This window comes from Streptomyces sp. NPDC030183 (assembly GCF_055573455.1).
Window position 1 is genome coordinate 1 of record NZ_JBVIBK010000009.1, and the last position, 57671, is coordinate 57671.

36 protein-coding genes (1 of these 36 running past the window's edge) are annotated in these 57671 nt (G+C 68.6%); 13 read left to right on the forward strand and 23 right to left on the reverse strand.

Annotated elements, in window-relative coordinates; all coding sequences use genetic code 11:
• Positions 1–46 precede the first annotated feature (46 nt).
• The 12 genes from ACZ4Z2_RS12685 to ACZ4Z2_RS12740 form a co-directional block, all read right to left on the reverse strand.
• On the reverse strand, positions 47–715 hold the full coding sequence (locus tag ACZ4Z2_RS12685) for a zinc-ribbon domain-containing protein (RefSeq protein WP_468075125.1): 669 nt from the start codon (positions 713–715) through the stop codon (positions 47–49).
• A gap of 333 nt (positions 716–1048) precedes the next feature.
• Positions 1049–1363 carry a DUF4158 domain-containing protein gene (locus ACZ4Z2_RS12690; RefSeq protein ID WP_468075127.1) on the reverse strand — a complete coding sequence of 105 codons (315 nt, stop codon included), beginning with the start codon at positions 1361–1363 and terminating at the stop codon, positions 1049–1051.
• 114 nt (positions 1364–1477) lie between these two features.
• Positions 1478–2257: a hypothetical protein gene (locus ACZ4Z2_RS12695; protein WP_468075129.1), complete on the reverse strand. Its 780-nt coding sequence runs from the start codon at positions 2255–2257 to the stop codon at positions 1478–1480.
• A 97-nt stretch (positions 2258–2354) separates the two neighbouring features.
• Complete coding sequence (locus ACZ4Z2_RS12700; protein WP_468075131.1) at positions 2355–3500, reverse strand: hypothetical protein; 1146 nt, start codon at positions 3498–3500, stop codon at positions 2355–2357.
• A 143-nt stretch (positions 3501–3643) separates the two neighbouring features.
• On the reverse strand, positions 3644–4339 hold the full coding sequence (locus ACZ4Z2_RS12705; protein ID WP_468075133.1) for a hypothetical protein: 696 nt from the start codon (positions 4337–4339) through the stop codon (positions 3644–3646).
• Between the two features lie 547 nt (positions 4340–4886).
• The gene (locus ACZ4Z2_RS12710) at positions 4887–6458 is read right to left on the reverse strand and encodes an ATP-binding protein (protein WP_468075135.1); all 1572 of its coding nucleotides are present in this window, start codon (positions 6456–6458) and stop codon (positions 4887–4889) included.
• A gap of 27 nt (positions 6459–6485) precedes the next feature.
• Entirely contained in the window at positions 6486–6938 is a 453-nt protein-coding gene (locus ACZ4Z2_RS12715) for a DUF6238 family protein (RefSeq protein ID WP_468075137.1), read from the reverse strand.
• A 34-nt stretch (positions 6939–6972) separates the two neighbouring features.
• Positions 6973–8445, reverse strand: coding sequence for an SCO6880 family protein (locus ACZ4Z2_RS12720; RefSeq protein ID WP_468075139.1), 1473 nt, complete (start codon positions 8443–8445; stop codon positions 6973–6975).
• 140 nt (positions 8446–8585) lie between these two features.
• Positions 8586–9977: an SCO6881 family protein gene (locus tag ACZ4Z2_RS12725; protein ID WP_468075141.1), complete on the reverse strand. Its 1392-nt coding sequence runs from the start codon at positions 9975–9977 to the stop codon at positions 8586–8588.
• 27 nt (positions 9978–10004) lie between these two features.
• Complete coding sequence (locus tag ACZ4Z2_RS12730) at positions 10005–10682, reverse strand: hypothetical protein (protein ID WP_468075143.1); 678 nt, start codon at positions 10680–10682, stop codon at positions 10005–10007.
• Positions 10682–10990, reverse strand: a complete 309-nt coding sequence (locus ACZ4Z2_RS12735; RefSeq protein ID WP_046913952.1) for a DUF6112 family protein — start codon at positions 10988–10990, stop codon at positions 10682–10684. Before ACZ4Z2_RS12735 ends, ACZ4Z2_RS12730 begins: the two co-directional genes overlap by 1 nt.
• A 90-nt stretch (positions 10991–11080) precedes the next feature.
• Positions 11081–12226 carry a C40 family peptidase gene (locus tag ACZ4Z2_RS12740; RefSeq protein ID WP_468075145.1) on the reverse strand — a complete coding sequence of 382 codons (1146 nt, stop codon included), beginning with the start codon at positions 12224–12226 and terminating at the stop codon, positions 11081–11083.
• A gap of 578 nt (positions 12227–12804) precedes the next feature.
• Here ACZ4Z2_RS12740 and ACZ4Z2_RS12745 point away from each other — a divergent pair.
• On the forward strand, positions 12805–13551 hold the full coding sequence (locus ACZ4Z2_RS12745) for a DNA-methyltransferase (protein ID WP_468075147.1): 747 nt from the start codon (positions 12805–12807) through the stop codon (positions 13549–13551).
• A gap of 96 nt (positions 13552–13647) precedes the next feature.
• On the opposite strand, the gene ACZ4Z2_RS12750 is transcribed toward ACZ4Z2_RS12745, so the two are convergent.
• Complete coding sequence (locus tag ACZ4Z2_RS12750; RefSeq protein ID WP_468075149.1) at positions 13648–14526, reverse strand: DUF5655 domain-containing protein; 879 nt, start codon at positions 14524–14526, stop codon at positions 13648–13650.
• Positions 14527–15115: 589 nt separating this feature from the next.
• Between ACZ4Z2_RS12750 and ACZ4Z2_RS12755 the strand changes: the two genes are divergently transcribed.
• The gene (locus ACZ4Z2_RS12755; RefSeq protein WP_468075151.1) at positions 15116–17113 is read left to right on the forward strand and encodes a DNA cytosine methyltransferase; all 1998 of its coding nucleotides are present in this window, start codon (positions 15116–15118) and stop codon (positions 17111–17113) included.
• Here the strand turns inward: ACZ4Z2_RS12755 and ACZ4Z2_RS12760 are convergent.
• On the reverse strand, positions 17028–17522 hold the full coding sequence (locus tag ACZ4Z2_RS12760) for a very short patch repair endonuclease (RefSeq protein ID WP_468075153.1): 495 nt from the start codon (positions 17520–17522) through the stop codon (positions 17028–17030). The genes ACZ4Z2_RS12755 and ACZ4Z2_RS12760 overlap by 86 nt on opposite strands.
• 55 nt (positions 17523–17577) lie before the next feature.
• Between ACZ4Z2_RS12760 and ACZ4Z2_RS12765 the strand changes: the two genes are divergently transcribed.
• The gene (locus tag ACZ4Z2_RS12765; RefSeq protein ID WP_132850658.1) at positions 17578–17766 is read left to right on the forward strand and encodes an AbrB/MazE/SpoVT family DNA-binding domain-containing protein; all 189 of its coding nucleotides are present in this window, start codon (positions 17578–17580) and stop codon (positions 17764–17766) included.
• A gap of 19 nt (positions 17767–17785) precedes the next feature.
• Here ACZ4Z2_RS12765 and ACZ4Z2_RS12770 read toward each other — a convergent pair whose 3' ends face one another.
• The 6 genes from ACZ4Z2_RS12770 to ACZ4Z2_RS12795 form a co-directional block, all read right to left on the reverse strand.
• Positions 17786–19795: an AIPR family protein gene (locus ACZ4Z2_RS12770; RefSeq protein WP_468075155.1), complete on the reverse strand. Its 2010-nt coding sequence runs from the start codon at positions 19793–19795 to the stop codon at positions 17786–17788.
• Positions 19788–20798, reverse strand: coding sequence for a PD-(D/E)XK motif protein (locus ACZ4Z2_RS12775; RefSeq protein WP_468075157.1), 1011 nt, complete (start codon positions 20796–20798; stop codon positions 19788–19790). Before ACZ4Z2_RS12775 ends, ACZ4Z2_RS12770 begins: the two co-directional genes overlap by 8 nt.
• Positions 20795–23578, reverse strand: coding sequence for a Z1 domain-containing protein (locus ACZ4Z2_RS12780; protein WP_468075159.1), 2784 nt, complete (start codon positions 23576–23578; stop codon positions 20795–20797). The genes ACZ4Z2_RS12775 and ACZ4Z2_RS12780 overlap by 4 nt, the downstream gene beginning before the upstream one ends.
• A gap of 63 nt (positions 23579–23641) precedes the next feature.
• Entirely contained in the window at positions 23642–25117 is a 1476-nt protein-coding gene (locus ACZ4Z2_RS12785) for an ATP-binding protein (protein ID WP_468075161.1), read from the reverse strand.
• A 258-nt stretch (positions 25118–25375) separates the two neighbouring features.
• The gene (locus ACZ4Z2_RS12790; protein WP_468075163.1) at positions 25376–27274 is read right to left on the reverse strand and encodes a hypothetical protein; all 1899 of its coding nucleotides are present in this window, start codon (positions 27272–27274) and stop codon (positions 25376–25378) included.
• Positions 27274–30669, reverse strand: coding sequence for a helicase-related protein (locus ACZ4Z2_RS12795; RefSeq protein WP_468075165.1), 3396 nt, complete (start codon positions 30667–30669; stop codon positions 27274–27276). Before ACZ4Z2_RS12795 ends, ACZ4Z2_RS12790 begins: the two co-directional genes overlap by 1 nt.
• A 1034-nt stretch (positions 30670–31703) precedes the next feature.
• Here ACZ4Z2_RS12795 and ACZ4Z2_RS12800 point away from each other — a divergent pair.
• The 5 genes from ACZ4Z2_RS12800 to ACZ4Z2_RS12820 all read left to right on the forward strand — a co-directional run bounded on the left by ACZ4Z2_RS12800 (position 31704) and on the right by ACZ4Z2_RS12820 (position 44467).
• Positions 31704–33131 carry a NaeI family type II restriction endonuclease gene (locus ACZ4Z2_RS12800; RefSeq protein ID WP_468075167.1) on the forward strand — a complete coding sequence of 476 codons (1428 nt, stop codon included), beginning with the start codon at positions 31704–31706 and terminating at the stop codon, positions 33129–33131.
• Between the two features lie 352 nt (positions 33132–33483).
• Entirely contained in the window at positions 33484–33762 is a 279-nt protein-coding gene (locus ACZ4Z2_RS12805; RefSeq protein ID WP_468075169.1) for a helix-turn-helix domain-containing protein, read from the forward strand.
• 123 nt (positions 33763–33885) lie between these two features.
• On the forward strand, positions 33886–35148 hold the full coding sequence (locus tag ACZ4Z2_RS12810) for a tyrosine-type recombinase/integrase (protein ID WP_468075171.1): 1263 nt from the start codon (positions 33886–33888) through the stop codon (positions 35146–35148).
• A gap of 455 nt (positions 35149–35603) precedes the next feature.
• A complete protein-coding gene (locus tag ACZ4Z2_RS12815; protein WP_468075173.1) occupies positions 35604–42353 on the forward strand; it encodes a DUF3320 domain-containing protein in 6750 nt (2249 codons plus the stop codon).
• 227 nt (positions 42354–42580) lie between these two features.
• Positions 42581–44467, forward strand: a complete 1887-nt coding sequence (locus tag ACZ4Z2_RS12820) for a DNA/RNA helicase domain-containing protein (protein WP_468075493.1) — start codon at positions 42581–42583, stop codon at positions 44465–44467.
• 63 nt (positions 44468–44530) lie between these two features.
• Here ACZ4Z2_RS12820 and ACZ4Z2_RS12825 read toward each other — a convergent pair whose 3' ends face one another.
• Positions 44531–44920, reverse strand: coding sequence for a DUF5710 domain-containing protein (locus ACZ4Z2_RS12825; RefSeq protein ID WP_468075175.1), 390 nt, complete (start codon positions 44918–44920; stop codon positions 44531–44533).
• 62 nt (positions 44921–44982) lie between these two features.
• On the opposite strand from ACZ4Z2_RS12825, the gene ACZ4Z2_RS12830 reads away from it, so the two are divergent.
• The 3 genes from ACZ4Z2_RS12830 (at position 44983) to pglX (ending at position 54114) form a co-directional block, all read left to right on the forward strand.
• Positions 44983–45570: a hypothetical protein gene (locus tag ACZ4Z2_RS12830; protein WP_468075177.1), complete on the forward strand. Its 588-nt coding sequence runs from the start codon at positions 44983–44985 to the stop codon at positions 45568–45570.
• A gap of 214 nt (positions 45571–45784) precedes the next feature.
• Entirely contained in the window at positions 45785–50524 is a 4740-nt protein-coding gene (pglW, locus tag ACZ4Z2_RS12835) for a BREX system serine/threonine kinase PglW (RefSeq protein ID WP_468075179.1), read from the forward strand.
• Positions 50521–54114 carry a BREX-2 system adenine-specific DNA-methyltransferase PglX gene (gene pglX / locus ACZ4Z2_RS12840; RefSeq protein ID WP_468075181.1) on the forward strand — a complete coding sequence of 1198 codons (3594 nt, stop codon included), beginning with the start codon at positions 50521–50523 and terminating at the stop codon, positions 54112–54114. The genes pglW and pglX overlap by 4 nt, the downstream gene beginning before the upstream one ends.
• Here the strand turns inward: pglX and ACZ4Z2_RS12845 are convergent.
• Entirely contained in the window at positions 54041–54631 is a 591-nt protein-coding gene (locus ACZ4Z2_RS12845; protein ID WP_468075183.1) for an ATP-binding protein, read from the reverse strand. The two genes, pglX and ACZ4Z2_RS12845, sit on opposite strands and share 74 nt — an antisense overlap.
• Positions 54632–54783: 152 nt before the next feature.
• Here ACZ4Z2_RS12845 and ACZ4Z2_RS12850 point away from each other — a divergent pair, with 152 nt between their 5' ends.
• Positions 54784–55614, forward strand: a complete 831-nt coding sequence (locus ACZ4Z2_RS12850) for a helix-turn-helix domain-containing protein (protein WP_468075185.1) — start codon at positions 54784–54786, stop codon at positions 55612–55614.
• Positions 55611–55814 carry a DUF397 domain-containing protein gene (locus ACZ4Z2_RS12855; protein WP_468075187.1) on the forward strand — a complete coding sequence of 68 codons (204 nt, stop codon included), beginning with the start codon at positions 55611–55613 and terminating at the stop codon, positions 55812–55814. Before ACZ4Z2_RS12850 ends, ACZ4Z2_RS12855 begins: the two co-directional genes overlap by 4 nt.
• 135 nt (positions 55815–55949) lie before the next feature.
• Here the strand turns inward: ACZ4Z2_RS12855 and ACZ4Z2_RS12860 are convergent, their stop codons facing one another.
• Positions 55950–57671, reverse strand: partial view of an NACHT domain-containing protein gene (locus tag ACZ4Z2_RS12860; protein ID WP_468075189.1) — the 3' portion only. It continues 1350 nt past the right edge of the window; 1722 of the gene's 3072 nt are visible here — the last part of the coding sequence; its start codon lies off the right edge, out of view — the gene reads right to left on this strand; it ends in the stop codon at positions 55950–55952.

The window sequence follows — 57671 nt, forward strand, 5'->3', positions numbered from 1 at the left end:
CGCCGCGATCTGGCACAACTTCCAGACAGGCCAGGCGGTCAGCCGCTCACTGACCGCCTACGACCACTAAACGTGTTCGGAAAGACTCGTCTAGGAGCCGCACCCCGCCGTCGGCCGCCGCACGCCCGGCCGCCTCCTTCGTCGGCAGCAGCCGGGCCGCCATCTCGGTGACCTGGGCCAGGACCTCGTCGGTGCGGCCTTCCCTGCCCATCTGCTCCTCGGCTGCGATGGCGCCCTGGAGGTTCTTGGCCGCCCACCACCGCCACTCGGTGACCAGCGGCTCCGGGACGTCGGCGGGTACGGGGACGCCGTCCAGCAGCTTGCCCGCACGCCCGGCGGCGGCCTTCGCGGCGGTGGACAGCTCCTTCTTCAGGCGCTTCTCGTTGGCCTGCCACCACTCCTGGGAGCACTTCCAGCAGCGTCCCCGCTTCTTCGCCGCGGCCTCCGGGGTGACCATCGCGGTGTGCCCGCAGTCCGGATAGGAGTAGGAGACCTTGTAGCCGACGCACTCACGGCAGGCCGCGACGTCGCCGTTCTTCCACTTCGGCATCGCGGTGCGGTTGGAGATGTTCTCTTCCCACTCGTGTCCGGCCGCGCACCGCCACCACACCGCCACCTGCATCTTCGGTGTTGCCTTCGCCGGGGTCAGCCCCCCCGTTGCGCTCCTGCAACCACATCGCGGCGACCTGCGGATACGCCTCGGCCAGCGACACACCCAACGAACGCGCCACGGCGTCCCCTCCTCGATCCGCGGCCAGGCTCTCCCGGCCCAGCCCCGCCTCTTCCAACGATCGGGCAGGCCAGCGGGGACGCGCCAGGCCGCCGACGCCCCGCATACTCCGCGCCGTCCTCGCCAAGGTCCCTGCGGAGGTCCTCGACGAGGAGGTCTCCGATCTCCGCTTCGGGCTGGTCGATCTGGGCCGGCAATGCGGACCTGCGGGTCTGGGCCTCCTTGATCTGGGCCAGGGCGGCATGGTGACGGTGGCGTTCTGCGCGGAACTCGGTGAGGGCGTTCCGGAACTCAGCGCCTGCGGCCGTGCATCGGCTTTCACATGCGACGTGAAGTTCTCCCTGCCTCATCACTCCGGCCGACGGCGGGGGCTGACCGTCCCGGAGACGGCAGCTCCACCGCACGACGGACGAAGTCGACCACCATCTCCGGGTACTCGTCCGCCTTCGGGAACCGCCCCATCCGCTGATACGACTTCAGCGCCAGCAGCAGCGCGAGCTGATGGCCGTCAGCGTCCATCCGCTCAGCGGCCCACGCCGCCTCCTCCCGCGTCGGCGAGAAGAACAGATACAGCTCATGCGCGGTGATCAGCCGCTTGAACCGCGGGTACGCGGTCCGCTCGATCGAGGTCAAGATCCCCACCCGGCCCACGACGAAAGCCCAACATCACACCAACGACACTGAGCTGACCGGGTGACGGCTCCGCCAACGAGGACTCACAAGATCAACTATTGGCGGCTTCTGGGCTCACCTCGGCGACACCCCGAGAACGCGATGCGCGGGTCCACCGGGCGGGCCCGCCGGGCCGGAGGCGGCGGGCACGGCCACCGGTGCCTTACCCGGCAGGCTTGCGCGGGTGGGACTGGCGGCGAGCGCGGCGGCGCTGATGGGGAACTTGCGAGTGGTGAAGCCCTGGCTGCGCTGGTGGCGCGCTCCCGTCGTGGGCGCGGGTGAGCGGCGCGCGGCTACGTCCTGGGCGAGGATGGGCTGCACAGCCACCTGGAGGTCGGACCGGTGCATCGCCAGCGTGGCGGTGGCGACCTTGTCGAGTGCCTCGCTGCGGTCGGTGGTGGTGGGCAGCGTGTAGATGTCCAGGCTTGGGTTGTGCCGCCAGCCGTGCTCTTCCAGGATGAGTGGGCCGCCGAGAGCGGAGGTACCGTCGGCGGTGGCGGCGACCACGCCGAGCTGCGGATGCTCGGCGAACGCGACGTCCGGCTCGACGCGCGAGGGTCGGCCACGGGCGGGCGCTGGTCCAGAGGTCAGCGAGGGGTCGAACGCGGCGTCCACGTCGACTCGGTAGCCGGCCTTGCGCAGCAGCGCGACGGCTCGGGTGGCGCGGCCCTCCCCATCACGCTGCTGGTTGGCCAGCGCGTACAGGTTGGGGTGGTCGGGGACGGGGTGGAAGTCGAATCCCTTCAACATCCGGGTGCTTGCTGCCAGTTGCTTGGGGTTGGCGGCGACGATGCCGAAGTCGGGGTGGCGGCCGACCGCGATGTCGGGAAGCGGGTCGTGCTCGGGGGTGGGCATGGCGGATCCATCCGATGGGCGCAGGGGGAGCGGGGCGGTAGTGGCCGGGGACGTTTCTGCTGGTCCGGGGCATGGCGGGCTCCAAGCTGGGCAGCGATCAGCGACCGGGTGCGGAGGAGGGCCGGGCGGGAGGCAGGGAGGGAGGTGCGGCTGAAGCTGACGGCGGCGTGGTTGGGGTCGTGCGCCGTGTGGTCGGCGAGACCGCGAGAGCGGCGGCGACCCGGGACGCCGCCGGTTCCTCCGGGGCGAGCTGGTCCAGCCGGGCCTGGAGCCTGTCGGGGTGGTCGGTGTGCCGGTCGGCTAGGACGCCGCGCATGGACCGAATGTCCAACGCGTAGGAGTCGAGCTTCTGGGCTATGTATCGCAACCGGTTCGCGTAGTGGGGATCAGCGGGTTCGCCCAGGCCCTCCCACCAGTCGGCCGTCGTGTTGAGGGACTCCACGACGCGCTGGAGAACGCCGTCACCGGGAGCGGTCAGCTCGCTCAGCGCGGAGACGACTTCGCCCGTGTGCGCCGCCGACTGGATGGACTGGGTCAGATGGCCGAGCCGGTCCCCGAGGCTGAGCCCCTGATGGCCAGGAGGCGGCAGGCTGGGGTCGAGGAGGCCGGGATCGCACGAGACGTCGAAGCCCTCGGCCTGAAGCATGTCGAAGGCCCGGGTCACCATCTGTCGCTGCTCGGCCGGGTCGGTCATGGCGGAGGGCAGCCGGTGGAAGCGCTCGCGGAACAGCACGACGGGGACGAAGCCCGCACGGTGGAGCACCGCGTCGGCGCCGCTCTCATGGGCAGGTCGCCGTGGTTCCGGCCGGGGCGGCAGGCCGAGCTGGTCCAGGCGAGTGTCGATGGCGGCGAGCAGTCGGGGGATGCTGCCGCCGTGTCGGGCGTGGGGACCGTCGGGCTCCGAGTCGTAGATCACTTCGTGGAGAGTGGAGTCGTCGGGGTGCCCGCGGGTCACCAACCAGCTCACCGAGTACCCGGGTGGGTGGTCGGTGGGTGGTTCCTGGGGCGGAGAGATGATCAGGGTGCTGCCGTCGGGAAGTTCGGCGTGGACGATGTGGTCGCTGAGGCCGTACTCGACGGTGCAGGACAGCCCGCGCTGCCGAAGCGGCGTGGTCAGGTGGCTGTACGGGTGGTCATGCTCCGACGTGCCAGCGGTGGCTTCCTGGATGAAGGGTTCGCTGGTGCGCGCCGTGATGCGTGTGCCCTCCCGCTGGAGGGTGACCAGGGTCTGATCGGGGCGCATGTGGGCTTCTCCGTGGCCGGCCGTCCCCAGCGGTCGACGGCGGCGGGAAGCCGCAGCCGGGCGGGGACTGTGAGGGTGGTGGCGTTCGTCGAGGATCCGGCGATCGGACGGTTTGGCCTCGCCGGACGTCAGTGCTAGAGGCTTCAGCGCGAGCGCCGCGCGACAGGGGGGTCGGACGCCGCCGAGGCGGGCGGCGAAGCGGCGGAGGCACCGTGCTGGCCGGTGGATCGGGCCAGGGCCGCCTGGACACGCCCGGTGTGCGCGGACTGGCCATCGCCGATCCGGTCGGTCAGGTGATGGGCAGCCCTGGCCAACGCCGCTCCGCTGTAGCTGAGTTCGTCGGCGTAGTGCCAGCCTTCGGAGTTGCGGATCTCGCGGGCTCGTTCCTCGTAGAGCTCCCGCGACCCGGGCATCGACCCCTCCATGAGTGCGATGACCTGATCCCACTCGTGGCGGATCTCGCCTGCTCGCTCCAGTACGGAGTCGATCCCGCGCAGGCGCAGCAGGTCGGCGCTGATCGGGCCGTCCATGTAGTCGGCCGGTTGCGCGGCGGCCCGGACACCGGCGAGGACTTCGGGGCCGTGGGCCAGGAAGGTCTCGACGTGCTCCCAGGCGGCGGCGTCCCGGGCCACCTTGCCGTCGGCGTAGCCGGTCTCGTCGACGGGCCAGCCGTCCTCGTCGCAGTACGAGTCGGAGACCGCGTCCCACTGGTCCGAAGCCTGCCTGATGCCGTCGGCGGCAGAGGCCAGGGCCTGGACACGCGCCCGCCATGCTGCTCGTTCGTCAGCGTCTTGCGGTTGGCAGTCAGGGGTGGCGGAGGAGTCGGGAGAGGCGGGCATGTTCGTTACTCGTTTCTGTACGGGTGCCTCACCGCGAACGCGGGAGCGGGCGCGTGACGGATGGTGGGACCGGAGATGGAGCGTCGTTCCGCTGGCCGGGGGAAGTTCCCCGGGCCGACGCCGCTGGCGAGAGACGGGCTGCTGCCGCCGCTTGGTGCGCCCGGGAGTGGATCTCGTGGTCGACGTTCTCCGCGACGAGATGCAACTCCTCGCCGAGGTCGGTCAACCGGGAGGCGATGGCGTCCAACTCGGACGCGCTGCTTCGGGCACCGTGGACGCGACACCACTCGGAGGCGGTCTCGAGCATCTGGTGCAGGCGGGCCACGGCGCCGAAGTCCTCCGTGACGGCCTCGCGGAACAGGTCGGTGAACTCCTCGGCTCGGGCTGCGGCGGAGGCAGTCGTTCCCGTCAGTTGTCGGCGAGCCGCTGCCCGGATTCGTGGCCGGGCCGGTCGTCGGGTGGCGCTGGAGCGGGGCGGCGTCCTCGACCGCACCGAGCCGGAGACCGGGGGCGAGCCCGGACCGGGAACCCGAGACCTCACGGGGGCTCACTGCCGCGCCTCCCTGATCAGTCCAGGAACTGAGGACCCGACAGTTGCGGTGAACTCGCGGGGGTCTGCATGCATCCGGGCGTCCGTGTCGAACAGTTCGCGCTCGGCCGGATGCAGGATGTGCTGTGTGATGAAGCTCCGACCTGCGACTTTCCACAGGCCCCGGCCCTTGGTCAGGGCGGACACGGCCTGGGTCTCGATACCGGTCAGGCCGAGCAGCGACGCGGCTGCGGCGAGCTGGTCGGGCTCCTGGCGGTAGATGATGCGGGTGGAACAGTCGGCGAGGAGGCCCTCGGCCAGCACCCGGCCGCGTGAGCCGGCGTCGCCCGCGCTCAGTAGATCGCTGAGGCGGTGGATGACCATCAGGTTGGCGATACCGAGCCCCCGGCTGAGCTTCCACTGGCTCTGCATGCGCTCCAGCAGGCCGACGTGCCGCATCACGCGCCACGCCTCGTCGTAGATCACCCAGCGTCGGCCGCCGTCCGGGTCGGCGAGCGCGGACTCCATCCAGGCGCTCGCGCAGGTCATCGCGAGGACCAGCGCGGTGTCGTCGCCCGAGCCGCCCAGGCGGGAGAGGTCGATGGACAGCATCGGGGTGGTCGGGTCGAAGGCCACGGTCGAGGGCGCGTCGAACATGCCGCTCAAGTCGCCGTGGACCAGACGGCGCAGGGCATGCGCGAGGTCCTGCGCTGCGGCCCCCATACGCCCGGCCTGGTCGCCGAGAGCCCGGTCAAGGTGCTCGGGTGAGCCGAGGGTGTGCGCGATCCTGCCGAGCAGGGGCACGGTGCCGTTGGCCTCGGCTTCAGTGACGACCAGATCCAGCGCGAGATCGAGAGCCGTGTGTTCCATCGGCTGGAGATCGCGCTTCAGCACGGTGCGCGCGAGACCGGCCAGGAGTAGAAGACGGCGCTTGCGGACCTCCGTTGACCAGTCGTCCTCGCTCACCGAGGCGGGCCGGGCCGGGGCATCCAGGGGGTTCAGCCTGCCAGGGAGCCCCGGCCCCAGCGCGATGCTGTAGCCGCCGAGAGCCTGTGCGACGGCCGTCCACTCGCCCTTGGGGTCGCAGGGCACGTAGACCCGGTAACCGTGGGCGATCGCCCGGGTGGCGATGGACTTGGCCAGCGCGGACTTGCCCATGCCGATGATCCCGGCCAGGACCGCGTTGGGGTTGGTGAAGCCCTCGACCCGGCCGCTGCTGTACAGCGAGAACGGGTCGTAGCAGAACGCGGCCTCCGCGTGGACGTCACGGCCGATGAAGATGCCCTCCGCGCCCAGTCCGCCCTCGGCGAGGAAGGGGTAGGCCCCGGACACGGTGGCGGTGGTCATCCGGTGGGCAGGCAGGTTGAGCTTGCCACCTCGTGCCGAGGCCGGGCCGGGGCGTCCGGGCGGCGGATAGGTCGGCCGCAGCTCCGGGTCGAGGGTCGCCTCGTCGCGGCGCTTGGGCGGGGTCCCTGCGAGGCGGGCCTGGCGCCGGGCCTCGGCGAAACCGGCGCGGGCGGCGCGCTGCTCGGCCCGCGACGACTTGCGGGGAACGAACAAGGGGGAGGCGCTGGCGCGAGTACGGGGCATGAACGATTCTCCAGACGGAAGGCAGGGTCAGTGGCGGACGAGACCGGTGAACGGAGCGTGGAGGTCGGCCCGAGTGGTACGGCGTCGGACCAGGTGCGCGGTGCGCTGGTGGCGCTGGCAGATGGTCAGCTCCGGTGCGCCTTCCGGCAGGCCGACCTGGCACGCCTCGCGGTCGGGGACCTCACCGGAACCGGGCCGGGGAGCCGCGTGGTAGGCGGCGTGGACATGGTCGGCGGCCTGCCAGACCCGGGTGCGGGCGGCGCTGAGCTGGTCGCCCTCGATCGGCGTGAGCCGGCCCGTGCGGGCGGCGTGGGCATCGAGCAGGCCGTGCAACGAGACGAGATGGGCGTGCAGGGCGTCCAGTTCGGCGCGGGTGGTGACGAGAGGACCGCCTGGCACGTTGAGCGCGCGGTGGAAGTCGAGCGCGGCGGTGGCGAAGGGCACGAAGTCCTGCGCGGTCGGGCTGGCGGTGCGGGACATGGGGGCGCTCTTTCGGAAGGGAGGAGGGCCGACATCAGACGGCGAGGGCGAGCGGCACGGCGGCGACGGTGAACGCCTCGGCCTGCTGCCAGGTGAGCGGCCTGAGGTCGAGCTGCGCGCCGACCGCCGCGGTCTCCACGACCGCGCAGGCCAAACGAAGCTCCTCCTCGGAGTCGGCCGAGACGGTCAGCAGGCCCGTCAGGGCGACATCCGCGTGGCCGGCGATGAGCTGGCGCTCACGGGACTTGATGTCCTGGTACTCGATGGAGTCCGCTTCGGAGTCGACCTGACCACGCCGCGCCCGCTCGGCCGCGTCCGCGATCACACTGGCCTTCTTGCGCTGGACATCACGCAGGGCGGCGTCCAGCCCCTTCGGCTCGTACGACAGCGACAGGGTCCGCCGCACTCCGGCGGTGAACAGCAGCTGGTGCAGGAAGCCCGCCGACGTCTCGGTGCGGGGCCAGTTCTCCACCCAGTACGTGCAGTGGACGGCGGAGTCGGTCGCGATGTGGTCCGACGTCTCGACGACCACGACCGGGCCGGCCGCGGCCGCGTCGGCCTCGGGGCGCCCGGAGGAGGACCAACGGTCCAGTGCGGAAAGGGCCTTGGGGTCGTATGCCGTTCGTACGACTGCCGCGATCTCGGGGGCGGTGAGCCAGCCGGTGGGGTTGAGCCCGGCGGTGCGTGCGGCCTGGTCGAAGGTCGAGGTCAACTGCGCCAGGACGCTGAAGGACCCGGTCAGACCGCCACCGGCCTGGTTGATCAGGCGTCGCGCGGCCTTGGCGTCCAGCGAGATGGCGACGTACGTCTCGTGCGGAGCAGCGGCCGGGCCGGCGCTCTGGATCAGCTCGCTGTAGACCTGGCCGGCCACCGGGGCATCGGGCCGGCCGTGCTCCTCCCAGTACCGGCGAAGGGCGTCACCGGAGTCCGGCACGGTGCGCTCGATCACCTGGATCCGGGCGACCTGGCCGGTGCGGGCCAGTGCGGCGAGGGCACGGCCCCAGCCGTTGACGTTGGCGTTCTGGGTGCCCGGGTCGAGCAGCGCGTAGGCGCGGGAGGACACCTTGACGACGGCGGTCAGCGTGCCGGCGTGGGGATCGTGGACCGCGCCGTATCGGCGGTCGGGCGCGGTGACCACGCGCAGGCTGGCGGCGGTACCGGGCAGGTGGAGGAGTCCTTCGCGGACCGGGCGGCGGGAGGGCCAACACAGCCAGATCAGCTGGCCCCGCATCCGGCGGAGCGCGTACCGGGTGACGATCGGCGCCCAGTCGGCCAGGGCCCGGCCTCGGTAGCGAACGAAGACGAGCAGGGCGATGCCGGCCCACAGCGGGATGAGTTCGAGAGCACCGACCACGCCACGGGCGAGGATCACGGCGAGCAGGAGCAGGCCGGTGAGGCTCACGACGATCAGTTGCGGGGCGGTGAGGCCGAGCAGGATGCCGCGCCTGCTGCGGTGCGGGAACTTCACGGTGGCCGTGGTGGCTTCGGCCTGGCGGTTGTCAGACATGGCGGTTCCAGACAGTGGGAGCGGGCGGGAAGGGGCGGGAAGGCCAGGCGCGCTCTTCTGGAGGACACGGCAGGACTCCGTTTCGGGTGGTCGAGGGAGGGGTGGGCTGGAGGGAAGCAGCCCGCCCCCTCGGTGGTGGGTCAGGGCCCCGACGGCGGCTGGTCGGGGTAGACCCAGTTCGTCGGAGTCGGGGAGCCGGTCGCCGACGGACCGGTGGAGGGCGGCGGTGGTGCGGCGGGACCGCCGGGCGGAACGGCACCTACGCGGGTCAAGCTGCTGCCCGGAATCGACGCGCCAGCGGGCTGAGGGGCGGAGGGAGCGCCCTCGGAGCCTCCTGCTTCGCTGTCGGCAGGCCGTGTGATCAGCGCGGGGATGCCGGGGCGCTGGATCAGGGCGCGGCCCTTGTCGCCGGAGGCGTTCGGGTCCTCGCCGTAACGGAAGCGGGTCTGCGGCTTCGGAGGTCCGGCGTCGATGCCCTCCTTGCTCAGGTTGCCGCCGGTGGGGTTGATGCCGGAGGCGACACCGTCGCTGCCCGCGCCGGGGACCTTGCTCGGCCCCTGCGGAGCGGGAGTGCCGGTGCTGGCCTGCATCGCGAGGCTGCCCGCGGTCTTCGCCGCGCCCGCGGCGACCGCCATGCCGGCGACGCCGGTACGGTGCAGGTCGTCGTGTCCGCCGCCGTCACTCGCCCAGTGGACGAACTTGTACGTGGCGTACGGGCAGAGCAGGACCAGGACCATCACGACGATGCCGGCCATCGCGTCGGAGAGGGCGGCCATGCCGTCCGTGGCGTCGGACTTGCCCATGGCCGAGACGCCGATCAGGAAAACCACGGTCATCAGCAGCTTCGACACGACCAGGGTCGCGGTTGCCTCGATCCACCCCCTCCTCCAGCGCTTGGCAACCTCCCAGCCACCACCGGCTCCGGCGAAGACGGCGAGGGCGACCATGATCAGGACGCCGACCTTGCGGGCGACCATCACGCCCCAGTACATGAACGCGCCGATCGCGCAGCCGAAGGCGACCAGGGATGGGATGGTCCAGCCGAGGGCGTACATCGGCCCCAACTGGTTGACCTTGATGACGCGGCGGATCGCGTCGTCCACCGAGCTGTTGGCCGCTTGGAACAGGCCGTCGGACAGGGCGTCGACCACCGTGATGGCGACGGAGGTGAAGGCGACGGCGCAGAAGGAGAAGAGGACGCCGGTCATCGTGCCGATCGCGGCCTGGGCAAGTGCGCGTTCGTCCCGACGCCAGGCCGCGAGCATCAACTGGATGCAGAACGTGCCGACGGTCAAGGCGAGACCGATGGGCAACAGCAGCTCGTAGTTGTCCCGGAACCAACCGGCGTTGAGATCGATGGCGGTGGTCTCGTTGACGGCCCTGGCGGCGAGATCGGCCGCGCTGGCGGCCAGCTCACCCGCTGACTTCGCGATCCACGCCCCGATGCCGTCGGTGACGGTCCCGGCGGGGTTGGTGGCGAAGTCGACGGCGCCGCAGACCTTGTCCATCAGCGGAAAGTCGCAGACTCCCATGGCGGTACCTCCTTTCTGGGTCGGGGGTCAGGGAGCGACGGCCGACAGGACACCGGCCAAGGCGCAGGGCTGGGAGGGACGGCACTGGACCGCGAGGGTGGTGACGCGGTTCTCGGCGCCGCCGTGCGACGAGCCTTTCCAGGCGATCGACTGTTTGCCGGAGACCGTCACGGCGTAGACGTACGCGGTGGTGATCGCCCCGGGGTCCGCCTGCAGGGCCTGAGTGAACGAGTCGGGGAAGTGCGCCTCGTTCACCTTGGCGGTGGCGAACTGGCCGTTGGCGGCCATCTCCTTCCACAGCACGCGCGAGGGGACGAGCGCGTCGACCGAGGCGGTGTCGGCGTACTTCTTCTCGCTGGTCAGCCACCCACGCAGGGCAGCCACCAGCTCGCGCTGGGAGTAGGCGCGGGTGTCGTACGACCACAGCGCCGCGGCTGCCGCCTTGCCGAAGGCGATCGGGTCGTGCGTGGACGGGGGAACGGGGAGTTCGCCGCGGCTGCCGTGCGGTCGTGACGAGGCGGAAGCAGAAGCGGTCGGGGAGGAGGGGGAAGCCGAACTCACCTGCGGTGCAGGAGCCTTGGATGAGGTCCTGCCGTCGCGGGTGAGGTAGGCGGCCAGGCCGGCGAGGGCGACGAGCACCGCCAGGACAGCGGTGCCGAGCAGCGCCCGGCGGCGCACGCCGGGGTTCGTAGAGCGGGAAGACATCAGCGGACCTGGCTCCCCAGCGTGCTGAAGAACGCCACCACGCCGTTCGCGGCACCCAGCAGCAGGGCCGCGCCAGCGCTGACCAGCACGCCCTTCTTGCCGTTGGCCTCGGCCTGGTGGCCGCCGGAGTGGTGGCCCCAGGCCCACACACCCGCACTGACAGCGAGCGCGCCGACCACGGCGATGATCCCGAAGAGGTTGATCGAGCCCATCACCTGCTTGAGGACCGACAGACCCGGCAGACCGCCCTCGTTCGGCTTGATCCCGGGGTCGTAGGCGAGCTGGACGACCTTGTCGACGAGGTACATGATTGTGAACTCCAGTTCGATTTAGTGCACGCCAAAGCCCGAGGGGGCGAAGCGCCAGTGCAGGAGGGGCGGAGGGGGGAGAAGCGCCGGTCAGACGACTCGGCGGGCCGCGAGAATCCGCGGCTTCCAGGACGCGACGGTCGCGAGGCGGACCACGTCGCCGGTGCGCGGGGCGTGCACGATCAAGCCCTGACCGACGACCATCCCGACGTGTTCCGGGACTTTGGCAGTCCCTTCGGTGAAGACGAGGTCACCGGGCCGGAGAGCGTCGACCGATACCGGCTTGCCCTCCTTGACCTGCGTGTACGTCGTCCGCGTGAGGGTCACCCCGGCGGCCCTGTACGCCTGCTGCATCAATGAGGAGCAGTCGCAGCGGCCCATGGGGTCGCTCCCGTGGGAGTCGGTGCAGCTCCCGCCCCACTGGTACGGGGTGCCGAGCTGGCCGAGCGCCCAGCGGATCGCTGTCTGGACCTTGGGCGGAGCGTCTGCCGGGATCTTGTATCCGGTCGGCACCGCGCCGGGCGGGATGGTTCCGAAGTCGGTGCCGTCCCCGTCGGCCGTACAGCCGCCCGCGGTACTCGACGCGGCACTGGCCGTGCTGTCCGAGCCGGAGGGCGAAGGGCTCGGTGACGTACCGTCGGCCTTCGACAGCAGAGGCTCGATCGCCTGCTGCAAGGCGGTGGCCAAGGGCTCCCACTTCGCGTAGGCCTCCGGGAAGCCAGACCTCTGCACCGCCTGGGCTGCCTGGGTGACGGACAGGGACTGCCAGCCCGAGACCTTTTCCAACGCCTCGTAGAACTTCGTCGAGGCGTGCACCGGGTCGAGGATCTCGTTCGCGGTGCCCCAGCCCTGCGACGGTCGCTGCTGGAACAAGCCCAGTGAGTCGCGGTCGCCGTAGGTGAGGTTTCGCAGGCCGCTCTCCTGCAGGGCGGTCGCCAGGGCCACGATCTGGCCCCGGGCCGGGATGTTCATCGCGACGCCGGTGGCCTGGATGGTCTTGGCGTTGGGGATCTGCTCGGCAGGGTCGTCCAGGCCCGGCACGGAGACCGTGCCCTTGCCCCCGCCGTCCAGGATCGCCTTCACCTGAGCGGCGACGGCTGAGGTATCCACAGCCTGTGTACCGCCAGCCGAGCAGGAGGCCGAGGCACTCCCGGCCCCGACGGCGAGGATCGGAACGGCCAGCAGGAGCGGACCGGAGGCGAAGAGACCGACGACTGCTCCGGTGGTCTTCTTCATCGCCGGCGCCGTTCGCCGGGGCAGACAGCCCGGCCGGGCAACGGTGTTGGGTCAGGGCGTGGGCGTATCAGGGCGTGCTGCATCGCAGCGGCTCCTCGCGGTTCGTAGGAGGCGCGGTGCCGACTTCTCGTGCAAAGCCGTCGGCACCGCGCCGATGTGAATCCGCCTCTCAGGGCGGTCCCGGGTCAGGGGAGTTGGTAGCTCCCGGACACCGGGTTTCAGGTCATGCGCGGCAGCCAGCCGCGCTCGTAATCTCAGGCGATGCACCGGGTCTCCTCACGGCTTCGGGAACGGGGGGCAACGTGCCTTCCGGCCCACGTTTTTGGACGCGGCAACACGGATCAGCACGGTTCAGCGGGGGTGGAGCTGGGCTCCGCCTCGGTGACGTGGCGAGACAGTAGAGCGGGATTCCGGCCGCACCAAACGACCGCCGAACCCGGGCCCAAGCACGGCACAGGCTCGTTAGGTGCGGCCGGAAATCGCCGCTAACCTCCGGCGCAACCCCGCTTCGACCGCTAGCTGTTGACCGCACTCCGGAGCTGGCCCAGTCCCGTCGTGCCCTGAAAGAGGCCCCGCACATGAGCTACACGCTGCACCGAGGCGACGCCCTCACCGTGCTGAAGACCCTCCCGGACGAGAGCGTCAACGCCGTCATCACCGACCCCCCGTACAACTCCGGCGGACGCACCAGCTCGGACCGCACCGGCCGCACCGCCCGCGCCAAGTACGTCACGGCCGGATCGGCGCACGACCTGCAGAACTTCCCCGGCGAGAACCGCGACCAGCGGAGCTATCGAAGCTGGCTGACCGCACTGCTCACCGAGGCGTACCGGGCCGCGACCGAGCACTCCGTCGCCATGGTCTTCTCCGACTGGCGCCAGGAGCCCACCACAACCGACGCCCTGCAGATGGCGGGCTGGACCTGGAGCGGCACGATCCCCTGGATCAAGCCCGCCAGCCGACCCCGCAAGGGCGGGTTTAAGCAGTCGGCCGAATTCATCGTGTGGGGCGTCAAGGGCAGCCTTGAAAAGGACCGGGACCTCTACTTGCCCGGCCACTTCATTGCCTCCCAGCCCCGCAAGGACCGGGTCCACATAACTCAGAAGCCGGTCGAGATCATGCAGCAGCTCGTGCAGATCTGCCCCGAAGACGGCACCGTCCTCGATCCCTTCACCGGCAGCGGTTCCACGGGCGTCGCCGCCTTGCGTGAGGGCCGGCAGTTCGTGGGGGTCGAGCTGTCCTCGCATTATGCCGACGTCGCTGAGGCGAGGCTCCGAGCGGAGCTGACCCAGGACGACTTCGTCCTGGCTGGACCGGAGGCATGAGCGTGATAGCGACCGGCCCGGGGCCGACGGACCGCAGACGGATGAGGGCGGCTGGTGCATCGAGAAGCCGACGCACCAGCCGCCCTTCCTCTTGCGTCAGGCCGCCTCGCATGCCCGCCGGATCAGCGGTCCGGCCTTCTCCAGGTCGGCTGCCGAGGCGACACGCACCTCAAGGTCGCCGGTCCCGAGGTGGCCGATACCGCGCATGTCGCGCGAGAAGCCCTCCTCCAGCTCGACCGTGTCCGGGTCGACCTTGAGGTAGACCAGGATCGCCTCGTGCTTCGGGCGGAAGATGACGGAGGCGACGTTCACCATCCGGCGGTAGGCGATGTAGTGCCGAAGCTGAGCCACCTCGACCTCGCCCCAGGCGGTGAGGGCCTCGTCCAGCTCTGCGTACAGGTCCCGCAGGCAGCCAGGAACCGCACCCGCGGTGGCAGTTGCCAGAGCGGACGTCTTCCCGCCTTCGCCGACGGCGCCAGCCGTGACCTCCCACTCGCGGCACTGGCGCCCGTGTGAGACCCGTCTCGTGGAGCCGGGCGTGGATTCGATCAGTAGTAGGCTCAGCAGCCCACCCTCGAAGACGCGGTAGCGCACGAGGTCGACCCGCTCGCGCAGACGGTGCACCGCGACTCGGTCGTGGTGCGAGAAGCCAGCGGCGATGCAGACCATCCGAGGGTTCCGCCAGTCGATCGACTCGGCGGCCTCGGAGCCCAGCTTCTCCTTGACCAGTGCCTCGAACTCGTGACGCGCGGAATCCAGCCACGACAGGTAGGAGACCGCCTGCGACAGGACACCGCTGTCGGCGCCCTTCTTGTACTCGATCAGCGCAGGTGTGCCGTTCTCGTCCAAGCCGAGCGAATCGATCCGGCCCCGATGCCAAGGCCCCGTCGGGTACTCCGACGCCAGGAAGCGGATACCGAGCATGGCCTCCATGCCCGCCTCGACCCGCCGCTGCAGCTCCACTTCCAGCGTCACCGTGGAACCGCGCAGCTCGACGTCCTGTGGCCGTCGGTGTCCAGCCGGAACAGCTTCAGGTCGGTCACCAGCGTCTCCCTCTGCGTGATCTCCGCAAGAAAGCCAATCAACGGGAGGCTCTGGGTATTCCACTTAGCAAGAGGGAGGGAGGCTTCTCTCGATCTCCGGGTCGGTAACCTCGTGCCAACAGCGGGCGCCAGCAGGTGGCTCGAAGCTCCTGGCTCGCGTCAGCGTTCGTAGCCCTCCGGCTCTTCCCCGAACGTTCGGGGGCCTTCCAGTCCGACCATGGGATCGGCCGACCGCAGGATGCTGGCTCACCTCGGGGCGGAAGCCGCTGTGTTGCCGCGAGCGATGCCCCATTGCGGGGTGGCATGTATAGAAGGACTCCTGGTGATCTTGTCAGTGTTTGTCCGCATGCTTGACCCTCTATGGAGCTACCGGGGGCTGCTTTCGGCCGCAGGGGTGGGCGCCGCGTAATATTCTCGGGGCGCCTGGGGCGTCCCAATCGATCCAGTCATCCGAGGTGGACGCCGGATTCTTGATCTTGCCAGAGGTTGTGTGATCTCCTGGTGCTCGTTCTTCTCGTCCGATGGAGGTTGACGCGGTGCGCAGGCAGCACTATGGGGTGCCTCTGGAGCGGAGTGACTGCCTGGAGCTCAGGCGTCACAGGAACAGCTGCAAGCCCGAGAACTTCGGCAAGTGGCTCGGTGGCTTCGGTGCTGACAAGCGTCTGGCCGTCGACCTCTTCTCCGGAGCGGGTGGACTGAGCCTCGGACTGGAGCGAGCCGGGTGGACGGTCGCAGCCGCGGTCGACTTCGACGAGCGGGCGCTCCAGACGCATGCTGCGAACTTCCCGGGCATGAGCCTCCACATGGACCTGGGTAATCCTGACGAGCGTGACAGGCTCGTCGAGATGCTCGCGCCGGCCAAGATCGATCTGGTGGCCGGCGGCCCCCCCTGCCAGCCGTTCAGCAGGGCCGGTCGGAGTAAGATCCGCAGCCTTGTAGAGCATCACGGCCGCGATCCCCATGATCGCCGCAAGGAACTGTGGAGCGCCTACCTCGACGTCGTCAAGCGCCTCCGGCCGCGTGCGGTCCTCATGGAGAACGTGCCGGATATGGGTCTCGGTGACGACTTCTTCGTGGTGCGCACGATCGAGGAGCAGTTGGAGGACCTCGGCTACGCGACGCAGGTCCGTCTCGTCGATGCGTGGAAGTACGGTGTTCCGCAGCACAGGAAGCGACTGATCCTGCTGGCGAGGAACGACGTGGAGCGCTTCGCGTGGCGTCAGGAGCTGGAGCACGAGCAGCGGACCACGCTGCGTGACGCCATCGGTGACCTGCCGGTGTTGCCTGTGGTGCCCACCGAGCGCGTCGGGCAGCGCGAACTGCCGTACGACGAGCCGTCCGAGCTGTCCAAGTTCGCTCAGGACATGCGTAAGTGGGCGCGCAAGGACCGGGTGTGGGATCACATGACCCGACGGGTCCGGAAGGACGACGCGGAGATCTTCTCCAGCATGGACTCCAGGACCCTGTACTCGCAGATCTCGCCGGAACTGCAGCGCTACAAGGCCAACCACTTCACGGACAAGTACAAGAAGCTCGACTGGGCGGACCTCAGCAGGTCGATCACCGCCCACATCGCCAAGGACGGCTACTGGTACATCCACCCGGACCAGGACCAGCCGCGCACCCTCACCGTGCGGGAGGCCGCGCGGGTGCAGACCTTCCCGGACAGGTTCCGCTTCGCTGGCACGCGCAGTGACGCCTTCCGCCAGATTGGTAACGCGGTGCCGCCCCTCCTTGGTGAGGCTGCGGCGGAGGCCCTGCTCCCCGTGAGTGACGAGCAGCCGATCGAGGGCGGACTCCAGCCGCACTGGCGCACGGTGCGAAGGGATCTGACCGCCTGGGCCGAGGAGCGGCGTGAGTCGGAGGACTGGTACCAGCTTCCGGGCGACCAGATGTCCGGGTTGCAGGCTGCGGTCGTGGCCATACTGTCCGGGACCCGGATCCAGCCCGCGCAGCTTGCGGAGATGGTCGGGGTCGTGCGGGGGCAGACGTCCCTGAGCAGAGCCGCGCTCGAGACACTTACTGCGGCGGCACCCTCCGAGGCGGCGAAGGCCCGGGTCGCCCGACTCACCGCGGTGATCGATCAGCCGAGCGTCTGGGGCGACGAGGAGAAGGTCCGCGAGCAGCTGAAGCTGAAGCCGGCGGAGACGACGGTCTACCGGCTGCTGGTTGGCGAGGATCTCCTGTGGGTCGGGCAGGGGGCGCTGCGCGTCGCAGCCCGTCTGCACGGCAGCGACTCGGATCGCACGAACAGGCTCAGCGACGGTCGAGTGGACTTGGTGAAGCTCGTCGGAGCTGGCGAGGACGCGCCTCTGCGTATGGCGGCGCTTCGGCTCATCGGAAGCAGCTTCTGTCGGGCCAGGGAGCCGCTCTGCGAGGCGTGCCCCCTGAGCAAGTACTGCGTGGCCCGGGAGAGCGTCTCGGGCGACCTGTTCACGGACGCGTTGACCGGGACCCACGGACGGGAGACGGTGCCGACCCAGGCTCGTGAGTCTGGGCGCACTGCCGGGCGACGCTGAGCGCAGTGCGCTCGACGTCCGCCCGGATCTCGCACTCCCAGAAACGGACGACGGTCCAGCCGGCGACCTCGGCTGCTGCGGTGTTCCGGCGGTCGCGCTCCTTGTTGGTCTCGATCTTCGCTTCCCACAAGGCCGCGTTCGGGCCGCGGAAAGTCTTCGGGCCGTGCACAGGACAACCGTGCCAGAAGCACCCGTCGACGAACACCGCCACGCCGTACCTGGGCAGGACGAAGTCCGCCGTGCAACGGGCAGCCACCTTGCGCTGCAGACGGAACCGGAAACCGAGCCGGTGTACGGCGCGCCGGAGGTCCACCTCCGGTTTCGTGTCGCGGGTGCGCCGACCGCGCAGATGGCCGCTCAGCTCCGTGCTGACCCACTCCCCGCTCGTGGTGTCCTCACGTGCTGGCATACCTCAGCCCCTGCCCGTCGTCGGCCTACGGGTGTGAGGGTGCCACACTCGTCCCATGCTTCGTGAACCAGCAGAGCTCCGTGTCGACGATCATGGGCGGGTCGAGCTCCCCGTCGGCCTGCTCGCGGAGGCGGGCATCGCACCCGGGGCGGATCTCCTGGCCTTCAGCGACGGAGACGGGCGGATCGTGCTCCGCCGCGCCGAGGACGCCATGAGGGACCTGCTCGAGCGCGGGGAGCTTTGAGGGCCGGGACGAGTCGGACCTACGGGCCGGGGACGAACCCGAGCGAGAGCGCCTCGTTGCGCGCGTGCAGTGCCTGTACCGCCTGTGGCTCGGGGATCTCCTGTCCGAGTTCGAGTCGTCGGCCGACGTACTGCGTGAGCTGCCGCTGCGAGGGATCCAGGTTGTGCGTCTCCTTCGCCCATCGCTCGATGGCGTACCACTCGTCCGCCGGGATCGAGGTCACCTCGTCGCTCGCCCCGCGGTCACCTTCCGCACCGCCCGCGAGGGCCTCGTCGTCCAGCGGGTGATCACGGAGCTCGCCCTCCAAGTCGCGAGGAACGGACCAGGGCACGCGGGAGACGGCGTCCCAGCAGGCGGGCTTCTTGGCCCACTCTCCCACGTGGTTGCCCTCACGTGGCCTGGTGACGACCCGCATGACCCGGGGGCACAGATCATCGATGGCGGCTTCGAGGGCCGGCGAGATCCTCTGTTCACGCCAGATCCTGTCAAGATCGATGCGCTGTTCCGTGGCGAGCGCCAAGCGCGCCATGGTGTAGGTCGTGATCATGCTCTTGTAGCTGCCCGCCTCGTGGTTCGCCGCGATGCGGTCGACTGCCTTGAAGAGGACCGCCATGGCTATAACGCGCTGGCAGTACCGGACGTCGACCCGAGGGGGCGCCTCGCTGATCCGGTCCATGAACGCGACGAAGTTCTTCTGCGCTCCGCGGCTGACGCTGAACGGGAGAAGACTCCAGGAGTTGACGTACTTCGCGAGGTCCGCCTTCGTGAACTTCCGACTGGTCGGGTTGAGCTTCTTGAAGGTGCGTTGCTTCGCCGGTGTCCGGGCCTTGGCCACCTCGTCGGTGTACTGGCCGCGCGCCCTCTCGTAGAACCAGTGGGTCTCCTGGCCGCTGCCGTCCGGCGCCGGTGCCCACAGGGATCGGGTGATCCGCTGGACGGCCACGTGGTACGCGTGGTTCGAGCTGAAGTCGACGAGCGTCACGCGGTTCTGAGTGTTGGAGTACTCGGAGATCATCGGGACGATCTCCGAGAGCCGCTCGGGAGAGACCTCCGTCAGCTTCATCTGGACGGTCACGTGAGACAGGTCGGCCTTGTCCCGGCTCGAGGCGTAGTGCAACGAGGCCGTGGTCTGACCGCCGTTCACCACCTGGAGCCCGTGCACCCGGGAGATGCCCGTGGGGGCGCCGTCCGGGCCGTGTACGAAGTCGACTTGGGACGCGGTCGCCGTGATGCCGTTGTTGTACGCCAGGAACCTGCCCGGTGAGTGCAGCAGGGTCTCCCTGATTCCTCGGTTGACTGATCCGCGGGCCTGCAGGAAGGACCGGACGTTCAACTCGAGAAGTCTGGTCCCGTACTCCCCGTACAGTTCGGCCAGTCTCCGGCCGGGGATCACGGCCATGGTCACCGAGTGGTCCGGCTCGCTGCTGGGTGCCGAGACGCAGGGCAGCGGAGGATCGAACGTGACCACGATGGGCTCGCTGATGCTGCCGGACGTCTCGTGGCGGTGCAGCCGCGCCAGGTCCCACACCTCGTGGGTCACCGGAAGGCCGTCGAACTCGGTGGGCGGGAAGGAGGTACTCGTGCCGACGCGGTTGCTGAGCAGGAAGAGCCGGATCCTCCGTACCTCGGTGAGCGCCTTCTCCACTGCCGCGCACATGTCGTACACGTCGAAGGACTCGTCGATGTGCTGACGCAGCCCGTCCCGACACCGGCGGACGAACGTCAGCAGGCGCCTGAACGCGGTCTCCGCCTGCCCCTTCGTGAGTTTGGACTCCAGCGGGTCCAGGTCGAAGTCGGTCACGAAGAGGTCGAGGCACTCCCCGGAGTCCCCGATGCCGTACCCGTGCACGAGATGACCGCGAGCCGAGTGGTAGGCGGTGAACGTGTTGGACACGATGCCGGCCCGTTCCAGGTCCTCGAACACGCGCCGGGTGAACGTCTCCGGGGTGGTGGTCCCCTCGGCGTCGGCGGTGGCCTGGACGTCCGTGACGACGTCGTGGGCGTACTGGGACAGGTCGAGCTCAGGCATTGGGTCCCCCGATCATTGCGGTCACCTCGTCGGTCGTGGCGCGGTGGTGGTCAAGTCCCGAGGTGTTCACGTGGTAGGAGCACTCACCGACCCCCTCTGGAAGGTCTGCCTCGACGAGTCTCGGGAAATTCTCCCCCACGTGCCAGAAGCGCAGGTCGCGAACGGTGTAGCGAGGCTCCTCGTAGACGTCTTGCTGGCCGGGGAGATAGCCGGCCTGCACGAGACGACCGTCGAAGGCGGCTCGGACGACGGGGCTCGTGAGCTGCTCGCGTATGCGGTCCACCAAGCGGTTCAGACTCTCTCCTGAGCCACCCCGACGTTCGTCGAGCATCGCCAACGCCAACAGGAGCGCAGGCGTGCCGGTGTCGTCCAGCTGGCGCTCGCTGGCGATCCGGATGCTGCGGGGTCGTTTGGCGGTGCTGGCCTTCGCCTCGACGGCGACTCCGGGCAGTTGGAAGTCCTGGTTGGCTCCGCTCGGCCCCGTCCACGCGTCGACGGCCTCGGCCGGCCCGACGACGGGCAGGATGTGGTCGCGCAGCACCAGGAGCTCGCCGACGAGTCCACGGCGGGCCTCGGGGCCGAGACCGTCTCTGCCGACGACGCGAAGGAGGTCCTGCCACCGCTCGAACCTTTCCACCGCTGCTGTCAGGGCTGCTGCGGCCCCAGGGGCCTCTCGGACCGTGTCAGCCACGTCCGTGACGAGCGGGTTGAACACCTCGCGCAGCTCGTCGGCGGTGAGGACCACCTGTAGCTCGTACTCGAGACGCGACACGGCGCTCACGTTCATCTCCAGCCCGGCAGCGCGAGGCAGCTGGCGCACGGAGCGCACGATGTGGTCGGCGGAGCGAGCGTCCGCCCTGAGCACGAGCATGCGCTGCCGTGCCGGGTGGGAGACGGAGAGGAAGACGTCCAACGGGGCGTCTGGGTGCAGGCGGATACGGGAACGACCCGGGGCACCCTGGGGTGCCTCCAGGTCACGCCACTCGGACTCGGTGACGGTCACTCGTCGTCCTCCCCGTCGTCGAGGGCGTCAAGACCCTCCTTCTGCCAGATGGCGTTGACGACGTACTCGGTGTCGGACTGGTGCTCGGAGCGCGGGAAGCTCGCCTTGAAGCCCACCAGCGGCGGCCGGGCCCCACCGTCCTCGGCCGCTGGCCGTTCGACCAGGTAGACGAGCAGCAGTGCCTGGTCGGCCCGGCGTTGCCAGCGGACGTGGTCTCCCGAAGGCGACTGGGGCACCTTCTCCCGCTTCTTGATGGCAGCGGCCCTCTGTGTAGCTTCCAGGGCGGCTTTCACCTGGTCAGGATCGAGGTCGAAGAGGTACTCGTCGGGAGGGCTGAGCAGGCGGCGGATCGTGTACCGACCGTCGCTCTCGACATTGTTGAGCGCCGAGCGTTTCACGGGCCCCAGGCTGTAACCGGCGATGTCCTGCGGGTCCTCGGCTGCCTGCTTGCCCACCAGGACCACCGTCCACTGCGGGAGCTCACCTACGGCCATGCACTGTTCGATGTACTTCGCGATGAAGCGGGGGCGAACTCGCTGGGCCATGCGGTCGGTCTCGTAGTGGGTGAGGAAGTCCACGACAGCGTCGGAGGGCACCTGCTTCCACGTCACGTTGGCGCCCGCCGTCTTCTGGTCGGCGGTGGCCAGGCCGTCGAGCCTGCGTACGAAGTCCCCGAGCACCTTGAGGTTGTGTTCCGGGACCCCGTCGGAGACGTCGAAGATCACCGTCTCCGGCCCCTCCCCGGAGTAACTGAGCATGACCTTCGTGCCCTGGCGCATCTTGTTGGCAGCCGTGACGGCGAGACCCAGAGACGAGGCGCGGACCTTCAGGCCGAAGTACCTCGGACTGAGGTTCAACGCCGCCATCTCCTCGACCTCACGACGCAGTTCGTCGGTCGCGGCAGTCACCTCGATGTACTTCGCCTGCAGATCGGGAGTGGTGTACAGGCGGCAGAGGTCCTCGTGTCCCGGCCGGTATCCGAACCAGCGTCCCATCTGGAGCAGGGTGTCGTACGTGCTGGACGTGCGCAGGTAGTAGCTGACCGTCAGCCCCTCCAGGGTGAGCCCCCGGGAGAGCTTCTGGCCCCCGATCACGATGACCGAGAGACCGGTCCTGCGGTGCTCGTAGTAGTCGAGTGCGTCGCGGGAGGCGCCGTTGACCGTCTTGACCACGATCTTCCGTAGCGCGGGCATGAGCTGGCTCGACACGTCCTCCCAGGTGACGCGTCGGGCCTCGTCCGCGGGGAAGTGGTCCGTGGTGGGGACGAAGTCCCGCTCCCACAGGGTCCGGAACTCCGCCATGCGCTGCGGTGCCTGTCCGTACCGGTCGCGGAGCGAGTCCACGAGGAGCCGCAGGTAGTCGTCCACCTGGTCGCGGACGATCCCTTGGACCGCCGTGAAGCGGGTGACGTGCACCAGCATGGAGTTGTGCACCTTCGTCTGCCCACGCACCCGCCGTGCCGCGCTGGCGAGGACGAACGAGGCGATCGCCTCGCGCAGGGACCGTGGCAGGTCGTCGGAGGGGACGAAGGAGGACTTGTGCTTGCTCGGGATCCACGTCTCGGCGTCGTTCACGGGGCGTACGAGCGGAAGCGGGGGCACGTCCTCCTCGTCGTCGTTGTCGACTTGCAGACCGAACACCCGCTCCGGACCGAGGTAGTTGGTCGGAGAGGGCAGGGTGCGGATGAAACTGTCTGGAAAGAGGTCGGCGCCGAGTTCGGCGTGGTCGACGTCGGGGTCGATGTAGATGTTGGCGAACGGGGTGGCGGTGTACCCGACGTACGCCGACTTCTCGAAGCTCCTCATGAGCTCACGGATCGCGCCGTTGGTCCTGGTCGGATCCGCGTCGGGATCGCGCTCGGTGTTGATGGAGGCGTTGTCCGCCTCGTCGTCGATGACGAACAGCGGGATGTCGCGTACGACCTTGTTCCCGCTCTCGTCCTCCGTGCCCTGGACCTCGGTCACCCACGTCCGTAGGTAGTCGAGGATCTTCCAGTGTTTCTTGACGACGAGAACGACCGGGAAACGGCCGAGCGGGAAGTTGACGGCGTTGGCTGCCTGCCGGCCGAAGTCGCCCTTCTCCGAGCTGTTGGTGGGGGACGCGATGTCGAGCTTCTTGGCGCCCGGCATCCTGCCGGCACCCATGAGGCGGGACTTCCCGTTCTGGTTGGACCGTTGCTGGTGCTGGGTGTCGAACCCCAGGAGCCCCTCGTCGACACGGAGCTGGGTCTGGCTCCGGAGGTCGTTGTGGATGCCGGCGAGGATCACCACGAACTGGTACCCCGCGTCCACGGCCTTCGCGGCGAGCCCGATGTACTGGCCGGTCTTGCCCGACTGGACCTGCCCGATCACCAGGCCCGTCCGGCGCCACGAGCCGACACGGCGCGGGTCCTCGAGCTGGCTCAGGACCTCGTCCGTGCTCTGGTCCAGCCGACGCACGACGAGCGGCGGGAGGTTCCGGACGTCCTCCAGGTAACGGCGGTAGCGTTCCCAGAAGTCCCAGGCCCGGTCGTTTTTGGCTTCGGGCAGCCAGGGCTCGTGCCCGCTGTCGCTCTCCAGCCCGGAGGAGCCCTCCTGGAAGACCGCCGTCAGGACCTCGATCTCCTTGGCCAGCTGGTCACGGTCGAGAACCTCGCCTTGGCCGGCCAGCATCCCGAAGATGACGGTGACCGCGTTCTGTACCTCGTCCGGCGTCGGCTGACGGTCCTGCGACAGCAGTGCGAGAACCAGGCGACGGGCCTTGGCAAGGGACTCGAGAGAGTCCTCGGGGGTGGAACTCACGGCAGACCTCCGGCTGGGCGGGAACGGCATGGGGCAGAGTAGGGGCGGGCACCGACAACGGGTTCACCCGTTCCAGAAGCCCTGCATCTGGTCGAAGGGGGGCATCGTCCGGAGGCGTTCGCGAGCGGCCGCAGGCGAGCGGCCGTCTGAGACCAGCGCCTCGTATATGCGCTGTGCGACCTCCGTAGCCTCGGCGTCGGCGGGGCCGGGGCCCCCGAAGGGCTCGGGGTCGTCGCTGGTGTCCGTCTCGTGCATCACGCGAAGGGCGGCGACCGGCACCGTCTCCTCAAGCAGACGGATCAGGGCACGAACGTCATCCGAGCCGGCACCGCCGGAGCGCAGAGCCGCCTTCACCAGAGGGTGGCCCCGGTTGATCCTGCAGGCGACCTGGTCGTCGACACGGCGGACGTTCCATGCGTACACGAGCGGATCCCCGTGCGTGCGCGCAGCGATCTGCCCACGGTGCCGAAGCACGTCGGCGGCCCTTCTCCTGGCCTGCAGGGCGATGCGCCGCAGATGAGAGCGCAGCGCGACCGGCGGGACGACGCTGGACTTCCGGACGTCGACCCCCCACTCGACATCCGTCTCGGCGGGGATGTCCACGGCGATCCGCGCCAGGTTGTACTTCTCCTCGCGGCGCAAACCGCGCTGTCCGAGCCAGTCACCGGCCAGGATGAGACGGTCCCGGCGGTACACGTAGAACCCCTGCTGGTCGAGCCACCCACGCGGGCCGCCGGCCTTCTCGTACTCGTCCGGGGCGAGCCTCTGGGCGCTGGGGAGGACGAACGCCTCCACCCGTACGGAACCCGCCCCCGACCGCAGACGCTCGACCGGAAGTGGTTGAACGGACGGGTGGCGGGACAGGAAGGGATCCCAGGGCTCGACGGGGCTGCCCGACACACGCAGGTTGCGACGTCGGCTTCCGGTGAGGAACCTGCCGAAGACCATGCCCAGATGGGACTCCGTGCGGGCGGCCTCCGAGTAGAACTGCTTCTGGGTCCGCTCGTCCTCCACCGTCACCGCGTCGACGTGGTAGCCGTTGAGGCGCCGCCACAACACGACGGTGCCGTGGTCCGCGTCACCCCGGATCCTGTCGAGCAACTCGCCGGTCGTCTCGTCCGCGCCGCGTAGCAGTCGCCACTCGCCCGACCTCTCGACGACGTCGAGATCCCACGTGCGCACGTGCCATTCGCCGCTGGTGGCGGTGGCGACGGTGAGCTGCCGGGCCTGTGAGAACGAGGCCGACTTGAGGCCGACGCCGAAGCGCCCCAGGTCCGTAGCGCTTCGGGGCGCCGCAGGGCCTCGCGCGGCCACGGTCATGGCGGTCACGAGCTCGCCGGCGGTCATCCCGGCACCGTCGTCGGCGACGGCGATCCAGGAGTCCTGCCCGGCCCAGGTGAACTCGACGTCGACCGTGGACGCCCCCGCGGAGATGCTGTTGTCCACGAGATCCGCGATGGCGGCAGGCAGGGAGTACCCGAGCGAACTCAGCGAGGCGACCATGCCCGCCGGCTCCGGAGCTGCTATGTCGTACGTCACGCCGAATGTCCAGCCTGTTTCCGGTTTCTGATACTGGTTGCGATTATCCATGTATGCCGTTCAGGCCTTGGATGGGTAGTTGAGTGGGGTGCTCTGCCGACGCGAGGGCCACGTGAACGTTCCGTACGCCTCTCCGCGTGCTGCGGAAAGGGGGTCACTCATGCTCCACTTGTGGACGATCGGCGTTCGACGGGCCCTGCGACGTCTGGCGGGGCCGGTGTGGAGAGGGCATAGGACGGGCCCCTCCCCACCGGGCATTCACAGGGTTGGGTCCCAGTACCCGACTTTCGAGCCGTCCGGGGAGCCGAACAGGTGCCAGCGGGAGAGGTTCCGGTTCCAGGACTGACAGGCCGTCTCGGGGAGCTGGAGGCAACCGTGGTCCGCACCCTCGTTCGTGATCATGCAGTTGGGGTCGTACAGACAGGAGTCGTTGTCGACGGCCCGGCTCACGACCGCGTCGAGGTTCTGCTCGAGTACGGTCCGCATGGCACCGAGGCTGAACTCGCTTCCGCCGTTGGGATAGATGGCGAAGGCCAGGTCGTACGGGAACAGGTACTCGGACAGGCTGGTCTCGCTGTAGCCACTGTCGACTGCCAGCGCCCGCAGGAGCTGATGCGACAGGGAGTGGAGCAGACCGAACAGCTCGTGGACGGGCAGGTCGGGATGCCCCGGTGCCGGGCGGGTCTCGTGGGAGAGGGCCTTGCCGTCGCTCGGACCGAGCTGGTGCACCAGCCACTGGGCGACGCCGCCGGCGTCGTCGAGGGCGCGTCGACTCACGAGCTCGTTGCGGACCAACCACCGGCTCACCCGTTCCCTGTCCACCGGGAAGAGCAGCGCCTCCGCCTGTGTGGGGTGCGCGTAGAGCAGGGTTTTCTCAGGGGTGCCCCGTGAGGCGCGTCCTCGGTAGGGCACGAGATCCGCCTCCTCGGGGCTGAAACCCGTCCGGCTGTAGCCGATCGCGAGGTAGGTGATCGGGAGATCGCTCACCAGGCAGGTGTCCCGGCCGAGGCCAGCAGCCGCGAGGACCTCGGGGTAGCGCTCATACAGAGTGCGGCGCTCGGCGTTGCGTGCCTCCCGCTGAAGGCGGGGGACGCCCAGGCGCTCCAGATTGAGAACCCGACGGTAGGTGTGCAGCTCGGCTGCGAGCCCGCGGGCGTCGTCGCTCTCGGTGTCGAGTCCGAGAGCCTTGCCCACCCGCTCCCTCAGATGGTCCACCTCTACGGGCATGAAGCGCGCCCGCAGCGCACGTGCCTGGTCGTGCAGCCCGGCCTCCTCCATCACACGGATGCTCTCGACGACCTCGTCGGGGACGTCCACCGTGTGCCCGTCCGTGAGCCGCCGGAACTCCTCCTCGGTGATCTCACCGAGCCACCAGCCGAGTACGGCGGCCGTGTACAGGGGGTTGCCCTGGCGGGTGGCCTCTTCGGTCGTGGTCACGTTCACGAGCGTCAGGCCCTGGCCGACGTGCGCTGTCCCCGCCGTGTGGAGCAGGGGTTGCATGAACTTGTCCGGGAAGCTACAGGACGAGTTGCTGCAGCTCCACTGCACGCCCAGCGGGAAGCCGCATGTCATGCACTCCCAGCGGAAGTCACGGAACCGACTCGCACGGTCGTCCAGCCTGAACCGGGTGTGTCCCCTAGGGCACTTGCTCGGCGGGTACATGGGCGACATCTCGCCGCACCTGTGTGCGAACACGAACTGGAGCTGCCGGTTGCCGACGGCGTTTCCGCACGCGGGGCAGGCCGGCGGCCAGTCATCCGTTCCCGGCCGGGGGTCACTGGCTGACCAGACATGTCCGCAGCTGCCACTGGCACAGCGCACCACCCGAGGCCAGATACGGCAGAAGACCTTGCCGGGGACCACGACCTCGTAATGGCGGTCGGCGAGTCGGTCCTCGTCCCCGGGAAACTCGGGTGCCCGGTCGGAGCCGGCGGCGAACGCACGGCCGGCGGCCCGCCACCTGCGTACGAACCGCATGGCCTCTTGGACCAGGTGCTCGCGGTCGAGCGAGGGGCCGTCGAACTCCTCGTCCCGTCCGAACTGCACCACCTGAGCGGTGTAGCCGCCGCGGTGGTCGAAGGTCTGACCGGGACGGTACCGGTAGAGGACCTGACCCCGGTCGCGGGCCATGTCGTCGTGCCTCGGGTTGAACGCCATCACGACCTCCTGCCGTCGGACACGATGTGGAACGGGATACCCTCGGAGACATCCCGGAGACTCGTCATGGGCCGGTATTCGAGACCCAGGTAGTCGCCTGTGGCGCGGTATCCGCGGTTGTTGCCACCGGAGAGGCCGGCAGAGGCCCCGGTGGAGCGGAGGCTGGCCAGTGCATGCTCCACCATGTCCTCGAGATCACTGTGGAGCTCCTGGCCCTCCGGGCGATCCGACTGGAAGACCGTGTGAAGTGCCTCCAGCAGTTCGGTGAGCTGGACGCCCTCGAGCCCTCCGATCGAAGGATCACGGAGCGCGGCCTGCATCTTCGAGAGGTCGTGCAGGTGCCCTGGCGCGTTACCCGCTCGCCACCAGTCCCGGTTGGCGATCTGGAGGAGATGGCCCATCAGTATCCCAGGAAGGGTCCTGCGCACGGCGAACCGGCTCCAGCGGTTGATAGCCACCGGCTCGACCATCCGGTCCAGGTACTCGTGGAACTTGCCGTGGTACCGGTAGTGCGACCGGTCCCGCTCTCTCACCGGGTTGAAGAGCATGAACACGAGGCCGTGGTACTTACGGCCGACCCGTGACGACGCCTGGATGTACTCGGCCATGGACCTGGGCATCCCGTTGAACAGCATGAGGTTCAACCGGTCCACGTCGACCCCGTGGCTGACCATGCTCGTCGCGACGACCATGCCCGTGCTGCCGTTTGTGCTGCCCAGGTCGTCCAGGACACCGCGGACCTCGTCCAGGCGCGTCTCGCCTTTCAGCTCGGCTACGCGGAGATCGGGGAACCCCTCCCTGCGCAGGGCCTCGTTGACCTGGGTGTCCAGCGAGCGCCGGATACGACCGAAGTCCACGAGCGTCGTCGCATACGTGAGACTCGTGCGGTACAGGTCGACGACTGCGCGGAGCTCCTCCTTTGGCCAGGCTTCGAGAGCCGGGGGAAGATCCCGACGCTGGTCGAGCTTCCACAGAGCCCGGTGTGCGGACGTCAGGATCCTGACCAGCGTCATCTCCGCCGTACCCCGTGTCGGCATGACCCCGACGAAGCGACGCAGGGGAAGACCCCGGTCGAGACGCCAGTAGAAGCTCTCGTCGAGGTTGGGGCCGGGAAGAGGAACCACCACCGACCGCAGGCCGAAGAGGTGTTCGCTCTGGCGGTCCTCGCCACGGATGGTCGCGGTGGTCGCGACCACCTTCATCCGGACGCCCCGTCCGTCGGGGCGCTGTCGGGCCGTTAGCGTGCGCTGGACCTCCGCCAGGAGCCCCTCGTAGTGCCCCGAGAACGCACCGAGCTCCTCGTTGACCATGTGGAGTTCGTCGATGATCTCCAACGACGGGGAGGGGTCGTAGAGGGGAGCCCCCAAGGGCTTCGGAGGCGACTTCGGGTGGCCTGGGGCATGGCGCTCGTGGCACTTGCCGCCCCGACCGAACCCGTGGGGGGTGCACCAGCAGTCGACATCTCCGAAGAGCGCGCCGAACCGGTCCGACAGTCCGATGTTCGCGAGCTTGTCCAGCGTGCCGACCACGACGGTAGGGAGGTAGCGGTAGATCTCCGTGTCCACCACGACGATCGGGAGGACCTTGCCGCACCGTTCGTTGCCGCAGACGTGTTCCAGCCTGAGGCGCTGGGGGTCGGGCGGCGGGATGTGCACCGACCGCTCACCGCAGTAGGGGCAGTCGTGCACCAGGCGGAACGCGTGGCGCTCTGCCTCGCTCGCCCGAAGGCGGTCGAGTGTGCGGTCGGCGGTCAGGGAGTTCGGCGTGTTGCCGCCGCCGGCGTAGAACCCGATGAAGAACGGCCACCCGGGGTCACCGCCGACCTCCTTGAGCCTCTCGGCGTTCAGGTCCCGGACGATGTCCGCGGCAGCGACGACGTCGAGTTGCCGCTGTGTCTGCTGCAGGGTGAGCAACCTGAGGGGGAAACGACACCAGGCCGAGACACCGACCGCCTTGCCCCTGGCGCGGTCGTAGAACATACACACCAGCACCAGTCCGAGGTACGCCTCGGTCTTGCCACCGCCGGTCGGGTACCAGACGACGGTTGCCGCCTCGGTCGGGTCCACGCCCTGGTCGTCACCCCAGAGCCCGGGGGAGAAGAGGTGCTGCGGGTGCTCCCGCCAGGCCAGGGCGCCGAGCTGACTGACGATGGCCACGAGCTGGAACAGCCGCCATCCCCGACTCGGCCGCTTCCGCCGCTGGTTGAGCTTCGTCATGGACTCGTTCGCGAGCTGGAAGGCCAGCAGCAGGCGCTCGTCCCGTCGCAACCACGCGATGCCGTCGCGGAGCCGAGAGACCTCAAGCGCGGCGGCCCGTCGGTCGGCCTCCTTCCGGTCGGCCAGTCCGGGCCTGTCCTGGAGGTCTGCTGTGCTCCAAGCCGGCGAGTCCAGGTACGCCGCCATCTCGTCGGCGAGATCGTCGAGAACCGGAAGCGGGTCGGTCGCGAGCGCCGCGTATCCCCATCGTTCGTCGGTCCGTGGCACGGCGCGGTGGGTGTCGTGTTGTGGAACGGGCACACTGCGCACAGCCACGAGCCGCCCGTCATGCCACCGAGGCTCGACACCGCAGTTGTTCGCGTACGCTCCGAGCTCCCCGGAGTAGCGATAGGCGTCGGCACCGAGGTCCATCGTGATCGGCAGCAGACGGTCGCCCTCGACTTCCAGGCCCGCGCGGAACAGGGCGTTGTCCCTGGCCTCGTCACGGCGGGTACGACCGGCGTTGCTGCCCCGACCTTGGACGGTCACGACGGGGTCCTTGGCGAGGTTCTGGAGTGTCGCCGTCACACGGAGCCTGCCGGAGGCAACCGGCCTCGACGTGACGATGACGCGAGCGGCGGGGGACGGCACCACGGGGTCCCCGCCCACCTCCCGGGCCAGCCACTGTTCGAAGGCCTCGTCATCCTTCATCGCGCCAGGAGGGACCAGTCGCTCTCGGCGGTCGCTCCCGACGCGACGGTCGATCCGCGGGTCGCGGAGAGCCAGCTTGACGGCCTCCGCGAAGGCGTTCCGGAACTCGGCTTCCAGGGTCTCCCGCAGACCAGCCTCGTGCCCCAGGACGATCTCCACTGGCCCGACCGTCACGGCCAGTCGCTTGAACAACGGAGCCAGCCGGTACGGCTCCTCGCGTTCGCCGGCCCACTCCAGCTGCTGGACCCGGGTCGGCAGCGCCGAGTAGTAGAACGAGGCTCTGGCCTTGACCGTGACGGAGCTGGCGTTCTCGGCCTCGAACTCGAACCCGAGGCTGTCCGGAGTCGTCCGTCCGTACCGTGGAGCGGCGCCGCCCGGCTCGACGGTGTGGGGGCCGAGGCTCTCCATGAAATAGCGGGCGCTGGGAGGTTCGCCCAGGCATACGTCGCCTTGGGCCTCTCCGGTCGCGTCGCTGACCACCGCGCTCACGAGGTGCTCTACGAGCGCTGTCTGCTGGTCGACACTCGGCTCGAAAGGGGAAAGGGTCACGGCGTCTCCCCCAGCGGCCCTGTGTGTGCCGCGGGAAGGGGAGAGGGGCTGCAAGAGGACCTGACGAGGCAGGTGCTGTCGCTCGGGAACTGGCGACGGAGGAGCCGAATCGGCTCCGATGCGCGTGCCGGTGATGGTGGACATGCCGAACCGGCCCGCAGGACAGGGGTGTCCACGGGAACTCCAAGGTCCGCGAGTCAGAAGCCGCCACGGCACGACGCCATGGCCGGACATCTTCTGCTTCTCCGAACCTGAGCAGCATGGGCTCAGGCGGAGTGAAGTCACAAGCTGCTAACCCAAATTGGTCAAGTCTGTCTCGATCGATTCGACTTCTTGCCTGAATCGATCGAACGCACCGATGAGCTCCTGCTCGGATCGATCGGTGCCGCCGTCTCCTTTGACGTGAACGGGGGCTGCCGGCCTCTGCCGCAGGGGTGGACTACGAGTGGCCCCGCTCTCGCCTTACCGCTTCGGCTTCCCGGTCCTGGTCGTCGCGTGTGGTCAGCTCGGGCTCCCGTTCAGTACCTCGGCCACCTGGTCCTGTGCGCCATGCGGAGTAGAGGCCCGCCATCGCCATGGTCACCGCAGCGAGCGACTCGGGTGCGACGCCGAGCGCCACGAGGGCCACGCCAGTCGCCAGCACGGTCACGAGGGCTGCCAAGTCGTACATGGAGCGACGGGTGGAAGGGGTGCGCTGGGGCATGACGGCTCTCCTCTGGTGACGGAAGTGACGAAGTCAGGCTGCGGTCCCCGACGGCAGCTCGGGTAGGGTTCTCTCAGTTTCATCTGAGAGAACCCCGAATGTATCGAGAGAACGGACGCTGATGTCAGCTCGCCCGCGGGGGAAGGAAGGGCGGCCGCCTGGTCTTCCCTGCGGAGAGAACGATGCAGAGGACCTGCTCGTCCTGTTCCTGCGCGGCCTTCGGGATGCCGCCGGACTGTCGGTGGAGCGGATACACCTTCAGCTGCCCGACATGGTGGGCAACAAGCCGAAGCCGGCCCCGTCGACGCTGCACAGAGTCCTGAGGGGTGTGGGCCTCAAGAACCATCAGGGTTTGGTCAAGGCTCTCATCGAGATATGCGTCGCGGACCCGGTCGAGTCGGCGAAGGCCCACAGGAGGGCCCGTGCGCTGCTGAAGAAGGCGTGGGTGCAGCCAGGCCGAGCCGAGTCAGACCAAGGTCAGGGTGATGACAAGGACTGCACTGCTCACCTGGCGAAACTCGTTCATGTGCACGAACAGTTGCTGGACACCCAGGCCGCCCTTGGTCTTGCCCTCAAGGCCAAGGAGCAGGCGGAGGCCGAGCTCGACGCCCGTTCGAGCTCACGCGAAGAGGAACTCCGCGAGCTGCGACGCAGGTTGCTGGCCGTCACGGGCGAGCGGGACGCGGCACTGAAGTACGTCCAAGAGGTGATGCAGCGGATTGCTGACTTGGAGAGGATGCTGCCGACAGCCGGTCCGCAGCCGGTCAGGAAGGCGGGGCCGGGGCATGGAGCGGAGCTGATATCCGGCGGCGCACACGGTGCGGACGAAGTGCGGGTGGTGAGGGAGGAACTACTGGGTCTCGATCCCTCCGGGCGGCGTATGGCGGCTGTGCTGGGGCAGGCGATGGAGAGACTCCTCGACGGTGAGCTCACTGGACGTTTTCGCTGGGAGGAGCTCACCAAGTCGGAGAAGGCGATGGCTGGGCAGCTCGTCGGGAACCTGATGCGGCACGACTTCCGGTTCGACACCCGCGGATCGCTCGACTTCAGGGTCGCCGGGGTTGACGTAGATCTCAAGGTGACGTCCGGTTCGACCTGGATCATCCCGAGAGAAGCCCAGGGCCGTGTGTGCGTACTGGTCCACCTCGACCACCGCAGGGGGTTGTGGAGCCTCGGAGTGGTGAGGGCGACCGAGGAGATGCTGGTCTCTGGCGCCAACAAGGACGGTAAGCGGAATCTGAGCCGGGCGGGACGCGAGGCGATCGAATGGATCCACAAGGACAGCCGTCTGCCGGTGAACGTCCTGAATCGACTTCCTGCCGCCGACTTGGAGGCGATTCTTGCCCAGACAACCGGCCAGGGGCGCGTGAACGAACTGTTCCGCGTGGCGCAGCGCCAGTCGGTGACCCTTCCGGTCCTCGCTACGGTCGCGAGGCAGCGGGATGCGGCGAAGAGAGCGCGGGATGCACGGAGGATCCTGGCCGACGAGGGCATCCTCGTCCTGAACCACCGCAACTCCGATCCTGAGATCGCCAGGGCCTTGGGGTTGCCGGTCCCGGAGAAGGGGACGTGGGTCAGCGTTCGTCTGGCGCCGGCCACTGAGGCAGATCGTGACTCTGGTCGGTCGGTCGTCCTGTCCGGTACGTGGTGGAGACTGGCGAAGCCGGATGATGGACCGAGTCCTCTCCCGGAGTACTGACGCGTCTACGTGCTGAGGCCGGTACGAGGCAGAACTCACGAGTCACCCGGACCCGGCGTCGCACGGCACGCTACGGGCGGCCAACTCACCCGCGTGGCCAGGTCCGCTACCCCTAAATGAGTTGCGCTTACATCCACAGTCACAACTCGATCGACTCTGTCGAACGAGCCGCACGATAGGGAAGACCTGCTCTACGAACGCGCGCATTATCACGGATGAGGCGGTCGCACCAAATCTCCGATTCTCCGGATCCTCATGCTGCTTCCAGCAGCCTTCCACAGGCTGCCCTACGTGGGATGGCCGTGAATACGGAACATCCCCTGCATCGGCAGCGCCTACCCGGAGATACGAGATGCGCAACCAGCCAGAACCTGTCATCGAAGCCGCCTTCCTGAACGTCCAGAACGCCGCGAAGTACATGGGCGTCTCGGTGAACACGCTCTACATCTGGCGCCATCGCAGGCAAGGGCCGCCCAGCTTCCGGATGGGGCCCGGCGGAAGGGTCATGTACCGCCGGGATCTGCTCGATGCGTGGCTCAGCGAACAGCAGCAGGCGGACTCGCGGTCGAACCCGGCCCTCAACCCGCTGAACAAGGCCCCGCGGCAGCGTGAGCGCCGCCGTGCTGCCTGACCTGGGAAAACGGGTTTGAGGAGTTGAGCAGCACTCGGAATTTCATGCACACGGAGATCGTCTGTGTGTCTGACCGCGACGCAGATCGCGCCGGGAGAAACAAGGCGAGGCCGAGAGACGAGTATGGCGGGTTACATCGAAGACCGGTGGCTCAAGAAGCGGCCGAACAAGGAGACGGGCAAGCGCGAGCGCACCGCCCTATGGGGCAAGTGCACGCGCTACCGCGTCAAGGGGATACCGGGGGTCCGTGACCGGTCTTTCGATACGGTCGCGGACGCCAAGGCGTGGCTGGCTGAGACGCAGACCGACGCGCGCCGAGGGGACTTCGTCGACGCACGCGATGGTGCGATCAGCCTTCGTGAGTACGTCGAGAAGCACTGGTGGCCGTCCCAAGTACATCCGGCTCAGACATTGGAAAGCATGAGGCATCGGATCTGGGGGCAGGTGCTGCCCCAGCTCGGATCCCTGGCTCTCAGGGACATCGGCGTCGCGGAGCTGCGCAAGTGGTCCGCCGACGTACAGAGGGCGGTAGCGTCGAGCACGGCGTATGTCGCGTGGGTGTACCTCAAGGCGATCATGCAGGCCGCGGTCGAGGACAAGCGGCTCTACCGCAACCCGTGTAAGGGCAACAGCTCGATCAAGCCGCCGAAGAAGCCGGAGCGCAAGGCTCGCGCCTGGGAGCAGGATCGTGTCGACGCCGTACGGGAGGCACTGGCCGACCGTTACCGGATCATGCTCGACCTAGGCGTCGGATGCGGACTTCGGCAGGGTGAGGTGTTCGGCTTCAGCCCGGGTGACATCCATGGCGACCTCGTGCACATAGAGCGGCAGATCCTCATGTACAAGTCGCAGCTGTACTTCGGCCCGCCCAAAGGTGGCAAGGAACGCGACGCACCTCTGCCGAAGGTGCTCGCGAAGCGACTCCTCACTCACCAGCAACGCTTCGAACCGATCGACGTCACCCTGCCGTGGCTGGACCCCGACGAACCCGACCTCGCGCGCGAGGATCGGCGGAAGATCACCGTCCCGTTGCTCGTGTACACCGGACGGCACGGCGCGATCAATCGCACCACCTGGAACACGAAGGCGTGGAAGCCGGCGCTGGCCGACGCAGGAGTCATCCCTCCGCTGCCCGAGCGACAGCCAGGTGAAAAGCCGTCGCGTGTGTGGGAGCCGAGCCGCGAGCACGGCTTCCACGTCTTGCGCCATACGTACGCCTCGGTGATGCTCGAAGCCGGTGAGTCGATCGTCTCGCTCGCGAAGTGGCTGGGGCACTCCGATCCGGCGTTCACGCTCCGGACGTACACGCACTTCATGCCGCAGGCCGGCGCTCGGGGACTGTCCGCCATCGAGGCGTGGTTCACGGACTCGACCGAAAGTCCCTGAGAAGTCCCAGAGGGCTGGACCAGCCGTCAGATGCCCACAAACGTGCAGGTCAGAGCGTGATCGCTCCCTGAGCGGAACAGAACCCGGCGTACAGCCCGACTCGTCTGCCGCTGCCTGCCTGCGGCGTTACCTCGAAAAGGGACCTCTGCTCTTCGGCCGAGGCGTTTTCGGGCTTCGGGAGCTTGCCCCTTCCGGGTTGGTGGAACGCCTTGCTGATGGGCCTGCCGGCCATGCGCTCACAACCTTCGTGATCGCCAAGAAAACCGTTCTGTAGTTAACGCTTCACGCATTGGTGAACTGACCGTAGAATTCCGCATCCAGGGGGATCAGCGGGACTTGTGCGGCCACCAGGACAAGTATGGACGTCCGTGGCCGCGCTTTGCGTTGGTGGTAGTGGTGAATGCCGGCGACGCCGGTGCTCCGCAGGCCCCGAAGCGACAACATCAGGGACCAGCGTGACGTACTCGGGTGACTTCGGGGGCAGCCAGGAACTCGATCGCCTCAAGGCGATGCTCGAGAGCTGGCGCACCTCTCTGGTGGACCTGAGCGGCCGCAACCGGCTGCTGAATTTTCGCCACACCAAGTCGGCGACGCTGGAGATCTCGACTCCATCCGCACAGGAGCTGATCAAGCGCCTGGCACGCGGCTGGGACTTCGCACCGCTCCCGGACGAGGAACCGGAGGCAGGTGAAGGCTTGCGCTCCGGCGATGTGGTCCTCGCGAAGATGGGCGACCGCATCGAAGGGATCGTCACGCAGAAGACCACTGGGCCCTCTCTCCTGCGCGCGTTGAACAGCCTTCGGGCCAAAGCGACGCAGATCTTCAACGACTACGGCCTGTGGACCCTCAACCTAGGCGTCGGCATGCTCCGCTGGCGTGAGGACGGGGCGGAGACGGGCAGTGACGCACCTCTGGTCCTGATGCCGGTGGTCATCGAGCGCGCGCGAAACGGCAGGATCCGCCTCAGAGCGAGCGACGACGAGGAACCGCGCCTCAACCCGGCCCTGAAGGTGAAGCTGGAGCAGTTTCATATCGACTGGGCGCCGGTCGGCGAACAGGACCCTTTGGACCTGCAGGCGGTGATCTCCGCCGCGACCCGCGCGGTGGCGGGCAAGTCCGGATGGCAGATCTCCGACCGTGTGGTGCTCGCTCTCTTCGCCTCACACAAGGAGTCGATGTATCAGGACCTGCTGGACAACGAGAACCGGGTCCTCAACAGTGACCTCGTCCGGGCGATGGCTCTCGGCCCCAACTCCGGGCTTGCCTCCGATCGTTTCGACTTCGAGGAGATCGAACTCGACCGCATCGACGAACTGAGCCCGCCCGAGGACAGTCCGCTGGTGCTCGACGCCGACGCCTCGCAGCGGCAGGCCGTCGCGGCGGCGGTGGCCGGACAGTCGTTCGTGCTGGACGGCCCGCCCGGCACCGGTAAGAGTCAGACGATCACGAACATGATCGCCGGTCTTATGCACGCGGGCCGCAGTGTGCTGTTCGTCAGTGAGAAGGCTGCGGCCCTCGACGTCGTTCTCGACCGGCTGAAGTCGGTCGAACTCGACTCTTATGTACTTGCCCTCCACAGCCACAACACCAGTCGCAAGGCAGTGGCCCAAGAGCTGGGACGGGTGTTGGCGGAGGAACCGCGCGCACCGCAACTGTCGCGGCAGACCCTGGCCCAGGCCAGGGACCTGCGCCTCGCGCTCAGTGCCTACGCCGAGGCGATGAACGAGGTCCGCGACCCGCTGGGACGTACCCTGCACGACGTACTCGGTCGGGTCGGCCAACTGTCCGAGGCGCCGGTGGCCTATCTGAGTCATGGTGCCGACACGCCTCCGAGGGCGGCGGCGACGTTTCGCGCGGAGACACTCAGCAGCGAGGATCTGCGCCTGATCGTCGAGGCGACGAAGGCCATATCCGACGCTTGGGAGGCGGTCGCCGATCCCTCGTTCCCCTGGCGGGATCTGCGGCCCGGCCTGGCGCACCCTCGCCCCGTGCTGGAGCAGGCCCAGGCGGCGCGGGAGGCGCTCACGACGGCAGCCGAACGGTACCGTGACCTCGCGCTCGACGGTGTACCCCGCACAGATCAGAGCGGAATCGACCGTCTGGTCCTGCTTCTACGGCTGCTCGACGCACGGAGCCCCGTGCCGGAAGCCTGGCTGACCACGGATGCCTTCGCCGATGAGGTCGACGACCCGGTCGACGCCTTCCTGGGGGAACTGCGCAAGGCCCAGCGTACGAGCACCGTTGTCCGAGCGACGATGGGCGAGCGGTGGCAGGAGCTGTCCACCAGGCTGACGGCTGAGCAGGGGGAGGCCGAGAGGGCGCTCTCCGCGATGGCGCCGCGAGGCATCGACCTCTCCGGGATCACGGAGGAGCGAGCACGACAGTACGCCCGCGAGTTCGATGCGACCGCTGGTGTGCTGGAGAGGACCCTGCAGAGCCTCACCCAAGTCAGCCAGTTCGCCGGGCTCACGCATCCCAGCACCCCCGAGCAAGCAGGTCATCTGTGTGACGTGATCGCCGTGGCCGGCACCGAACACCGCCCTCTCGAGCAGTGGCTGGTCCCTGACGGCCCAGCGCGGGCAGAGGAGGCGGCGGTTTGGGCTGTTGCCGACGCGCTGAGCGACTTCTTCGCACGGCGGGACCAGGTACTCTCCGCTCACGCCCTCGCGATGGCGCATGCGGGTCCGGGGTGGGCGGATCTGCACCCGGAACTGAGCCCGGAACGACCGGCCAACGAGCAGGCGCTCGCGGCACTGGACCCACCGGGAGCCGACATCGTCTCTCTGACCGGCCGCGAGGCTGCAGAGTCGGCCGAGCGGTTCGGAACCCTCGCCGACACCCTTGACAGGGCCGCCGAGCACGCCGACTCGGTGGCCGAGCGCCTCGGGTGCGACCGGCCGAAGGCGACGTCCGAGGCGGAGGACCTGGCCACTCTCGTGGAACTGGCGACAGCCTCGGACCGCGCCCTGGAAGGCTGGCTCGATCCCCGGACATTCCCCGGTGTCCAAGCAGCAGTCGCGGAGATCGCCGCAGCTGCCGATGACCTGGCTGCCGCAGAGGAAGCAGCGCGCGACACCTTCCTGCCCGAAGTCGTCTCCACGCCCGAACTGCGCGAGGCGGTCAACCGGCTCATGCAGAGCCGCCAGGGACTCGCCGGCATGCTGTCCAGCGGCATCCGGGCCGACCGGAAACTCGTGGCCCGGCTGACGCACGGCGGTTCGTGGCGCGGCGAGCTGTACGACAAGCTGCAACTCGCCGACGCCTGGTGTGCCGCGTACCGGAAGCTGCGGTCGCTGGCCACGACCCACGTCGAGCTGATCGGCCGCTATCGGGGCACGGACCTGCCCGATGTACCGGCCCTGCGCAAGGCGCTCGCGCACGGCGAAGCGGTCCATGCGCTCGCGCCGGAAACCGTCGCCGACCCCTACCGTCGGAGTCTGCTCGCCACTCACCTGGCCGATGGCCGAGCGCCGGAACCCGCGTTCGTCGAGCAGGCAACGGCGCTTCGCGGCCATCTCGCAACGTGGCGGAGGGATCTGGGCAGCCCGTCGCTGGCACCGTATGCGGCTGATCTCACCAAACAGTCGCTCACCGACAACGCTCGCTGGCTGCGCGCCCACCTCGCCCCGTTGCGACAGGCCGTTGCGCTGCTGGACACCGTGGCGTCGGTCGGTCGCCGGGACCATGGCCCGGGTTCCGGGCACAACCTTGCCTCCGCGCGTAGGGCGGTCGCGGCCGCGCACGCGGCACAGAAGGAGACGGCCGCGTTCGCCGCTCGGGCCGTCGCCGACCGCAGTCTGCTCGGCCCCTGGTACCGGGGCCTCGACACACAGGCGGACGACCTGCGTGACGCCGCGCCGAACGGTGTGACGGGCTACGAGCCCATGGGGCGGCTGCTGCGCCGCGGACTGGACTTGACGCGGCAGCAACCGGGTCCGTACGCCACGGAGCCACAGCGCGAGTTCCTGGGCCGGTACGTATCCGAAGGAAGTCCCCACACCGAAGCCCTGCAGGCGGCCCTGGACTCCGCCCGGCTCGTCGCCCGCCTCGCATCCGGCACGATCACGGAGCCGACACGTCGCACGAGCCTCGTCGACATACTGGCCGACGGGCGGCCCCAACCGCGCGATCTCCTGACGCAGACGGACCAGATCCGCCATGACTTGGACCTCTGGCGGGAGTACACGGCACAGCCCCACGTCGCGACGATCGGCACAGCGCTTGCTGCCCGCCCCCTCGAACGAGCGGCGAGCTGGCTCCGTGCGCATGTGGAGCCCCTCGAGGACGCGGCCGGCCTCATCCGATCGACCGCCCGGGTCATGGACGAGGCGACAGGGCTCACCCTGTCCCGGGCCAGGGAAGCGGTGGCCACCGTCGTCTCCGCCCGCGCCGCCGAGTCCTCCTTCGTGGAGAACGACGCCGCGTACCGAAGCCTCATCGGACCCCTCTATCAGGGCACCGACACAGACCGCGACGCGATCCTGGATGCCCTGGACTGGGCCCAGAAAGTCCGCCGTACCGCACACGGCGGCCACTCCGCGCCCCTGCCGCAGGCGGCGGCCCGGCTGATGCTGGTCGCACCAGCCGACACGTCCGTCGCTGACTGCGCCGACGACTGGCGCCATCAGCGCGAGGCGCTCGCCGGCTACTTCGAGCCCGGGCGGGCGGAGGAGCTGCGACGCGAGCTCGCCGAGTCCCTCAGCACGGCCCAGTCAGTACTGTCCCGCCTCGACTGCGACCCCTTCGGACCGGAAGCTTGGACCAGCTGCGCCGACGCATTGACCCTGCTGCGCCGGTACCACCTCGACGGGCTGCCCGATCAGCTCGCACGCCGTGAGGTCTCCGCGGAGGACTTCCCCGCCGCCATGGAACGCGCGGTGCTCACCGCCTGGGTCGAGCACCAGTTGGCAATCGACGCACGACTGAAGCCGATGCGGGCCCTGGAACGTGACCAGTTGGTGGAGCGCTTCCGGAGGGCGGACCAGGATCTGGTGGCGGCGGCACACGCCGAGGTCATCGCCGCGTGCAACTCCCGCCGCCCGCGTCGGACAACGGTGGGCCAGGCCGCGGTGATCCGCCGCGAGGCTCAGAAGCAGCGTCGTCACATGCCCGTGCGGCACCTGTTGCAGCAGACCCGTGACGTCGTACGGCTGGTCAAGCCCTGCTTCATGATGAGCCCGCTGACGGTCAGCCAGTTTCTGCCGTCAGACTTCGAGTTCGATGTCGTCGTCTTCGACGAGGCGTCCCAGGTGCTGCCCCAGGACGCGGTGAACTCCGTGTACCGGGGCAAGGCCCTCATCGTGGCGGGCGACCAGAAGCAGCTTCCGCCGACCTCGTTCTTCACCGCGACCCGTGACAGCGACGACGGCGACGAGTGGGACGAGGACGGCACCGACGGCTTCGAATCCATTCTCGATATGTGCAAGGCCAGCGGAGTCCTGCGCGGTCTGCCCCTGCGCTGGCACTACCGCAGCCGACACGAGAACCTGATCGCCTTCAGCAACCACGACTTCTACGACAACTCCATGGTCACGTTCCCGGGCGCGCTGGAACAGGGCCCCGACATCGGCGTGGAGTTCATCAAGGCGGACGGCGTCTACGACCGCGGCGGGAAGAGCGACAACCCCCTCGAGGCCGCCAAAGTGGCCCAGCGCGTCATCCACCACTTCGACACCCGTCCCGAGCACACGCTCGGCGTGGTCGCGCTGTCGAAGTCCCAGGCAGAGGCGATCGAGGAAGCGGTGCAGAAGGCACGGACCGCCCGCCCGGATCTCGACCACCACTTCACGGAAGGCCGACTCGACGGTTTCTTCGTCAAGAACCTCGAAACCGTCCAGGGCGACGAACGAGACGTCATCATCCTCTCCATCGGATACGGCCCCGACCACCGCGGCAAGCTGCTGTCGACGTTCGGCCCCATCAACAGGGAGGGCGGCTGGCGACGACTCAACGTGGCCGTGACCCGGGCCCGGCGCCGCATGGAAGTCATCGCCTCCTTCCACGGAGGAGATCTGCCGGACAGCGCCAACAAAAGCGTGCAGCACCTCAAGCGGTACCTGCAGTACGCCCAGCACGGTCCTGCGATCCTCCAGACCGAGGCCGCCGACCCGGACGCGGCTCCCGAGAGCCCCTTTGAAGAAGAGGTCATGGACGTCCTGCGCGGCTGGGGGCATGACGTCCAGCCGCAGGTGGGAGTCGCCGGTTTCCGCATCGACATGGCCGTACGACACCCCGGCGCGCCCGGCACATACGCGCTCGGCATCGAGTGTGACGGCGCCATGTACCACTCCTCGCGGGCGGCTCGGGACCGCGACCGGCTCAGGGAAGCGGTCCTGAGTGACCTCGGCTGGAGGCTGCACCGCATCTGGGGCACGGACTGGTACCGGAACCGACGGGATGCGGTGGCACGGTTGCGGGCGGCCGTGGAGGCGGCGTGCGCTGAGGATCCGCATGCGGTGCGAGTGGCGCCACCCGTGGGGGTGGACAGCAGCGATGGCCATACGGCGGAGACTGTCGACGGCGCCCAGAGCGCGGGAAATTGGGAGCCTGGTGAAGTGGCCGGTGGCCCGGTGGTTCCGCGAGTGGAGTTCGTGACCGTCGACGACAGCCCTGCGCCCTGGAGCCGTCCCTACCAGGAAGTCGATCCCGACCTGTTGTCAGGGGTACGTGACAGGTCGAGCAGCCAGCGGGGCATGTGGGGCGTGGAGTTGCAGGACCCCGACGCTCTCGATGTGGTGGCGGACGTGGCGCTGTGTGTGGTCGAGGTGGAGGGGCCCGTCGAGAAGGAAGTGATCTACACCCGCGTCCGTCTCGCATGGGGCCTCGGACGAGCCGGCCAGGTGGTCCGCGACCGCATCGACCGAGCTCTTCGCCGCCTGCTCAAGCAGGGGAAGATTGTCCACGTGGGTACGGCCTACGACCGGCCCGGCCACGAGACGGAGTTCGCCCGCACGCCGACGGAGCGGTGCGCTCGACGAGTGGCGGAGGTTCCTGCGGTGGAGCGGCAACTCGTGCTCCGCAGCGTGGTCGAGGAGGGTCCGGGCGTGCATCGCGAAGACCTGCTGCGGGAGGCCGCACGCTTTTTCGGGTGGGCTCGGCTCGGCGCCGACATCCGGGACGCGCTGACCGGCGACATGGACGCGTTGATCGCCGGCGGGCACTTGATCGAGTCGGAGGGCGGCCTGATGCCTGCGGAAGGTCGTTGATCCGGACGGCGGAGGCTACGGCACTCCGGTCTCCGGACGTCGGTAGGGGAGGCCGGGCACGGCTTCTGCTGCCGCCACTGGGATCACCGGTACGACTGTCAGCACCCCCAGGTACCCTCAAGCACATCGTCAACGCGGCCCGACGGGCTTCCGCTCCACCCCGGTGGAGTCTCGAAGGACATGCCCCCACCCGCACGAGTCATTTCGTGCTGCTTGGGGGGAAGTCCTTGCTGTTCCGCGCGTCCGCGAAGACGGTCGCCGTCATGGCACTCGACGGTTCGCTGTTTGTGCACCTCACCGACAAGTTCGTCCACATGCACGGCTATCGCCCTGGCGCCTCGGAGGTGCGGTCCTGGGAGCGCAGCATCCCCGTACTGGCCGCCGCGCTCAACGACGCGGGCCTGGGCGACGTGGAGGTCATGCTGGAGTACGCGCTCCCGCTGAACAGCAAGCGCGCCGACGTCGTCCTCGCGGGAGTGCATCCGGTCACGGGCGAGCCGTCGTACGTCGTGGTGGAGCTGAAGCAGTGGAGCCAGGCACTGCCCCACGAGGACGACCCCACCCTGTGTCATGTCGACGCCTATGCTCACCCGGTCCTGAACCCCATCGAGCAGGTCCGTCGTTACTGCGAGTACCTCGTCAATTTCAACGGGGCGGTGGCCGAACACGGGCGCCGAGTGGCCGGGGTGGCGTACCTGCACAACGCCACTGAGTTCGGTGTGACCGGCCTGCGGGAGATCGAGCGCGACGGCCAAGGACTGCTCTTCACCGCGGAACGCCGCGGCGCCTTCGTCGACCACCTTCGTTCGCGGCTGAGCGACAGGCACCCAGGTGGCCGGGCGGCGGACGAACTCCTCGCAGGCGCCACCGTGCCGTCGAAGCAGCTGATGTCCGTGGCCGCCGAGGAGGTGCGCGAACGCACGCAGTTCGTCCTCCTCGACGAGCAGCAGGTCGCGTACCGGATGGTGCTCAACGCGGTGGAGAAGGCAAAGCACGCCGATCGCAAGGAGGTCGTCATCGTCACGGGCGGCCCCGGCACCGGCAAGAGCGTCATCGCTCTTCAGCTTCTCGGTGAGCTCTACCGGCGTGGGGTGCCGGCACTGCATGCCACCGGCTCGCAGTCGTTCACGAAGACGATGAGGAAGGTCGCCGGCGCCCGCAAGCGGGAAGTCCAGGATCTGTTCAAGTACTTCAACAGTTTCATGACGGCCGAGAAGAACAGCCTGGGTGCCCTGATCTGCGACGAGGCCCACCGCATCCGGGAGACCTCGGCCAACCGCTACACGCGCGCCGAGCACCGTACCGGCCGGGCACAGATCGACGAACTCATCGACGTCGCCTATGTTCCCGTCTTCTTTCTCGACGAACACCAGGTGGTCCGCCCCGGCGAGATGGGCACCGTGTCCGACATCAAGGCGGCAGCGGCGTCGAGAGGCATCCCCTGCCACGTCGTCCCGCTGGACAGTCAGTTCCGCTGTGGTGGCAGTGACGCCTATTTGCGCTGGGTGGTACGGCTCCTCGGGCTTCAGGTCGGCGGTCCGGTGGTCTGGGAACCCGACGACCGCATGCAACTGCTGGTCGCCGACAGCCCGCAGGAGATGGAGGCGTTCCTCGAAGCCCGCCGTGCCCAGGGCTACGGCGCACGCATGTCCGCCGGCTACTGCTGGCGCTGGTCTCCGGAACCCAAGCCCGGCCACCCGCTGCCTCCCGACGTCGTCATCGGTGACTGGGCCCGCCCCTGGAACCTGCGCGGCGAACGCGCCGTCTCCGGTGCGCCACCGGCAGCCCTGTGGGCCACCGACCCGGCCGGCTTCGGTCAGATCGGGTGTGTTTACACCGCCCAGGGCTTCGAGTACGACTGGTCCGGCGTCATCATCGGCCCGGACCTGGTCTGGCGAGGCGGTCGTTGGGTCACGGACCGCACGGCGTCCAAGGATCCGGTCTTCAAGAGATCCACTCCAGACGCTGACGTGGACCGCTTGATCCGCAACACCTACAAGGTGCTGCTGACGCGGGGCATGGTCGGCACGGTCGTGTACTCGACGGATCCGGAGACACGGGAGAAGCTGCGGGAGCTCGGGGGACAGCCGACGCGGGAACTGGCCGCCACGTGACCGCGGCACTCACGGCCGGAAAACCGCGCTTGCCGTGAATCGTCTCCGGCCGTTGGCCGGACGTCATGAGGACGGCGGCAGCCACCGCGCCGCCTCCTCCAGACTCACCTTGGATGCGTTGACGTACCACTTCCGACGACCGTGATCCCACCGCGCACCGAGCCGCTTCTTCGCCTCGTCCCTGTCCGCGTACGAGACCTCCAGATAGAGGCGTTCTCCGTCGGCGCGGCCCGCTCCGCCCGCCTTGCCCGCGCCTGTCGTCCGCGAGTTCCACGCGGCCCTCTCCTTGCGGGCACACTCGATGACCGGCGGGTATGTCCTCCGCCTTGCGGCCGGGCAGGACGCCCTCGTACTGCAGGCCGCGCACGAGTTCGTGGATGGCTGCCTCGTGCACCGTGTTTGTGAGGTGGTCGCGCCCGGCGATCCGACGGAGTCGTTTTCGTTGTGAGCCATCCTTCGTGACGCTCACGGCTGACAATGACCTGTGAAGACATCTGCACAACGGAGGGGGACCCATGAAGCTCACCTACGTCTGCGTTGAGGGCACGCCGCAGGAGCTCGACGCGTCCGACGTGGTTCGCCAGCTCGTCCAGCAGCAGTCGGGAGCGATCGGCACCGTGCGCCGGACGCCTCGCGTGGTCGTCGATCCCGAGAGCGATGACGACGTGGACTTCGGGTGGCTCGTCGAGGGTGATGTGCCGGGGGTCGCCGAGGAGGGTCAGAGCACGGTGAAGGCGCAGCTCGCCTTCAATCCCGCAGCCCAGCAGTTCCTGGATTTCATGGCGGAAGCCACGCCCTGGGAGAACGTCGGAGTGCACGGCATCAAGCGCAAGGCGTGGCAGGAGGGCGATCCGCTCGACTACACCGGCTACCTCCGGCTCCGCCGCAAGGGCAGCCAGTACGGCGGCTTCGTCTACGCCTTCGCATCGACAGGCCTGATCAACTTCCGTTTGCAGTACAGCGACGAGATCGCGGAGCTGGCACCTGACGCCTATCAGCTCAGCAAGGGCAATCATCAATACAGGGTGAACATCCAGATCCATGACGAAAGCACCCTGAAGCAGGCGCTGTCCTTGGCTGAACTGGCTTACGGCGCCACCTGACGGGCGCTTCATTCATATCTGTCACGGATTGAATGCGGCCTGCTGCCTGTGTTGCGCGATGAAGCAGGGGGCGGTTCCGCCTGTGGATCGCATGTCCCATAGTCCCGTTTCTTCACCACCCCTTCTCAAGCCACAGGTGGCCACTAGGATCAACACCGAGGGGCTGACCATGGGGAACGGTGGCCTCTGAAGGCACGACGAGTGGGGAACAGGCATGCGGGAAGGCCGGTGGGTCACGGTCACCGAGTCCGAGTTCGATCATGAACGCCGTGGCCTGGAGGCGATCCGGGAGAAGCTCCCGGACTCCGACCCCTGGCGTGCCTGGTCGAACTTCACCTTCACCGCCAACACCGGCCACGTCCGCGAGGTCGACCTGCTCGTCGTCGCCCCCGGCGGCGTCTGCATGGTCGAGCTGAAGGACTGGCACGGCTCGGTCACCTCCGAGAACGGCACCTGGGTGCAGACCACGCCCGGCGGCCGCCGCCGTACGCACGGCAACCCGCTGCACCTGGTCAACCGCAAGGCCAAGGAACTGGCCGGCCTGCTCGCGCTGCCCGGCAACAAGCGGGTCTGGGTCGCCGAGGCCGTCTGCTTCACCGACAACAGCCTCCGCGTACGCCTGCCCGCCCACGACCAGAACGGCGTGTACACCGTCCACCAGCTGGTCGAGATGCTCAAGGCACCCCCGCGTGACGAGCGGCGCCGGGTCACGGCGATCGGCTCGCGCGAGATCGAGGCGGCCCTCAAGAACATCGGCATCCGCAAGAGCGACGCGCAGTACAAGGTCGGCCCGTACGAGCTGCAGCGGAAGTCCTTCGACTCGGGGCCCACCTGGGCCGACTACCTCGCCCGCCACAGCGATCTGCCCGAGGCCGCCCGCGTCCGCATCTACCTCAGCGAGCGCGGCTCCGACGCCTCCCTGCGCCAGTCCGTCGAGAACGCCGCCCGCCGCGAGGCCGCGGTGCTGGGCCGCTTCAAGCATCCGGGCGCCGTCCAGCTCAAGCAGTACTTCCCCTCCGGGCACGCCGCCGGCCCCGCGTTGATCTTCGACTACCACCCGGACACGTTGAAGCTGGACGAGTACCTGGTCCAGTACGGCGAGAAGCTGGACATCCTCGGTCGCATGGCGCTGGTCCGCCAGCTCGCCGAGACGATGCGCTCCGCGCACGCCAGCCGCATCCACCACCGGGCGCTCGCCGCCCGCTCCGTGCATGTCGTCCCCCGGCCGCGCGGCCGCAAGGGCCGGGCCGTCGGGGAGGAGGCCGCCTGGCTGACTCCGGAGCTGCAGATCTCCGACTGGCAGATCGCCACCCAGCGCAGCGGGGACTCCTCCCAGGGCCAGGGCATGACCCGCTTCGCGCCGACCGCCCTGTCCGCGATGCACCTGGCCGACGACGCTGACGCCTACCTCGCCCCCGAGCTGACCGCCCTCAACCCCGACCCGGTCCACCTCGACGTGTACGGGCTCGGCGTCCTCACCTACCTGCTGGTCACCGGCAAGGCCCCGGCCGCCAGCCAGGCCGAGCTGCTGGCCCGCCTGGAGGCGGGCGAGGGCCTGCGCCCCAGCTCCCTGGTGGACGGCCTGTCGGAGGACGTGGACGAACTGGTGCAGGCCGCCACCGCCTACCGGCCCGGCCAGCGCCTCTCCAGTGTGGACGAGTTCCTGGAGCTGCTGGAGGTCGTCGAGGACTCCCTGACCGCCCCGGCCGCGGCGGCCACCGGCACGGAGGCACCCGGCGAGGAGGACGAGACACTCGCCGACAAGGACCCGCTGGAGGCCGTCGCCGGTGACGTGCTGGCCGGCCGTTGGGAGATCCGCCGCCGCCTCGGCACCGGTTCCACCAGCCGCGCCTTCCTCGTCCGCGACCTCCAGGCCGAGACCCGCAAGACCCGCCCGCTGGCCGTGCTCAAGGTCGCCCTGTCCGACAGCCGGGGCGAGATCCTCGCCCGCGAGGCCGAGGCCATGGGCCGCCTGCGCCCCCACTCCGGCATCATCCGCCTCGTCGAACCCGAGCCGCTGCACATCGGCGGCCGTACGGTCCTGGCGCTGGAGTACGTCGGCGACGAACGCGACGACACCGGGCAGGGCGGCGAGGCCGGGTCCCGCCCGCGCCGCCGCGAGGAGACGGTCGCCCGCCAGCTCCGCGAGAACGGCCGCCTCCAGGTCGACCAGCTGGAGGCGTACGGCGACTACCTCTTCGGCGCCGTCGACTTCCTGGAGGGCGAGGGCGTCTGGCACCGCGACATCAAGCCCGACAACATCGCCATCCGCATCCGCCCCAACCGCACCCGCGAACTCGTCCTCATCGACTTCTCCCTCGCCGGCTACCCGGCGAAGAGCACCGACGCGGGTACCGACGGCTACCTCGACCCCTTCGTCGACGTCATCACCCGCGGCTCGTACGACTCCCACGCCGAGCGGTACTCCGTCGCCGTCACCCTGCACCAGATGGCCTCCGGCGAGCTGCCCAAGTGGGGCGACGGCAGTGTCCTGCCCCGCATGACCGAGGCGAAGGAGTGGCCGTACCCGACGATCGCTGCCGAAGCCTTCGACCCCGCCGTACGGGACGGTCTCGTCGCCTTCTTCCAGAAGGCCCTGCACCGCGACGCGGCCCAGCGGTACCCCGAGCTGAAGCCGATGCGGGACGCCTGGCGCAAGGTCTTCCTCGACGCCTCGCAGACGGTCCCGTCCAGCCACCGCACCCGCGCGTCGGCCCCGGTGCCCACGACCGCCGGGGAGGGCCTGTCCGCCCAGGGCGCCGCCGCGGCGGGGATCGCGGACGCCGAACCCGAGAGCGCCGAGCAGCAGCGCGACCGGCTCGCCGCCGAGGTCACCCGGGACACCCCGCTGACCGTCTCCGGCCTCACGCTCGCCGCCCAGTCGTTCCTCTACGGCCTGGGCATCACGACGGTCGGTGAACTGCTCGACTACAGCCGCCGCAAGCTCGTCAACGCCCCCGGCCTCGGCGCCAAGACCCGCAACGAGGTACAGCAGCGGCAGCGGGAGTGGGGCGAGCGGCTGCGCGAGATCCCCGTCTCGCCGCTGACGCCGAAGGGCCGGGCGGAGGCCAAGGAGGAGCTGGAGCAGCTCACGGCCGCCGAGTCGGCCCTGGTCGGCCACCTCGCGACGGGCGAGTCGGCGGCGACGCTGCCCGCCCGCACACTCCGCTCGGTCAGCCTCGACACCCTCGCCACCGTCTTCGTGCCCGCCGTCAACAACAACGGCTCCAACCGCAACAAGGCGGAGATGGTACGGCTGCTGCTGCGTCTGCCCGACGAGCACGGGGTCCTGCCGGACATCGGCGTCTGGCCGAAGCAGAAGGACGTCGCGGAGGCTCTCGGGCTGAGCCAGGGCCGTATCCCGCAGATGCTCAAGGACGAGCGCAAGCGCTGGAAGGCGGAGCCCGCCGTCCAGGCGCTGCGCGAGGAGATCATCGATTTGCTGGTCAGCATGGGGCGGGTCGCCTCGGCCGTGGAGATCGCGGACGCCCTGGCGGTCCGGCGCGGCACGCATCTCGCGGGGCGTGAGCAGCGGCGCGCGATGGCGCTGGCGGCCGTGCGGGCCGTCGTCGAGGTGGAGCAACTGGTCCCGCAGGAGGCCGAGTTCCAGCACCAGCCGAACCGCAAGGCGACGGACGAGTCCCTGGGCGCCGGCCTGCTCGCCCTCGACGTACGGGAGGACGACGGCCCGGACACCCCGACCGCACCGGGCCTGCTGGAGTACGCGACCCGCCTCGGCCGTACGGCGGACCGGCTGACCAAGCTGGACACCCTGCCGACCGCCGCGACGGTCCTGGCCGAGCTGGGCGCGCTGACGGTACCGCCGGGCGCGGTCAACTGGGACGAGCGGCGCATGGTCGAGCTGGCGGCAGCGGCCTCCGTGAACGCCGCCGCCACTCCGCGCCTGGAGATCTACCCGCGCGACCTGCCGCTGGTCCGGGCGCTGCGGCTCACGCAGGCCGGGCTCGTCCGCTGGATTCCGGGCGTCCCGGAGGGGCGGCAGCCCGGCCTGACGGGCGAGGACGTGCACGAGCGGGTGCGCGCCCGCTTCCCGGAGCTGGTCGTGGTGGACGGGCGGGGCGGCGCCTCCCACGAACTCCCGACGGGCGGCCCGCTCACCAAGGCCCTGCGCGACGCGGGCTTCGAGCTGTCGCTGAACACGCGCGAGGACACGGGCACGCTGCGCTACCTGCCGACGCGGGTGGACGACGCGTCCAGCTACCTCACGACAGGTGCGTGGCGGCAGTCGACGCGTACGGGTGCGGTGACGCGGTACGCCGACGACCCGCAGCTCGCGGGCGCGGTGCGCGCGGAGGAGCGGCTGCTCGCGTCGGCCCGCCGGGACGGGTTCCGGGTGTTGACCGTACGGCAGCAGTTGGTACGGGACGCGGTGCGGGAGCTGGGCGCGGAGCGGCTGGGCGCGGGTGCGGTGTCGGTGACGGAGCTGTTCCTGGAGGCCCTGCACGCGCAGGTCACGCCGGGTACGAAGCCGACCTGGGAGACCCTGCTCAAGGCGGACGCCGCCGAGCCGGGCTCGAAGGGCGCCGTGAAGTTCGCGGAGTACGTGCGGACGGCGTGGGGCGCAGTGGAGCCCAGGGTGGCGGAGCTGCTGGGCAACGGTGGCGGGGGTGGTGGCGGGGCCGGTCCTGTCCGTCCCGCCGGTCCTGTGCTGCTGACGGAGGCCGGGGTGTTCGCGCGGTACGACGCGATGGGCGTCCTGGACCGGCTGGCGTCGGCTGCCCGGCGGGGCGGGCGGGGGCTGTGGCTGCTGGTCCCGCAGGCCGACCCGTCGCGTGAGCCCCGGCTCGGGCAGGTGGCCGTGCCGTACCAGGCCGGCCTGGGGGAGTGGATTCAGCTTCCGGACACGTGGGTGGGCAATGCCCATCGCGGGTCCGGCGAGGGCGTGGCAAGTGCGGGTGCAAGTGCCAGTGGTGGCGAGGGAGACGTCAAGTGATCGACCGCAAGGCTCTGTTGAACGACCTGAAGCAGCAGGTCAAGGCGGTCGAGGCCGACCTCGGGCGCCAGGTGAAGGCGCTGGGGGAGGTCGGCGCCCGTCTGAAGGCCGAGTACGACCAGGCGCGCAAGCTGGGGCGTACGGCGGCGACGTGGACCTCGTGGCTGGACGAGCGCGTCACGCAGGTCGCGGTGGCGTGGGTGCTGGGGACGGTCTTCGTACGGTTCTGCGAGGACAACCGGCTGATTCCGGAGCCGTACCTGACGGGGCCGGACGGTGACCGCCGGGAGCTGGCGGAGGCTCGGTATGACGCGTACGTGGAGTCGGACGAGGACCCGACGTACCGGGGGTGGCTGCGGCGTGCGTTTGCGGAACTGGGTGACGGGCGAGCGGGCCGGTTGTTGTTCGACAGCAACCACAACCCGCTGTACCAAATTCCGCTCTCGCACGATGGCGCGCGGGAGTTGGTCGAGTTCTGGCGGGGAAGGGACGAGGTGGGCGTCCTCGCCCACGACTTCACCGACCCGCTGAACGAGGACGGCACGCAGGGCTGGGACACGCGGTTCCTCGGTGACCTGTACCAGGACCTGAGCGAGGCCGCCCGCAAGACGTACGCGTTGCTCCAGACACCGGAGTTCGTGGAGGAGTTCATCCTCGACCGGACGATGAACCCGGCGGTGCGGGAGTTCGGGTACGAGGAACTGAAGATGATCGATCCTACCTGTGGGTCGGGGCACTTTGTGCTGGGGGCGTTTCGGCGGTTGGTGCGGCTTTGGGGCGATGGCCAGCCAGGCAAGGACGTGCACGAGCGGGTCAGGGCTGCGCTGGACTCGGTGCACGGGGTGGACATCAACCCCTTCGCGGTGGCCATTGCTCGGTTCCGGTTGCTGGTTGCGGCTATGGCGGCGAGTGGTGTGCGCACACTAGCGGAGGCTGCGAAGTACGAATGGCCCCTCCACCTTGCGGTGGGGGACTCGCTGATTAAGGGGCGGCAACTGGGGCTGTTCGACGGCCTCGAAGGCGAGGACCAGCTCACGGAGTTCGCTTATGCGACGGAGGACGTGCTGGAACACCCCTGTATTTTGCAGCAAGGCCGTTACCATGTCGTCGTCGGGAACCCGCCCTATATCACCGTGAAGGACAGGAACCTTAACGCGCTGTACCGGGAGCTGTACGACTCCTGTTCGGGCAAGTACGCGTTGTCGGTGCCGTTTGCCGAGCGATTCTTTCAACTCGCCAAGCGCGGTGACTCCGATGGCAACGGGTACGGCATGGTCGGTCAGATCACTGCTAACTCTTTCATGAAGCGGGAGTTCGGTACCAAGCTCATCGAGAGTTACTTCACTCACGAGGTCGAGCTAACCGAAGTCATCGATACCTCTGGCGCATACATCCCGGGGCACGGCACGCCGACGGTCATCTTGGTTGGCAAGCCTCGCTGCGGGAAGGGGCGATCGATGACGATTCGTACGGTCCGAAGCGTGCAGGGGGAGCCATCGGCACCAGGGAACGCTGAGGAGGGCCTGGTCTGGCAGTCGATCGTCGAGCAGATCGACAAGCCAGGCTCGGTTAGCCAGTGGGTTTCCGTGGATGACCTATCGCGGGAGAAGTACTTCGGCAAGCAGCCGTGGGTTCTGGCTGATGGCGGCCAGGAGATGGTTGAGCAATTGGAAGCTGCTGCGGTGACGAGGTTGTCCGCGCTGACGGAGTCAAGCGGATTCTCTGCCATCACCGGAGACGATGATTTGTTTGCTTATCCCCGGCCGACTGCTATCTGGCTGGCCGATCGTCAGGTTCCCATGAGGCCTTTCCTGGAAGGTGACCAGATCCGAGACTGGGATAGCTTTCCGGGCGCGGATGCCATCTACCCAATCGGAGCCGGAATCGACGAGCGGAAGCGGTTCGAGCTGAATGAACTCTGGTCAGGGCGAAGTGTTCTGCGGAACACTCTCTACTTTGCCAAGACAAAGGAAGAACGTGGTATCCCCTGGTCTGACTATGCATTCTATAAAGAGGATCGCCTCAATGCCTCCCTCCTGATCACATTCGCGTTTGTTGCGACGCATAACCATTTCGTGCTGGACCGGGGTGGCAAGGTATTCAAGCAGTCCGCTCCAGTGATCAAGTTGCGAGAAGGGGTGACTGAGGAGGGTCACTTGAGGTTGCTTGGCCTCCTCAATAGCTCAACGGCCGGGTTCTGGCTCCGTCAGGTGAGCTATCCCAAGGGAGGCGATCCCGTTGGTGATGAGGGTGCGCGGGTCAGTGTGCATCCTTGGTCTGACCGTTATGAGTTCACCGGCACCAAACTGCAGGAGTTCCCGCTCCCGGCCAACTACCCGACCGAGCTTGCCACCGCCCTCGACGCTCTCGCACAGCAGCTATTTGCTACGTCTCCCTCGGCCTTTGCTGAGGCAGCCCTCCCCACTGCTTCCGTCCTCCGCGAGGCCAAGACCCGTTGGGTGTCCTTCCGCGCCCGGATGATCGCCTTGCAGGAAGAGTTGGATTGGCAGGTCTACAGCCTCTATGACCTTCATGCCGAAGACTTGCGCGCGCCCGAGTACTCCGTGCCTGAACTAGCCCTCGGAGAGCGCGCCTTCGAAATCGTCCTTGCTCGTCGTGTGGCCGCAGGCGAGGCCAGCGACGAGTGGTTCAAGCGGCACAACTCCACCCCCATCACGGAGATCCCCGCCTACTGGCCCGCCCCCTACCGAGAGGTCGTCCAGCGACGCATCGACGCCATCGAGTCGAACCGTGCCATCGGCATGGTCGAGAGGCCCGAGTACAAGCGCCGCTGGGCAACCGAGGGTTGGGACGCACTCCAGGAGAAGGCCCTGCGCTCCTGGCTGCTTGACCGGATGGAGAACCGCGACCACTGGTTCGACGAGAACGGTCAGCCCACCATCCTCACCCTGGCCCGTCTCACCGACGCCCTTTCCCGCGACGAGGACTTCGTTTCCGTCGCCAAGCTCTACGCGCCCCGCAAGGAACTCGCGAAGGTCGTCTCCGAACTGATCACCGATGAGCACGTGCCGTTCCTCTCCGCACTGCGCTACAAGCCCTCCGGGCTGAAGAAGCGCGCCGACTGGGAAGAGGTGTGGGACCTCCAGCGCAAGGAGGACGCCGCGCCCGACGAGCCCGCCAAGCGGAAGATCCGGGACTCCATCCCCGTGCCGCCGAAGTACACCTCGGCAGACTTCCTCCGCCCGTCCTACTGGAGGGCGCGCGGCAAGCTCGACGTGCCCAAGGAGCGGTTCATCTCCTACGGGCAGACCAACGCCGCCACCCCCGAGCTGTACGGGTGGGCCGGCTGGGACCACCGCGAGCAGGCGCAGGCCCTCGCCACGTACTTCACCAACACCGCGCTGTCCACCGAGGAGATCACCCCGTTCCTCGCCGGCGTGCTGGAACTCCAGCCGTGGCTGTCCCAGTGGCACAACGAGTTCGACATCCTCTACAGCGGCTCCCCGGCGGACTTCTTCGCCGGTTACCGCCAGCAGAAGCAGGGCGAGCATGGACTCACCGACGACGACCTCCGTGCCTGGCGTCCTCCGGCCGCGACCCGAGGTCGTCGCGCAGCAGCGAAGCCGTAGTCAGGAGTAGTTCGACGTCGGTCGGTTTGGGGGCCACCCGGGGCGTGCGCGGGCGGCCCCCTTGCTGCATGCGCAGCTCCGCCCACACGGTTTTGCCCGGGGCGGCATGGCGAGGGGTGACGCCCCAGTCGTCCGAAAGGGCGGCGACGAGGAGCAGTCCCCGGCCGGACTCGGACAGAGAGTCGGTCACCGGAGGACTGGACGGAGGCTGCTTCTCGGCGCGGGTGTCGGTCACCTCGACCCGGACGATGCCCTCGCTTAGGACGAGGTGAAGGTGGAAGTCCCGGCCGGGGACATGCCCGTGGCGTACGGCGTTGGCGGCGAGTTCCGCTGTGATGAGGGTGAGCGTTTCGTTGACGTGGCTGGTGTAGGGGTGGCCCCAGTCGTCCAGGCGGTGTGAGACGAGTCGGCGGGCGAGGCGGGCGCCGCGCGGTGTTGAGGTGAAGCGCATGGTGAACTCGCGTTCGGGTGCGAGGCGCTGTGGCATATGCCCGTTCGGGGGAGTTGCTGACTTCATGGGGTAAACGGTCGCGGACTCTGCGTAGCTTTGACCAGGAGCGATGCGCTGACGAGTACGGGCTGTACACGGGGGCGGTGCGCTTGTACGTGGTGGTGGGCGTGACCGGTTCCCGGGCCCCGACCGGGCGGTGGTACGAGAGGAGCTGCGGCGTGGACGACGAGGTTCAACAGCCGGAGTACGAGGTCGGAACGGGCATGCTGTGCGTGTTCGGGCGGCAGTTGAAGCTGTTCCGGGAACGGGCGGGGATGGACCGCGCGGGGCTCGGGTCGCTGACCGGGTACTCGGCCTCGACGATCGCGTCGTTCGAGCAGGCGAGACGTATCCCGCCGCCGAAGTTCATCGACCAGGCCGACGAAGTGCTGGGCGCGGGTGGGGTGTTGAGCGCCAGCAAGGAGGAGGTGGCTCGGGCTCAGTATCCGGCGTTCTTCCGGGACGCCGCCAAGTTGGAGGCCGAGGCAGTCGAGCTCTATGTGTACGAGACCCACGTGGTCAACGGCCTGTTGCAGACAGAGGAGTACACGCGGGCCCTGCTGGGGATGCGGCGTCCACTGTTGGACGAGGCGACCATCGAGCAGCGCGTTGCTGCGCGGCTCGTACGACAGGCGATCTTCGACAGGTGGCCCGCTCCGTTGCTGAGCTTTGTCATGGAAGAGGCGGTTGTGCGGCGGCCGCTCGGAGGTGACCAGGTATGGCGCGGACAGCTTGAGCAGCTCCTCTTGCTCGGCCAGAAGCGAAACGTCGAGCTTCAGGTCATGCCGCTCGACCGTGAGGACCACGCTGGTGTGGATGGTGCGTTCACCTTGCTGATGCCAAGGCAGGGCCAGCAGGTCGGCTACATGGAGGCTCAAGGTCGGAGCACGCTGGTCACCGAGCGAGATGCGGTCCATGCGCTGTCCGCACGCTATGGGATTATCCGAGCGCAGGCCCTCACCCCGAGTGAGTCCCTGGCCTTCATCGAGAAGCTGTTGGGAGAGAGATGAACGCTGAAACAAGGCGCGGTCCCGCGCCTGCGCTTGTCTGGGGCAAGAGCAGCTACAGCGGTGCTGAGGGCGGTCAGTGTGTCGAAGTAGCCGCCAGCTTCGCCACGGTCCACATCCGCGACTCAAAGGACACAACCCGCGCCGCCCTGGCCGTAGACCCCACGGCGTGGACCGCGTTCGTCGATTTCGCAGCACTCTGACAGCGGCAGGGCCTTCGGCGTAGGAGTACCTTGCCGAAGGCCCTCCGTGTGTCTCAGCCGAGCCGGATTCTCAATCCCGCCGTCCTGCGGCGGGATTGAGCCTAGGCGTGCTATCTCATGAGGTTGGTGTCGCGTTCAGGTAGGTGGGTGCGGCAGTTCGTCTAGCAGATGGGCGTACGCTTCGCCGGCTGCGTGTGCGTCTATCAGGCTGTGCGCCCGGTTGACCCAGTCCTGCGACACGGGCTGTCCAGCCAGCTCCCACTGGCGTAGCACCACGGCCAGAAAGCGTTTGGTGAAGGCGGTCGCGTCAGGGTCGAAGTTGTACAGCGCCGCGTGTACTGCTTCCCGGTGCACGGGCGAGAAGTTGCCAGCCGTGCACCACAGCCGGAAAAGGAGCCGTGCCCCGGAGACTGCCTCTCCGTCGGACAGGGCAACGTAGCTGGTGAGCGCCAGGCCGAGGCCGAGTTCGTCCAGCGCCTGGGCCATGTGCAGCAGCGCGTCGGTTCCGATGTCGCACCGCAGGTGCGCATCCTGCGTCACTTCGTTCGGGCTCGTGTACAGCCAGCCGGTGTAGCGCCGCATCTCGCTATTGGGCCCGTGGCCGTAGATCCAGCGCGGGTCTACCGCACGGGCGTCGTCCGTTCTGGGTACCGGGGGCCATACCCGCAGGCCGGGATCCAGAGCCTCTACCAGTCGGACTGTGATGTGGCACCGTTCCCCCTCCCACGTCCGTTCCAGCCGCAGCCGGTCCGCCAAGGCTCGCCACTCGTCTTCATGTAACTGCGACTCCAGCAGCAGCATCGTGTCCCGCCAGGCGCCGACCGGGTTTCGCGCCTCGGGGAACAGTTCCCGCCCCGATGTCTCCTCCGCCACCACAAGCAGAAGCAGCAGCAGGTTGGCGCGATAGTAGGTTGGGGAGGCCGGGGCAGGGCGTCGGCGCGGCAGGTAGGAGGCGTAGGCGGAGACGGGCCGGTCGTCCAGGGACTCATGGAACAGCCGCAGCAGCAGTTGACGCAGTTCCTCGCGGTCCTGCAGCGGCCGCAGTGTCTCCACGAGGAATGTCACCACCGGCCCCCGTCCCGCGCAGGCGGCGAACGACAGCAGTGCGTACAGGAACGAGTCGTCGGTGCGGGAGCGCCGGGCTCGCCGGGCCTCTGCTTGCTCGGCCGTCATCAGGTCCTGGAGTTCGTGCCCGACGAGTCGGGCGACCAGGAACTCGCCGAAGGTCGCGTGCAGGAACTCATACGAGTGCAGCCGCGTGTCGTCGCGGAATGCCTCCGCGCGGTGGATGAAGAAGAACCGGCCGATGGTCGTCTGCGCCCCGGTCAGCGCGGCCCGCAGTCCCGCGGCCGAGGGTGCCTGCTGCGGCAGCAGCGCCTCCAGGTCCACCTCAAGCTCGTCTTCGGTGATCCACTGTCGGCCCCGGTTGAACATTCCGAAGGCGGCCACGGAGAGCCGCAGCAGTTCGTACTCGATCTCCTGAGCCAGATCCTCGTCCGTCAGCCGCGCATCGTGCTTGAGCAGCTCCCGGCGCGCGAACTGGGCGAGCAGCCGTTCGTACAGCTCGAAGCCGGCCAGCGTGCCCGACTCCCGCTGGTAGGCGTTGTCCTGGGCGTCGTACAGCGCCAGCATCAGCAGCAGGAGAGGTTGGCTCGCGAGGTCGGGCTGGGCCAGGGCCTGTTCAGGCGTGAGCGGGCGCAGGCCGTTGCGGCTGAAGTAGGCGGCGTTCTTGCGGTTCCACAGCTCCAGCCACTTTCCAGTCTGCGTGGCGCTGAAGGGTTCGAGCCGGACCGCGATCCCGCCGGGCGTCAGCCGGGCCCGGTCCGCGACGACGGTGCGGCTGGTGACGACGACGGC

Coding starts and splice junctions, on each gene's coding strand:
- ACZ4Z2_RS12855 (WP_468075187.1), top strand. CDS start 55,611: ATGAACGCTGAAACAAGGCGCGGTCCCGCGCCTGCGCTTGTCTGGGGC.
- ACZ4Z2_RS12745 (WP_468075147.1), top strand. CDS start 12,805: ATGAGCTACACGCTGCACCGAGGCGACGCCCTCACCGTGCTGAAGACC.
- ACZ4Z2_RS12825 (WP_468075175.1), bottom strand. CDS start 44,920: ATGGCTCACAACGAAAACGACTCCGTCGGATCGCCGGGCGCGACCACC.
- ACZ4Z2_RS12810 (WP_468075171.1), top strand. CDS start 33,886: ATGGCGGGTTACATCGAAGACCGGTGGCTCAAGAAGCGGCCGAACAAG.
- ACZ4Z2_RS12695 (WP_468075129.1), bottom strand. CDS start 2,257: ATGCCCACCCCCGAGCACGACCCGCTTCCCGACATCGCGGTCGGCCGC.
- ACZ4Z2_RS12770 (WP_468075155.1), bottom strand. CDS start 19,795: ATGCCTGAGCTCGACCTGTCCCAGTACGCCCACGACGTCGTCACGGAC.
- ACZ4Z2_RS12705 (WP_468075133.1), bottom strand. CDS start 4,339: ATGCCCGCCTCTCCCGACTCCTCCGCCACCCCTGACTGCCAACCGCAA.
- ACZ4Z2_RS12720 (WP_468075139.1), bottom strand. CDS start 8,445: ATGTCTGACAACCGCCAGGCCGAAGCCACCACGGCCACCGTGAAGTTC.
- ACZ4Z2_RS12730 (WP_468075143.1), bottom strand. CDS start 10,682: ATGTCTTCCCGCTCTACGAACCCCGGCGTGCGCCGCCGGGCGCTGCTC.
- ACZ4Z2_RS12740 (WP_468075145.1), bottom strand. CDS start 12,226: ATGAAGAAGACCACCGGAGCAGTCGTCGGTCTCTTCGCCTCCGGTCCG.
- ACZ4Z2_RS12830 (WP_468075177.1), top strand. CDS start 44,983: ATGAAGCTCACCTACGTCTGCGTTGAGGGCACGCCGCAGGAGCTCGAC.
- ACZ4Z2_RS12700 (WP_468075131.1), bottom strand. CDS start 3,500: ATGCGCCCCGATCAGACCCTGGTCACCCTCCAGCGGGAGGGCACACGC.
- ACZ4Z2_RS12755 (WP_468075151.1), top strand. CDS start 15,116: ATGGAGGTTGACGCGGTGCGCAGGCAGCACTATGGGGTGCCTCTGGAG.
- ACZ4Z2_RS12790 (WP_468075163.1), bottom strand. CDS start 27,274: ATGGCGTTCAACCCGAGGCACGACGACATGGCCCGCGACCGGGGTCAG.
- ACZ4Z2_RS12725 (WP_468075141.1), bottom strand. CDS start 9,977: ATGGGAGTCTGCGACTTTCCGCTGATGGACAAGGTCTGCGGCGCCGTC.
- ACZ4Z2_RS12760 (WP_468075153.1), bottom strand. CDS start 17,522: ATGCCAGCACGTGAGGACACCACGAGCGGGGAGTGGGTCAGCACGGAG.
- ACZ4Z2_RS12805 (WP_468075169.1), top strand. CDS start 33,484: ATGCGCAACCAGCCAGAACCTGTCATCGAAGCCGCCTTCCTGAACGTC.
- ACZ4Z2_RS12710 (WP_468075135.1), bottom strand. CDS start 6,458: ATGCCCCGTACTCGCGCCAGCGCCTCCCCCTTGTTCGTTCCCCGCAAG.
- pglW (WP_468075179.1), top strand. CDS start 45,785: ATGCGGGAAGGCCGGTGGGTCACGGTCACCGAGTCCGAGTTCGATCAT.
- ACZ4Z2_RS12715 (WP_468075137.1), bottom strand. CDS start 6,938: ATGTCCCGCACCGCCAGCCCGACCGCGCAGGACTTCGTGCCCTTCGCC.
- ACZ4Z2_RS12800 (WP_468075167.1), top strand. CDS start 31,704: ATGGTGGGCAACAAGCCGAAGCCGGCCCCGTCGACGCTGCACAGAGTC.
- ACZ4Z2_RS12765 (WP_132850658.1), top strand. CDS start 17,578: ATGCTTCGTGAACCAGCAGAGCTCCGTGTCGACGATCATGGGCGGGTC.
- ACZ4Z2_RS12735 (WP_046913952.1), bottom strand. CDS start 10,990: ATGTACCTCGTCGACAAGGTCGTCCAGCTCGCCTACGACCCCGGGATC.
- ACZ4Z2_RS12845 (WP_468075183.1), bottom strand. CDS start 54,631: ATGAAGTCAGCAACTCCCCCGAACGGGCATATGCCACAGCGCCTCGCA.